Source organism: Leisingera sp. JC1 (genome assembly GCF_001679925.1).
Taxonomy (GTDB): Bacteria; Pseudomonadota; Alphaproteobacteria; order Rhodobacterales; family Rhodobacteraceae; genus Leisingera.
In genome coordinates this window covers 113,588-170,073 of the sequence record NZ_LYUZ01000002.1, presented here as the reverse complement: position 1 = coordinate 170,073, position 56,486 = coordinate 113,588, and the positions used below count along the sequence as shown (strand labels likewise).

Annotated in this window: 55 protein-coding genes, 1 tRNA gene and 1 pseudogene (2 of these 57 running past the window's edge); 30 read left to right on the top strand and 27 right to left on the bottom strand. The window is 59.5% G+C overall.

The window, feature by feature from the left end; genetic code table 11:
- Positions 1-782, top strand: a pseudogene (gene istB / locus A9D60_RS02790) (IS21-like element helper ATPase IstB) (its annotated part extends 6 nt beyond the left edge of the window); the annotation flags it as partial.
- 12 nt (positions 783-794) lie between these two features.
- Positions 795-965 (top strand): hypothetical protein, encoded by a 171-nt coding sequence (locus A9D60_RS26785; RefSeq protein WP_441295053.1) that lies wholly within the window; start codon positions 795-797, stop codon positions 963-965.
- 62 nt (positions 966-1,027) lie between these two features.
- Here the strand turns inward: A9D60_RS26785 and A9D60_RS02785 are convergent, their stop codons facing one another.
- A complete protein-coding gene (locus A9D60_RS02785) occupies positions 1,028-1,612 on the bottom strand; it encodes an N-6 DNA methylase (protein ID WP_065266205.1) in 585 nt (194 codons plus the stop codon).
- Positions 1,613-2,078: 466 nt separating this feature from the next.
- On the opposite strand from A9D60_RS02785, the gene A9D60_RS27325 reads away from it, so the two are divergent.
- From A9D60_RS27325 to A9D60_RS02770, 4 genes are all read left to right on the top strand, one after another.
- Positions 2,079-2,318 (top strand): helix-turn-helix domain-containing protein, encoded by a 240-nt coding sequence (locus tag A9D60_RS27325; protein WP_141117785.1) that lies wholly within the window; start codon positions 2,079-2,081, stop codon positions 2,316-2,318.
- Between the two features lie 202 nt (positions 2,319-2,520).
- Positions 2,521-4,224: an IS66 family transposase gene (gene tnpC / locus A9D60_RS02780; protein ID WP_175392874.1), complete on the top strand. Its 1,704-nt coding sequence runs from the start codon at positions 2,521-2,523 to the stop codon at positions 4,222-4,224.
- Between the two features lie 199 nt (positions 4,225-4,423).
- Positions 4,424-5,470, top strand: coding sequence for a YaaC family protein (locus A9D60_RS02775; RefSeq protein WP_065266203.1), 1,047 nt, complete (start codon positions 4,424-4,426; stop codon positions 5,468-5,470).
- Positions 5,467-5,994, top strand: a complete 528-nt coding sequence (locus A9D60_RS02770) for a hypothetical protein (RefSeq protein WP_065266202.1) — start codon at positions 5,467-5,469, stop codon at positions 5,992-5,994. Before A9D60_RS02775 ends, A9D60_RS02770 begins: the two co-directional genes overlap by 4 nt.
- A 259-nt stretch (positions 5,995-6,253) precedes the next feature.
- Here the strand turns inward: A9D60_RS02770 and A9D60_RS02765 are convergent, their stop codons facing one another.
- The 10 genes from A9D60_RS02765 to A9D60_RS02720 form a co-directional block, all read right to left on the bottom strand.
- Positions 6,254-7,150 (bottom strand): nucleotidyltransferase domain-containing protein, encoded by an 897-nt coding sequence (locus A9D60_RS02765; protein WP_065266201.1) that lies wholly within the window; start codon positions 7,148-7,150, stop codon positions 6,254-6,256.
- A gap of 1 nt (position 7,151) precedes the next feature.
- Positions 7,152-8,111, bottom strand: a complete 960-nt coding sequence (locus A9D60_RS02760) for a patatin-like phospholipase family protein (RefSeq protein ID WP_065266200.1) — start codon at positions 8,109-8,111, stop codon at positions 7,152-7,154.
- Positions 8,112-8,138: 27 nt separating this feature from the next.
- Positions 8,139-8,417, bottom strand: coding sequence for a phage integrase N-terminal SAM-like domain-containing protein (locus A9D60_RS02755; protein WP_083194079.1), 279 nt, complete (start codon positions 8,415-8,417; stop codon positions 8,139-8,141).
- A 488-nt stretch (positions 8,418-8,905) separates the two neighbouring features.
- The gene (locus tag A9D60_RS02750; protein WP_065266199.1) at positions 8,906-10,291 is read right to left on the bottom strand and encodes an aspartate ammonia-lyase; all 1,386 of its coding nucleotides are present in this window, start codon (positions 10,289-10,291) and stop codon (positions 8,906-8,908) included.
- 3 nt (positions 10,292-10,294) lie between these two features.
- Complete coding sequence (locus A9D60_RS02745; protein WP_217492025.1) at positions 10,295-10,840, bottom strand: asparaginase domain-containing protein; 546 nt, start codon at positions 10,838-10,840, stop codon at positions 10,295-10,297.
- Positions 10,841-10,852: 12 nt separating this feature from the next.
- Entirely contained in the window at positions 10,853-11,302 is a 450-nt protein-coding gene (locus A9D60_RS02740; protein ID WP_065266197.1) for a universal stress protein, read from the bottom strand.
- Positions 11,303-11,319: 17 nt separating this feature from the next.
- Positions 11,320-12,624 (bottom strand): TRAP transporter large permease, encoded by a 1,305-nt coding sequence (locus A9D60_RS02735; protein WP_065266196.1) that lies wholly within the window; start codon positions 12,622-12,624, stop codon positions 11,320-11,322.
- Positions 12,621-13,154: a TRAP transporter small permease gene (locus tag A9D60_RS02730; protein ID WP_065266195.1), complete on the bottom strand. Its 534-nt coding sequence runs from the start codon at positions 13,152-13,154 to the stop codon at positions 12,621-12,623. The genes A9D60_RS02735 and A9D60_RS02730 overlap by 4 nt, the downstream gene beginning before the upstream one ends.
- Before the next feature lie 54 nt (positions 13,155-13,208).
- On the bottom strand, positions 13,209-14,231 hold the full coding sequence (gene dctP / locus A9D60_RS02725; protein ID WP_065266194.1) for a TRAP transporter substrate-binding protein DctP: 1,023 nt from the start codon (positions 14,229-14,231) through the stop codon (positions 13,209-13,211).
- A 214-nt stretch (positions 14,232-14,445) separates the two neighbouring features.
- Positions 14,446-15,492 carry a proline racemase family protein gene (locus A9D60_RS02720; RefSeq protein WP_065266193.1) on the bottom strand — a complete coding sequence of 349 codons (1,047 nt, stop codon included), beginning with the start codon at positions 15,490-15,492 and terminating at the stop codon, positions 14,446-14,448.
- 91 nt (positions 15,493-15,583) lie between these two features.
- Here A9D60_RS02720 and A9D60_RS02715 point away from each other — a divergent pair, with 91 nt between their 5' ends.
- Complete coding sequence (locus A9D60_RS02715) at positions 15,584-16,594, top strand: GlxA family transcriptional regulator (RefSeq protein ID WP_065266192.1); 1,011 nt, start codon at positions 15,584-15,586, stop codon at positions 16,592-16,594.
- Between the two features lie 390 nt (positions 16,595-16,984).
- Entirely contained in the window at positions 16,985-17,293 is a 309-nt protein-coding gene (locus A9D60_RS02710) for a hypothetical protein (RefSeq protein WP_065266191.1), read from the top strand.
- Between the two features lie 759 nt (positions 17,294-18,052).
- Here the strand turns inward: A9D60_RS02710 and A9D60_RS02705 are convergent.
- Complete coding sequence (locus tag A9D60_RS02705; protein ID WP_065266190.1) at positions 18,053-19,087, bottom strand: LacI family DNA-binding transcriptional regulator; 1,035 nt, start codon at positions 19,085-19,087, stop codon at positions 18,053-18,055.
- 159 nt (positions 19,088-19,246) lie between these two features.
- On the opposite strand from A9D60_RS02705, the gene A9D60_RS02700 reads away from it, so the two are divergent.
- From A9D60_RS02700 to A9D60_RS02640, 13 genes are all read left to right on the top strand, one after another.
- On the top strand, positions 19,247-20,221 hold the full coding sequence (locus tag A9D60_RS02700) for a sugar ABC transporter substrate-binding protein (RefSeq protein ID WP_065266189.1): 975 nt from the start codon (positions 19,247-19,249) through the stop codon (positions 20,219-20,221).
- A 121-nt stretch (positions 20,222-20,342) separates the two neighbouring features.
- Positions 20,343-21,392: an ABC transporter permease gene (locus tag A9D60_RS02695; RefSeq protein WP_065266188.1), complete on the top strand. Its 1,050-nt coding sequence runs from the start codon at positions 20,343-20,345 to the stop codon at positions 21,390-21,392.
- Positions 21,393-21,402: 10 nt separating this feature from the next.
- A complete protein-coding gene (locus A9D60_RS02690; RefSeq protein ID WP_065266187.1) occupies positions 21,403-22,401 on the top strand; it encodes an ABC transporter permease in 999 nt (332 codons plus the stop codon).
- A 10-nt stretch (positions 22,402-22,411) separates the two neighbouring features.
- The gene (locus tag A9D60_RS02685; protein ID WP_065266186.1) at positions 22,412-23,233 is read left to right on the top strand and encodes an ATP-binding cassette domain-containing protein; all 822 of its coding nucleotides are present in this window, start codon (positions 22,412-22,414) and stop codon (positions 23,231-23,233) included.
- Between the two features lie 87 nt (positions 23,234-23,320).
- Complete coding sequence (locus A9D60_RS02680; RefSeq protein WP_065266185.1) at positions 23,321-24,226, top strand: sugar phosphate isomerase/epimerase family protein; 906 nt, start codon at positions 23,321-23,323, stop codon at positions 24,224-24,226.
- Positions 24,223-25,224, top strand: coding sequence for a Gfo/Idh/MocA family oxidoreductase (locus A9D60_RS02675; protein WP_065266184.1), 1,002 nt, complete (start codon positions 24,223-24,225; stop codon positions 25,222-25,224). The genes A9D60_RS02680 and A9D60_RS02675 overlap by 4 nt, the downstream gene beginning before the upstream one ends.
- A 42-nt stretch (positions 25,225-25,266) precedes the next feature.
- Positions 25,267-26,439 carry a Gfo/Idh/MocA family protein gene (locus tag A9D60_RS02670; protein WP_065266183.1) on the top strand — a complete coding sequence of 391 codons (1,173 nt, stop codon included), beginning with the start codon at positions 25,267-25,269 and terminating at the stop codon, positions 26,437-26,439.
- Positions 26,440-26,462: 23 nt separating this feature from the next.
- Entirely contained in the window at positions 26,463-27,404 is a 942-nt protein-coding gene (locus A9D60_RS02665; RefSeq protein ID WP_065266182.1) for a sugar phosphate isomerase/epimerase family protein, read from the top strand.
- 62 nt (positions 27,405-27,466) lie between these two features.
- The gene (locus A9D60_RS02660; protein ID WP_065266181.1) at positions 27,467-28,396 is read left to right on the top strand and encodes a TIM barrel protein; all 930 of its coding nucleotides are present in this window, start codon (positions 27,467-27,469) and stop codon (positions 28,394-28,396) included.
- A gap of 9 nt (positions 28,397-28,405) precedes the next feature.
- The gene (locus A9D60_RS02655) at positions 28,406-30,319 is read left to right on the top strand and encodes a bifunctional 5-dehydro-2-deoxygluconokinase/5-dehydro-2-deoxyphosphogluconate aldolase (protein WP_065266180.1); all 1,914 of its coding nucleotides are present in this window, start codon (positions 28,406-28,408) and stop codon (positions 30,317-30,319) included.
- Positions 30,316-32,172: a 3D-(3,5/4)-trihydroxycyclohexane-1,2-dione acylhydrolase (decyclizing) gene (iolD, locus tag A9D60_RS02650; protein ID WP_065266179.1), complete on the top strand. Its 1,857-nt coding sequence runs from the start codon at positions 30,316-30,318 to the stop codon at positions 32,170-32,172. The genes A9D60_RS02655 and iolD overlap by 4 nt, the downstream gene beginning before the upstream one ends.
- A gap of 123 nt (positions 32,173-32,295) precedes the next feature.
- Positions 32,296-33,105 (top strand): 5-deoxy-glucuronate isomerase, encoded by an 810-nt coding sequence (iolB, locus tag A9D60_RS02645; RefSeq protein ID WP_065266178.1) that lies wholly within the window; start codon positions 32,296-32,298, stop codon positions 33,103-33,105.
- Positions 33,078-33,932 carry a TIM barrel protein gene (locus A9D60_RS02640; protein ID WP_083194078.1) on the top strand — a complete coding sequence of 285 codons (855 nt, stop codon included), beginning with the start codon at positions 33,078-33,080 and terminating at the stop codon, positions 33,930-33,932. The genes iolB and A9D60_RS02640 overlap by 28 nt, the downstream gene beginning before the upstream one ends.
- A 390-nt stretch (positions 33,933-34,322) precedes the next feature.
- On the opposite strand, the gene A9D60_RS02635 is transcribed toward A9D60_RS02640, so the two are convergent.
- From A9D60_RS02635 to A9D60_RS02605, 8 genes are all read right to left on the bottom strand, one after another.
- The gene (locus tag A9D60_RS02635; RefSeq protein WP_065266176.1) at positions 34,323-34,943 is read right to left on the bottom strand and encodes a hypothetical protein; all 621 of its coding nucleotides are present in this window, start codon (positions 34,941-34,943) and stop codon (positions 34,323-34,325) included.
- Positions 34,944-35,396: 453 nt separating this feature from the next.
- Positions 35,397-35,588: a hypothetical protein gene (locus A9D60_RS25915; RefSeq protein ID WP_141117783.1), complete on the bottom strand. Its 192-nt coding sequence runs from the start codon at positions 35,586-35,588 to the stop codon at positions 35,397-35,399.
- A gap of 53 nt (positions 35,589-35,641) precedes the next feature.
- Complete coding sequence (locus tag A9D60_RS02630; RefSeq protein WP_065266175.1) at positions 35,642-36,610, bottom strand: hypothetical protein; 969 nt, start codon at positions 36,608-36,610, stop codon at positions 35,642-35,644.
- Positions 36,611-36,660: 50 nt separating this feature from the next.
- On the bottom strand, positions 36,661-38,499 hold the full coding sequence (locus A9D60_RS02625) for a hypothetical protein (protein ID WP_141117780.1): 1,839 nt from the start codon (positions 38,497-38,499) through the stop codon (positions 36,661-36,663).
- Positions 38,500-38,533: 34 nt separating this feature from the next.
- Positions 38,534-38,791: a PAAR domain-containing protein gene (locus A9D60_RS02620; protein ID WP_065266173.1), complete on the bottom strand. Its 258-nt coding sequence runs from the start codon at positions 38,789-38,791 to the stop codon at positions 38,534-38,536.
- Positions 38,788-39,945, bottom strand: coding sequence for a DUF4123 domain-containing protein (locus A9D60_RS02615; RefSeq protein ID WP_254656614.1), 1,158 nt, complete (start codon positions 39,943-39,945; stop codon positions 38,788-38,790). Before A9D60_RS02615 ends, A9D60_RS02620 begins: the two co-directional genes overlap by 4 nt.
- 98 nt (positions 39,946-40,043) lie before the next feature.
- The gene (locus A9D60_RS02610; RefSeq protein WP_065266171.1) at positions 40,044-41,993 is read right to left on the bottom strand and encodes a type VI secretion system Vgr family protein; all 1,950 of its coding nucleotides are present in this window, start codon (positions 41,991-41,993) and stop codon (positions 40,044-40,046) included.
- Between the two features lie 588 nt (positions 41,994-42,581).
- On the bottom strand, positions 42,582-43,049 hold the full coding sequence (locus A9D60_RS02605) for an ATP-binding protein (protein WP_175392872.1): 468 nt from the start codon (positions 43,047-43,049) through the stop codon (positions 42,582-42,584).
- Positions 43,050-43,675: 626 nt separating this feature from the next.
- Here A9D60_RS02605 and A9D60_RS25355 point away from each other — a divergent pair.
- On the top strand, positions 43,676-44,737 hold the full coding sequence (locus tag A9D60_RS25355; protein ID WP_141117779.1) for a class I SAM-dependent methyltransferase: 1,062 nt from the start codon (positions 43,676-43,678) through the stop codon (positions 44,735-44,737).
- Positions 44,738-45,150: 413 nt separating this feature from the next.
- A partial coding sequence (locus tag A9D60_RS02600; protein WP_254656612.1) for a tyrosine-type recombinase/integrase occupies positions 45,151-45,754 on the top strand: 604 nt, incomplete at its 5' end.
- A gap of 318 nt (positions 45,755-46,072) precedes the next feature.
- Here A9D60_RS02600 and A9D60_RS02595 read toward each other — a convergent pair.
- The 5 genes from A9D60_RS02595 to A9D60_RS02575 form a co-directional block, all read right to left on the bottom strand.
- Positions 46,073-46,411: a DoxX family membrane protein gene (locus A9D60_RS02595; RefSeq protein WP_254656611.1), complete on the bottom strand. Its 339-nt coding sequence runs from the start codon at positions 46,409-46,411 to the stop codon at positions 46,073-46,075.
- A 25-nt stretch (positions 46,412-46,436) separates the two neighbouring features.
- Positions 46,437-46,898: a peptide-methionine (R)-S-oxide reductase MsrB gene (gene msrB / locus A9D60_RS02590; protein ID WP_065266168.1), complete on the bottom strand. Its 462-nt coding sequence runs from the start codon at positions 46,896-46,898 to the stop codon at positions 46,437-46,439.
- A 109-nt stretch (positions 46,899-47,007) separates the two neighbouring features.
- Entirely contained in the window at positions 47,008-47,559 is a 552-nt protein-coding gene (locus A9D60_RS02585) for a fasciclin domain-containing protein (RefSeq protein WP_065266167.1), read from the bottom strand.
- Positions 47,560-47,658: 99 nt separating this feature from the next.
- Complete coding sequence (locus A9D60_RS02580; protein ID WP_065266166.1) at positions 47,659-48,345, bottom strand: anti-sigma factor; 687 nt, start codon at positions 48,343-48,345, stop codon at positions 47,659-47,661.
- Complete coding sequence (locus tag A9D60_RS02575; protein WP_065266165.1) at positions 48,342-48,884, bottom strand: sigma-70 family RNA polymerase sigma factor; 543 nt, start codon at positions 48,882-48,884, stop codon at positions 48,342-48,344. Before A9D60_RS02575 ends, A9D60_RS02580 begins: the two co-directional genes overlap by 4 nt.
- A 411-nt stretch (positions 48,885-49,295) precedes the next feature.
- Here A9D60_RS02575 and A9D60_RS02570 point away from each other — a divergent pair, with 411 nt between their 5' ends.
- The 3 genes from A9D60_RS02570 to A9D60_RS26460 all read left to right on the top strand — a co-directional run bounded on the left by A9D60_RS02570 (position 49,296) and on the right by A9D60_RS26460 (position 50,182).
- Positions 49,296-49,502: a cold-shock protein gene (locus A9D60_RS02570; protein WP_065266164.1), complete on the top strand. Its 207-nt coding sequence runs from the start codon at positions 49,296-49,298 to the stop codon at positions 49,500-49,502.
- Positions 49,503-49,642: 140 nt separating this feature from the next.
- A complete protein-coding gene (locus tag A9D60_RS25345; RefSeq protein WP_083194075.1) occupies positions 49,643-49,873 on the top strand; it encodes a DUF982 domain-containing protein in 231 nt (76 codons plus the stop codon).
- A 132-nt stretch (positions 49,874-50,005) separates the two neighbouring features.
- Positions 50,006-50,182, top strand: coding sequence for a hypothetical protein (locus A9D60_RS26460; RefSeq protein WP_175392871.1), 177 nt, complete (start codon positions 50,006-50,008; stop codon positions 50,180-50,182).
- A gap of 759 nt (positions 50,183-50,941) precedes the next feature.
- On the opposite strand, the gene A9D60_RS02565 is transcribed toward A9D60_RS26460, so the two are convergent.
- Positions 50,942-51,018: transfer RNA gene (locus tag A9D60_RS02565), tRNA-Arg, on the bottom strand.
- A gap of 292 nt (positions 51,019-51,310) precedes the next feature.
- Between A9D60_RS02565 and A9D60_RS02560 the strand changes: the two genes are divergently transcribed.
- Both A9D60_RS02560 and A9D60_RS02555 read left to right on the top strand, forming a co-directional pair.
- On the top strand, positions 51,311-51,961 hold the full coding sequence (locus tag A9D60_RS02560; RefSeq protein ID WP_065266163.1) for a GNAT family N-acetyltransferase: 651 nt from the start codon (positions 51,311-51,313) through the stop codon (positions 51,959-51,961).
- An 84-nt stretch (positions 51,962-52,045) separates the two neighbouring features.
- Entirely contained in the window at positions 52,046-53,815 is a 1,770-nt protein-coding gene (locus A9D60_RS02555; protein WP_065266162.1) for an adenylate/guanylate cyclase domain-containing protein, read from the top strand.
- Positions 53,816-53,881: 66 nt separating this feature from the next.
- Here the strand turns inward: A9D60_RS02555 and A9D60_RS02550 are convergent, their stop codons facing one another.
- Entirely contained in the window at positions 53,882-54,751 is an 870-nt protein-coding gene (locus A9D60_RS02550; protein WP_065266161.1) for a hypothetical protein, read from the bottom strand.
- Between the two features lie 395 nt (positions 54,752-55,146).
- Here A9D60_RS02550 and A9D60_RS02545 point away from each other — a divergent pair, with 395 nt between their 5' ends.
- Positions 55,147-56,115, top strand: coding sequence for a carbon-nitrogen hydrolase family protein (locus A9D60_RS02545; protein ID WP_065266160.1), 969 nt, complete (start codon positions 55,147-55,149; stop codon positions 56,113-56,115).
- Between the two features lie 50 nt (positions 56,116-56,165).
- Positions 56,166-56,486, top strand: the 5' end (the start) of a protein-coding gene (locus A9D60_RS02540; RefSeq protein WP_083194074.1) for an aminotransferase class I/II-fold pyridoxal phosphate-dependent enzyme. It continues 2,424 nt past the right edge of the window; the window shows 321 of its 2,745 coding nt (coding positions 1-321); it begins with the start codon at positions 56,166-56,168; its stop codon lies off the right edge, out of view.

Sequence of the window (56,486 nt, the reverse complement as noted above, 5' to 3'; positions counted from 1 at the left end):
CCGGTGACCGAACGGATCCGCCAGAGCCTTGTCAGTCTGCACATGGCCCGGGCCCTGGAGACGCTGGACCAGACCCTCAGCCGCCTCGAGAAGGGCGAGATCAGCGCCATCGAGGCGATCGACGAGTTATTGACCGAAGAACTGAACCTGCGGGAAGGCCGCCGGATCGGTGTTGGGCTACGCACAGCGCGCCTCACCCCAATAAAGACGCTGGAAAGCTTCGACTTCTCGTTCCAGCCATCACTGGACCGGCAGCGGATCATGGCGCTGGCCCAACTGGAGTTCATCCAGCGAGCAGAGGTACTGCACTTCCTTGGCCCGCCGGGAACAGGTAAAAGCCACCTCGCCACGGCCATCGGTGTTGCAGCTGTAAAGGCGGGGCGCAGTGTTTATCGCTGCACCTTGGCCGAGCTGATTGAGGCGCTGTCCAAGGCTGAGCGAGAGGGTCGCCTGGTTGAGAAGCTGCGGTTTTACGCCCGTGCGTCTCTGCTGATTGTCGATGAAATCGGTTACCTTCCCATCACCAGCGGCGGCGCCAACCTGTTCTTCCAGCTGGTCAACGCGCGATACGAAAAAGGGGCGATGATCCTGACGTCAAACCGCGGCTTTGCCGAATGGGGTGAAGTCTTTGGGGACCCCGTGGTCGCAACCGCACTGCTGGACCGACTGTTGCACCATGCCGTTGTGGTCCAGATCGAGGGCGCCAGCTACCGGTTGCGCAAACATGCTGACCTGATCCCCGAGCACACCCGCGCCCATGCCAACATTGCACCGCCGCTCCCNTGGACCGACTGTTGCACCATGCCGTTGTGGTCCAGATCGAGGGCGCCAGCTACCGGTTGCGMAAACATGCTGACCTGAYCCCCGAGCACMCCCGCGCCCATGCCAACATTGCACCGCCGCTCCCGCCGAAACGGCGCGGCCGGCCACCAAAAAACGGAGGTGCCGATCACCATCGCGGCTGATCGCCGAACCCGCGAGGTGGGGAAATTTGCGCCAGCACTTCCGGGGAAATTCAATCCAGCATTTACAACCCACAGGTGGGGTCGTAGACGGTCTGCTTCGGGCTCGTCGCGCGACTGACGCCCGCGACCGCAGCGACGACGCGCGAGACCTCGGCGGGGGTGTAGAACTGCCCCTTGCTCTTGCCGGACTCGGTCGCAAAGTTGCGCATCAGGTATTCGTAGGCGTCGCCCAGGATGTCATCACCATCGGCCCGGTTGCGGCTGAAGTTCAGCTCCTCCCGGCTGAAAATGTTGATGAGCGCGGTCAGCGTTTTGACCATCTTGGCACCACGGCCGAACTTCTCAGAATCGTTGAAGTAAGCACGGTCGATGACGTTCTTGAGGTCGTTGGCTTCGGCAATCCCGGCGATCGCCGTGTCGATGCCTTCACCAATGTCCTTGGTGCCGCGGAGTTTCTTGAGGTCCTCGAAAGAGCAGCCTTGAGGCACCTCGATCAGAGCGTCTGGCTTGCCCACGCGGTCGGAGACGTATTTCACGAACAGCAGAGTGAGGATGTAGTCCTTGTAGAGGGAGGCGTCCATACCACCCCGCAGCTGGTCACAGCTGTCCCACAGGGATCTGTAGATATCGCTCTTCTTGATGGCCATAGTGTGCTGCCCCTTCGCCAAGTTGCCTCGCGTTCTCATTGCGCGAGATGTTTTCAGGTCTAGCGCTTCTTAGCTGCGACGAACAGAGACACGTTGGCCGATCAGGCCAAGTAGAAATCTTGACGCCCCGCCGCAGATAGAAAGGTCTGCTGGGCGTCGGGAGCCAAAGCGAAGCAAAAAATTTGTTTTGCCAAATGGGAGACCCCCAACTTGCGAAAAAATAAACGGATGCCTTGCGAAAAACAGGGTCACTGTTTCACGATCTCCATATAAATAACCGCTCCTGTCGAAAATTAGAGTTTGCGAAAATCTCTATATTGAGCTTGCGAAAAAAATGCCCTAAGGATGAGTGTAGCGCCGTTTTGAGATAGACGTTTAGTTCTCATCTGAACTTGAGTGTTGATCTTCATGTTTCAGTGCGCCATTTCCTTCTTGAAAGTGATTCGCGAAGGTAAGGGGCGTTTAATTGGATTTGGCCATTGATAGAGAAAGGCATGCTCGTATCAGATACGAGCTTTCCCTCCGCGGTCTGACCTTAGCCGAGATCGCGAAGCGTGCAGGAGTCAGCATTTCTTCCGTCAGCGCGGTATCGCTTGGAAAAAGTAGGTCTGCGCGTGTCGAAATGATCCTGGCGCATGCACTGGGAACACTACCAGAAGCTCTCTTCCCTGAACGTTACCCAGCCGATAGTGGAGGGAATAGATAATCTAGAGACACAGGGCTCTGGAAGAGTTGAGGCCCCGGGACTGCAATCCCTAGGGCCTCGGAAAATCGCTAGGCGCGACATCTCCTCTATCCCGAACATCATTACAGATGTCAAGTCGCATGCTCGCCGCTACGGGCATGCCTACTACAGTCTTGCTTGCACGCTCGGGCCAAGACCCTGCTTAATCGTAGGGATAAGGGAAATGGATACTATACAAATTGCCTGCGCTCGGATCGCAACTTTCAGCGAGACTTTGGTGCAGGAGCTAGCGGAAGACATCGCAAAAGCGGACCGTCTGCGCGACAACCAGTATTCTGCAGTGGAATCCGAACTCTTTTCCGCGAAGGCAGAGATCAAGGTGTTGCGCGCTGCATGCAAGAGCAAAGACGCTCAAATAAAAAAACTGAATATAAAACTTGCGGAGCAATCCGAAAGGCTCGCTGAATTGTTGCACGAGCAGTTCAGTTCGAAGTCGGAAACATCAGCAGCACGAAAACGTAGAGACGCTTCTATTGATGAAGGTGCAGTTGGTTCAAAAGGCCTTCGGCTATCACCAAATACCACAAAGTTTGCCGCTGAAAAACCGAAAAAGCCGCGAAACACAAGTGGTCGCGGCCCCAAGAATTGGGACAACCTCGAGCGGATCCCAATCCCAGTGAATTTCCCCGAAACTTGTCCATGTGGTTGTGGCGGCACTATCCGAGGTTATGAGACCGACGAAAAACGCGAGGTCATTCCGGCAAAATTCTACGTCGCGGTTCGGAAATACCCTAAATATCGCTGTCGTAAAGATAATGTCACTATTGGAACCTTGTACGAGCCTACGCTGATGCCTGGATTAACGAGCGGGACTGGTATATTGGCCTATTTGGTGACGATGCGTTACGGCTGGGGCATGCCATTGTACAGGGTTGAGAATATGCTCAACCACGATGGCATCACGTTTTATCGCGGGACCATGTGCAAACAGATCGGCAAGCTTTCCCTTGCGCTGAAGCGCGTAACTGCCGAGCTGCAGCGCCACACATTGGATGATGCCTCACGGATCTTCTTTGATGAGACCCCATTGAAGATATTGCGCCCCAGAACAGGCAGAACTGGGCAATCCTATATGTACGCCGCACATCGGGATGACAGTTCCTTTGGTGGAAACGCACCACGCTCAACAGCTTTCTTTCATCGAACCACAAGATCAATGACGCATATTCACGGTATTCTTGGTGGTAAGTCACTCATCGTACAGCACGACGGGTACCCTGGGTATGGTCGGCTTGGTCAGTCTGACACAGATGTTGCGAACATCGTGTCAGTTGAGTGCTGGGTGCATGCCCGACGAAATTTCATTAAGGCAGCCAAAACCGCGAACTCACCCTTTGCGAATGAGGTCGTCGAGCTAATGGGCAAACTCTTTGACATTGAAAGCACTATCCGAGGTCAGCCACCGGACGCGCGACTGAGCTACCGGAAACATTACTCGGCGCCAATCATCCAAGAGCTTCGTTCGCGACTGAGGGAGGCTCATGACGAAGTCTTGAAAAGAGAAAGTCTAGGCAAGGCGATAAATTATACACTTAAACGATGGGATTCTTTGACACAGTTTCTCGACGACGGACGCATTGACCTCGACACAAATCCGGTTGAACGTCAGTTTAAGCCGATAATTTTGCAACGCAAAGGCTCGCTCTTCATCGGCAGCGAAGAAGGTGGCAATACGTGGGCGGCGATGTCTTCGCTGGTGGAAACCTGTAAGCTGAACCGGGTGGACACGTACCGCTACTTTAAGTGGATGATCGATGATCTCGCAACTTTGAGAACGAACTATCTCGATGAAGACATTGATTTCAGTCGCTACTTGCCGTGGAACGCGCCAGCGCACTGTATGGTCAAGCTGCCTCCAGTGCAGTAAGGGCGGCAAGCCGACTGTCGCTGCGACGTAGACCAACTTCAGCTACATGGGAGAGGCGAACATTTACGGTGGTTTTCCGTGTCTTCGGGAAAGCTGCTCAAACAGTCGAACTAGTGAGGCGTCGTAGGTTTCTAAATGGAATCGCAAGCGCTAGTACATAGGCAAAATCGGTTGAAAAGTGACACGCGGAGAACGATCAATGGTGGTGAGCGATGTTCAGTTCAAGGGGCGAGTCTGCAAGCCGCACAAGGCGGCCGCATCACCTGTGATGGATGCGAGGACTGTTCTTACTGAGAGCCCTTGGCAATTCGTCGACCTTTGGCTGAAGCGGAAGAACATGAATGATGCCCGTTTCTATTGGCGGCAAGCGCGAGAATTCCATACAGCCGCACTTGGGCTTTCTGCTCAGGCATCACCTTTACCGCTATATTACTGTTACTTGAATATTACGAAGTCACTCTTGACCTCAAAATACGTGACCTACACACAGCACCACGGTGTTCGCGAAAAGAGAATGCGCGCTCCAACGGATCGAGTAGATCTTTCAAACGAAGGCGTGCGCCTACTTAATCATGGCGTGGCCAGATCGCTCAGCCAATATTTCTCCGAGAGTGAAACAGCCACCGAACACTCACTAAAGGACATTTTCCTTAATCTTCCCTTCATTCACAGAACCTATATTTTAACTCATCAACGAGAGACTGAAGTTTACATTCCTCTGGTCAACTGCAGATTTGTTCACGATTCGGTGCTTCGGGTCGCTTATCTGAGGGCAGAGTTATCCAGAGACTATCGTATGGGTGTCATTCTGCGCCGGGCCCCGGGCTCCTTTATCGAGGACCCGGAATTTCCGGGCAAATGTGTTCGATCCAGTGCAACTGTACCTTGCAACCACGGCGGACGTCCGACAGAAGCCGACATTGCACAAATAACGGCCTTGAACCTGCAGCTGCGAGGCGACATTGAGTATATAAATGGTGCTCAGACCCTCTGGTACCTGAGGACCAGGCCTAACGCTGCCAAGATCATATCGCGTCGCGTGCCGACGCTGACTTTGATGGCAATGCACCGTCTCAGTGAGCTTTGCAGGTACAAGCCCCTCGAGCTCGATAAACACCTATCAAGCAAGAAGAACTGGTTGATTGATGAGTTTTTGCGTATGTCTCCTATCCAATTCGTGGATGAAATGGCCTCGGAGATAACCGGTTATCAATTCCAAACACCAAATGTGAGATCTCCATCATGAAGAGTGCCTATTTGGCATGCGGCCTTACGCATGTACCAAAACCTGTTTTCAATGAGTATGTAGACGTAATTCACGGTATAGCATCTGCAACTCGCGCCTCAGTTGACGGGTTGACCGTCAAGTACGCACTCGTTGACAGCGACCCTCAACTCGAAAAGCGTAAGCAAGACGACAAAGCGAGATTATGCTATCTTTGGGATCGAAAGATGGTCGAGGAAGCCGATATTGTCATCGCTGAAGCCAGTTTTCCATCTACAGGTTTGGGAATTGAATTGCAGATTGCCGAGAGTAACGACACTCCGATAATACTGCTTTTCAAAGACTACGGTTGTAATCGTGCGGCAGAAAGACACTATCAGAACCCCGAGGATTCAATCGACCACATTCTGCAGATAGGCGAAGGCTTCGTCACCCTTATGGCCCTGGGAATGCCAAGTATCTTTCGGGTAATCCGGTATGAAGACCTTGAAGATTGTGCCAGACAACTCGCCAATGCGCTTTCGGTCTTGGAAAAGGAAGGATAGCTTGCCCGCGGCGAGCGGAGCCTCCCGCAGCATGTCGACCACCCACCAAGGCCGAACTGATCGGCGAATTGCCCGGACGGATCGCTTGGCTTTCGACAACCTCTGGGCCGTGCCGAGTAGTGCAGGGTGGGCTACACTCCGATCGTTGAGCAGGTCAGGAGACAGAAAATGGAATACCTAAAGGGTTTCGTTCCGCAGTTTCCCTGTGGCGCACCACGTGGTACTGTGCATCGAAGACATTCAGGCAATCGGCCTGTAGTTACCGACGACTACTATTCCAGTACCGCCGCATAGAGGTCAGGGTCCTGTGGAAGTCCTCATTGTTCCAGCAGACGTCAGAGCCTTCCCTCACGAGGTAGTAGCGCTCGTTGGCACAGAGCAGATCGGGGACGTTGCAGCGCTCAAGCCAAGCAAGAGCGTTCTCTACTGTCTGCTGGTGCGCCCACACGAACTGATCGTTCGGGACATTGTAAAGCATACCTTCGACGAAATAAGATGGCGCAACCCCGTCTTCCAAGAACCCGTCGACGATCATTGCATTCCGCATATTCTTCAAGACCCGGACGTTGGGCTTGAACCGACTGCTGGTCGCCTGGTGCATTGATGTGCAATTGCTCATGTGCTGGTGCGGATAGTTGACGATCTTGCTCCCGCGCGAAGTCCAGAAGCATATACCTTCGTGGAAGCCGGGCTGTCCGTACGCTGGGTAGGAGTAGTATCGACGGTGCTCCGAGCAGGCGAGGACGTCAGCGTCCCGACGACTGTTCCCGCCCGGAACAGCGATCGCCTTGTTCCCAGGAGTGACGCCGTCGCCGAAGTGTTGCCGTAGCCACTGAGTCACCTCTTCTTTGAATTGCTTGAGTGAGTACTCGGCCGGTGACCGGTTCTGGTCATACCGCTGTTGCTCGTCCGCGCTGAGTCCGCTCGTGTCAGTGTAGAAGACCGATGATAGGCAGATGGCGATGTCTACATCGCTCTCGGACCAGACGTTCGTGTCATTGCCATAGGACCCTTGGAGGAAGACTTTGAAGTCACGATTGGCGTACGGAGACCGAGGGTCCTTCAGTACCCTTCTGATGGCCTCGTAGGTTGCCGCCGATTGTTGGACCGAACCTTGGTGCGACCACGTCTCCAACTGTCTTTCAGAAATCGCCATCTCAATCCTCACTCATCAATAGATCGCGGACATCATTTTCGCGCTCCGCGAAGGACTCTGCCCCGCGTTGACGCAGAATGTTCAGTTTTCGTAGATCGTGCTCGAAGAGGTCCGTGGCCATCTCCGGCTTCTCGAACCGGCCATCAATTCGGACCGTCGGGACCTGCTTGAAAAGGATTAGCCGAAGCTGCTCCATCGACGCGATGTTCACTGACATCGTCTTATCGAGGATCGGAAGGGTAGGTAGGACCCGCCGATACAATCGCTTATGCAACGGTTCCTTCGGCTTGGGGTAGTTTCCGCACCCGATACTCAAGACCCGGCAGTCCTTCGGCTCATATTTCAGCGCTGCTACCGCATCAGCGATTCCATACAGCGTGGGGTTATTCGCGCAGTACCCGCCGTCAACCAGTTCCACCACGTCGCCGAGCGCCGTCGTCAATACTTGCCGGTTGAAGTAAGGATACGCTGAGCAGGACGCCTGTACAGCATCCGAGATCGTGCAACCGAAGCCGGGCTTGAACGTGCTGACACGGCCGTGGGCCTGGGCCACGCTGCCCTTGAAAATCATCGGCGTCTCGATCTCCCACTTCGTGGTGACGACGCCGAGGCCGGTCTTGACGTCTTCGAAGGTGCTTTGCTTGAAGACCGCCTCGCCAAGTTCTCGAAGCGCAGCAGATCGGGCCGATGCGGATCGCTTCTTCATGACCTTGGGCACATTCTCGCAGTATAGCGTGTGGATAGTCTCCACGTCCTTTCCCAGGGCCAGCAGCGACGCGATAATGGAGCCCGTACTGGTCCCGAAGATCAGGTCGAAGTGTTCATGCAGCCGACTACCGAGAAGTGCCTCCACCTCGCGCAGAACCCCGAGGGTGTAGAAACCTTTGGCACCTCCGCCGTCCAAGCTGAGGATGCGACAGAGGTCGGGACGATTTTCGGGTCTACTGGTGGTTTCAGTCATAAGGGCCTCAGATGCGGATAGCTCCACCTAACGTAGGCAGGAACCCGCTGAGCGCAAGATATGGTTGTCTGCCCCATCGTTTACAATCCTGCTGGCCGGACACCGACGAAAACTCCGGGTATCCGTCATGTGCAGTCGATAGGCGCGAAGTTCCTCCTGTGAGGCGGTATCCGGCGGATGCCAGAGGAAAATGGCAAAATCCTTGATCGCCCGGATATGCGCCTTCTGCACCTTATCGCCCATCCCGCGGATGCGCATGCCCTCGATCATCCGCTCTCGAAGCGGGGTTGATCTCTCCTCTGTCATGGGAGCCTCCTGTCTGATGATTGAGAAGGGCTCAATCGTCAGGCAGAAATGCCGATCCCCAAATGCACCGCTGTCAGATCATCGCTGAACACCAGCCACCCGCGCCAATGCCGCGGAGCGGCTTCGTCCATGGGCCGATCAAGACCAAGTTTCGCGCTCCCGTATTGGCGTACGCCAATATAAGGCTGTGAAGTGCCGCCTGGAATAAACTGGTTTGGGGGCTCTTGGTAACGCTTACGGTGCGTCTGCGTCCGGAACCATCCGCACCTCTGAAATCAGCGCCCGCAGCGACGCCGTTGCCTCCCGCCGCACCTCTCCTGAACAGGTTTCCCAGGTCACTGTGGGGGCAAAACGGCCTTTCGCAGAAGCTGCGTGAGGCTGCGTCCACGCGCCCAAGAGAACATACCGCCGATACACCCGTAGTTCGAAACAGGCGCTTCTCCCCACACTTTTCCGTCTAAACAACAGTTCGGTTTTTGTGTTTTCTGTTAAGGAGGAGGGTAAGCCGCACTGCGCAGAGCGTTTACAACTTCTTCTTTGGACAACAAGCCCATCCCGATAAGCACATCTACGAAGTCCTTGTTGTCCGCTTCCGCCTGTTTGACGATTTTTGATACTTGGTCGTAGCCGAACTGAGGGACGAACACGGTTGCCAGGGCCGATGAGCCCAGCAGGTTTTCAAGTGCTTGATCTTCCAGCGCACGAATGCCGGAGATGCATTTGTCCGCAAAAATCAGGCTGCCGCGGGTTAGCAGGTCCATGCTGTCGAACAGGCGTGAGGCGATCACGGGCTCGAAATGGTTGATTTCCAGCTGGCCGCCCAGCGAGGCCAAGGACACGGCTGCATCGTTGCCCACTATCGCATAGGCCACCTGCTGCATCATCATCGGCAGCACCGGGTTCACCTTGCCCGGCATGATCGAGGAGCCCGGTTGCACGGCGGGCAACTTGATCTCGCCAATGCCGGACTTGGTGCCGGAAGAGAGGATGATCAGATCGAGGCTGATCTTGCCAATCACTTCGGCTGCAATGCGGAATTCCGAGGAGACCCGTGCGAAGCTGTCTGAGTTTTGCATTCCGTCGAACATGTTTTCCGCCGGGCGCAGCGGCAGACCTAGATCAGCGGACAAATGGCGGTAGACAGCTTCCTTATAGCCGGGCTGCGCGCCTAGGCCTGTACCAATTGCGGTGCCGCCAAGGGGCAGAACTTGCAGGTCGGCCACAGACGTATCAATCTTGTTCCGGACACGGAACATTGCTGCGGAGTAGCCGCCGAACTCCTGTCCAAGTGTCATCGGCTGGGCGGCCTGCATGCAGGTGCGGCCAATCTTCAGCACATCAACGAATTCGTCGGCCTTTTCCTGCACCGTCTCTGCGAGGCAGCTAAGCGCGGCTACCAGCGCAGGTGCCTTTTCCAGAACCGCGAGCTTTACAGCAGAGGGCACCACGTCGTTGGTGGATTGGCCAGAGTTGACGTGGTCATTCGGACTCAGATGCTCGTATTGGCCGGCGGCATGCCCCATGATCTGCAGTGAGCGGTTGGCGATCACCTCGTTGGCGTTCATGTTGATCGAGGTGCCACCGGAGCCCTCCAGCAGGTTCACTACGAACTGATCGTGGTGCTGCCCGGCCAGGATTTCATCACAGGCTGTCACGATGGCCTCTGCCTGCGCATTGGTCAGGATGCCAATCTCGCGGTTGGACTTGGCTGCAGCTTTTTTGATGGAAGCCAACGCGCGGATAAATGCAGGTTCGTTGCCAATGCTAAGAGGTGAGATGTCGAAGTTTTCCGTCGCGCGCAGGGTGTTTACGCCATAGAGCGCGTCGTCAGGCAGCTCACGCGGGCCGATGCTGTCAGTCTCTGTACGGGGCATGTTTCAGGCCTCCTTGAAGGTCAGTGTGTCGTAGTCCTTGCGCACGCCGGGCAGCGCCAGGATCCGGTTGTGAAAGGCGATGTAGGCGCCGGGCGGCAGCAGCCGCAGCGCCAGCAGCGCCTCTGTCACGTTCTGGACGGCGTCCGATCCGGTCACCGCAAAAGGCACCATGGCGCCGGTGAAGATGACCGGCACCGGGATGCTGTTCATCTGCGCGCAGAGGATCTCACCGCTGGCAGCCATGCTGTCGGTTCCGTGGGTCACCAGCACTGCACCATGGGTCTTGGCGGCCTCTGAAACCGCCTGGGCTATCTGGGTGCGGTCGCCTTCCGTGATGTCGAGCGAGTCCTTCTGCATCAGGTCGAGATAGGTGAAGCGGAGGTCATCCAGTCGCAGGCTCTCGATCAACTCCTTGATCTTGAGCTCGTAGTTGAACAGCCGGGCCTCGCCCGGATGGTAGCTTTTGGCGATGGTGCCACCGGTCATTATGACCGCAACAGAGAGCGGGCCTGCACGCATTCCGATGCGGCCCGGGGAGGGGGTGGTCATGGTCAGGTCTCGTTATTTTGGGCGTACGACAAGCACCGAGCAGGTGGCATGGCGCACGATCTTGGCTGCGTTGGGGCCCAGCAGGTAGTCGCCAAAGTCGGGTAAGTGCGACATCAGGACAATGAGGTCCGCCGCGGTTTCACCGGCGGTTTGCAGGATTTCGGAATAGACAGAGCCCGCGCGAACGACCCGCTGGACCGGGCCGAATTCTTCTGTTGCGGTGAGCTCCTCCAAGCGGGTCCGGGCCACCGACAGGGCCTTGTCCCTGAAGTCCGCGGGCAGCACCGAAGCGAAGGGCGCCGCCTGAGCTGCCTGGGCGATGACGGTGCCGAGCTCCGGCACCACAGTGGCCACTGTTAGCTCGATCTCGTTGCCCTTGGCGTGCTGGTGTAGTTCAGAGAGGACGCCGCTCCAGGACCGGGGCTCTTCGACATCAACGGGGACTAGGATGCGCAGTTTCATGAGGGCACTCCCTTCTCTTAAAGCCCGGTGATCAGTTCAGGCAGCCACAGCGCCAGCGGGGGAATGAAAGTGGTCAGCATCACCACCGGGAAATAGGCGAGGAACACAAAAACCAGGGTGGGTTTCACCACCTTGGCAAGGGTGGTCTGGCCGATGAGGGTGCCGAAGTAGAGGATCGGCGCAGTGGGCGGCGTGATCAGCCCCATGCCGAGGTTGACGCCGATAATGGCGGCGAAGTGGACGGGGTGGACGCCGGCCTCGGTCACCACGGGCAACAGGAGCGGGGCGGCGAGAAGGATGCCGGAGACATCCTCCATGAACATGCCGATCATCAAGAGGAAGGCGTTGACCAGCAGCAGGAGCACGATCGGGTTTTCCGAAACTGCCAGCATCGAGGTGAGGATCTGCTGCGGTACCTCCTCCAGCGTCAGCACGCGGGCCAGCATGTTGGCGGTGAAGATCACCAGCATCAGCACCGCCGTCACCTGAGCGGACTTCCAGACCACGTCGTAGAAGGATTTGAAAGTCAGCTCGCGGTAGATCAGGAAGGCGACCGGCAGGGCATAGACCACGGCGACGGCAGCGGCCTCGGTCGGTGTGGTTATGCCGCCATAAATGAAGCCGAGGATGATCATTGGCATCGCCAGGCCGAACCCGGCTTCGCGAGAGCGCTGGAAGACGGTTTTCATTTGCGCGTTGAAGGGCTGTGGTTCGGCCACGGCGATGTCCATCTTGCGGGTCAAGACCATGTTCCAGAAGGAAAACAGTGCAATCAGGATCATGGCGGGGATCAGCGGTGCCAGGAAGCTCGCGGCGATCGAAGTTCCAGTGACCCAGCCATAGAGGATCATGGTGGCGCTTGGCGGGATCAGCAGTGCCAGCACCGCCGAGCAGCTGACTAGCGAGGTGGCATAGCCGCGGTCGTAACCCTGCTCGACCATACGCGGGATGGCGATGGATCCGATTGCGGCCACAGCGGAGGAGGCCATGCCCGAGATGGCGCCAAAAATCGCGGTGGTGATCACCGTAACCACTCCAAGGCCTGAGCGATAGCGTCCCAGGATGCTGTCAGCCAGATCGAGCAGCCGCTTGGCAATGCCGCCCTGAGTCATGATGCCGCCCGCCAGGATATATAGCGGAATCGCCAGCAGCACGACCGAGGAGACCTTGGAATAGCCCGAGGTGATCAGGAAAGTGGTGGAGTTGTAGTCGCCGAAGATGATCAGAAAGGCGGCGGCGGCGACGAAGGTCATGGCCACCGGTACGCCGAGGATCATCAGTGTCACAAGGAGGGCGACATCCATTAGGATCAGGGAGCTCATTTGACGGTCTCCTCAGCGGGCGTGTGCCAGATGGTGGCGCGCAGGCTGTCGTAGAATTCGAGGATGAAGTAGAAGGCGGTGAGGGTGAGGCCTGCGAACATGGTGCCGTAGATCCAGATCATCGGAACCCGCAGCTCGGTCGATTTGGTGTTCATCCGCTCGGTGAAGACCAGGAGGTCCCACATCACCACCAGGATGTAGATGGTCAGCACCGCCGCCAGCAGCCGGGTAAAGGCATGGACGCCGGCGGTGATGCGGCCCTCGCCAAAGATGGTGTCGACCAGGCTGGCGGAGATATGGCTGCGCTCATGCGTGGCATAGGCTGAGCCAACAAAATACATGATGACGCCGGCGAAGCTTGCAAACTCTTCGATACCGAACAGCGAGTAGTTGAAGAGGTAGCGCGTCACCACCTGAAGGAAGACTGAGACGGTGAAGGCGATACTGGTGACGAACATCACCAGGCGCTGGATCTTCAGCTTGAGCTGCCAGATCGGGTTTTGGATTTGGGTTTGCCGTTCTTGAAGCATGAGTTCCTCCCGCGCAGGGGATCCGGAGGGCTGAAGCCCTCCGGGGTCTTTTCGTTACTTGCCGTAGTGGCTCTGGATCAGTTCATAGAGCTCGTCGCCGATCTCAGGCTTCATCTGCGGCCAGGCGTCCTTGCGAACAGCAGCGGCCATGACTTCGATTTCGTCCTTGGAGTAGGTGACCACGGTCACGCCGGCGTCGCGCAGCTGCTGCAGGTAGCCGTTGTCGGCAGCCTCAACCGCGTCAAAGCGTTCGGTAGCGAGTTCTGCGGCAACCTTGGAGATCGCGGCGCGGTCTGCTTCGTCCAGATTGGCCACGGTGAAGGCGGAGCCCAGCAGCCAGTTGATCTCGAAGTGATCATTGAGCTGCAGCCAGGTATCGACCACGCCGTTCCAATCGCGCACCGCGTTCTCCGGCACCCCGCCGACCATGCCGTCGATCACACCGGTCTGGACGCCGGTATAAAGCTCGGCCCAAGGCATGGTGGTGGTGGAATAGCCGAGGCGCTCCAGCAGCGGTTTATGGGTGCCGACACCCGAGGGCCAGACCCGGATCTTCAGGTCGCTGTGGTCGGCATCGGGATTCTTGGGATCCGCCACCGGCTTGCCCACGGCCACGCCGCCGAGGCCAAAGGCATAGGGCGCCAGCGCTTGGATCTGCTGCGGCTCGATCAGGTCATTGACGATGTTGAACAGGAAGCCGCCGGTGTTCCAGGCGTCTTTGGCGCTATCGTAGTCAACCGCGGTATAGGGGAACCAGGTCAGCGCCAGACGGGAGTCGAATTTGGTGGAGACCGACTGGATTGCCAGATCGACCGCGCCCTGGCTCAGCTGCTCGTAGACTTCCTCCCAGTCGCCGAGTTGGCTGGCCGGGAAGATCCGGACATCGACGCGGCCGTCGGTTTCCGTTGCGACGCGGGAAGCAAATTCATGCGCCCATTTGTCCATGTCGCTATCGGGCGGCGACAGATGCGACAGGCGCAGGGTGGTTTCAGCCGAGGCCGCAAGGCCGGTGAGGCTCAGCGCGGTGGCGGCAGCAGCAGCGCTCAAGACTGTGCGGCGGTTGAATTTCGAGAACATGGTTTTCCTCCCTTTTCAGGTTGCAAGACGCGCCGGAAACGGCGGCTCTGGGGAAAGAATAGGAGGAGATTTCGCGGGCATAATTGTATGAATTGGCCTTTTTCCATAATATAACAGACATGAGTTTCCGCTGGGCGTTGGGTAAAAAAAGAACCGGCACGCAGAGCGGCCGGTCCAGTGGGGAGAACGTCGTGTTGTTGTCTGATCCGGGCTTCTAGAGCCCCGGGATCACATGCTCGATTTCGGCGCCCCAAGTGTCCGCCATGGTGTAGCCCAGTGGATAAGGGTCGCTGGGATCCGCCCCCAGCTGCATGGTTGCGTAGATCCAGGCACGCCCGGACAGACGCGGCAAAATGGCGGGGCGGKTTCCAACCACAGCCGTGCCGAGGATGGAGGCTGTGAATTCCGAGTTGATGGTGGAGCGCATTTTGAATTCCTGGCCTGGCCGGGCCTGGCGCTTGGCATGCATAACCGCCAGCCGCGCGGCGGTGCCGGTGCCGCAGGGCGACCGGTCGACCCGGCCCGGCGGCATGATGGTGGCATTTTGGTAGATGCCCTGATCCGGGTCCACGCCGTCGGTGAACATCAGAAAGTCGATGCTGTTGAAGGCGGTTATTTCCGGGTGTTGGACTGGCAGTTGCTCCTGTGCGGCGGCTTTGATGCGAGCGCCGAGCGACACCATGTCCTGCGCCATATCCGGACCGATGCGGAAGCCCAGCTCCGGCGCGCGGGGGAGAACATAGTAGACGCCGCCGAAAGCGACATCCACGCTCAAAGTGCCCAAGCCTGAGACTTCCAGCGGCACATCCAGATGCTCGGCGAAAGCAGGGAAGAAGTCGAGTGTCACCCGCTCCACCCTTCCGTCGCAGCAGTCTGCTACCGCCTTGACCAGACCGGCGGCGGTATCGAGAACCACCGTGGTTTGCGGTTCCTGCATCGGCAGCATGCCGGTTTCCAGCAGCACGGTGGTGACACACATGGCGTTGGAGCCGGACATCGCATGGGTGCCATCGGCCTGCATCGGGATAAAGGCGGCATCCGCGCCGGGCGCCGCAGGCGGCAGCAGCAAATTGGTGGTCATCTGCGCGCAGCCGCGCGGCTCCTTGTTCACGAACTGACGCAACGCGTCGTTGGCCTGCAGGTATTGCATCTTCTCCAGTGTACTGGTGCCGGGGATGTCCAGCACGCCGCCGGTCAGCACGCGGCCGACTTCCCCCTCGGCGTGGGCTCCGATCACGGTCACTGTCTTGTTCCAGCGCATCGTTTCTCCTTACGTTTTGATGGAAACTTGCGGAACAGAGCAGTCCAGAAATAGTATGTACTAGACATTTCTCGGACAAAAAGGCGCGATAATGGACTTTGGGACCCCGCAACGCCCCGTTGGCCAGGAACCGGATGTGCGCTTTGCCTTCATCCTGACGCCGGCCTTCACTATCCTGCCGCTGGCCGGGTTCGCTGATGCGGTGCGGCATTCCGCGGATGAGGCAGACCGCAGCCGCCAGATCTTCTGCCACTGGGAGGTGCTGGGACATGACCTGACGCCGGTGCCTTCCAGCACAGGCATGGCGATCACTCCCTGGAAGACTTACGCGGAAGCCGGCGAGTATGACTATGTTGTCGTCGTGGGCGGCCTGATTGACCAGCTGGAAGGGGTGCATCGGGACACCTACGGCTTCCTGCGCGCGGCACATGCCAAGGGCACCAAGCTGGTAGGTCTTTGCACCGGCAGTTTTGCCTTGGCCAAGACCGGCCTACTGGACGGGCGCCGGGCGGCGATCCACGCGCATCACCGGCCGGAATTCGTGCAGATGTTCCCGGAAGTGATCCCTGTCGAGAACGAGCTTTATGTCTCCGAAGGAGATATTCTGACCTGCCCTGGTGGAACCGCGGCAATTGATCTGGCGGTGGAAATATTAATTGAGCACTGCGGGCGCTCGCGCGGGATGAAGGGGTTAACGGCGCTGGTGGTGGATGAGCACCGCTCAGCCCATGAGGTCGGGCGACTGCCCTACCAGGACCTGGAAGAATGCGGCAATTGGCGGGTCGAGCAGGCGGTCAAAATCATGCGGCAGAAGCTGCGCGAGCCAGACACCACCGAGCATCTGGCCGAGATGCTCGGTTCCACCGTTCGCCAGCTCAACCGGGTATTCCTGCAGCATGCCAAGGCAACGCCGCAGGAGGTTTGGCGTGATATGCGCCTGCAGCACGCGCGCTGGCGCCTGATGAACTCCAAGCGCACGATCACTCAGATCTCCTATGAGTGCGGATTCTCCGACAGCAGCCATTTTTCCCGCTGGTTCAAGGCGAAGTTTGGAGAGACACCTAAGCGCTACCGCGAAACGCGGCTCGCGAAACAGCGTTAGTATTCTACGTAGGCTCCACCGGACTTCCGCAATCGTTCGGACTTCTCAATCTGAGCAATCCCGGTTTCGTCGCCCTCGGCTAACCAACGTATTTTCTGATCCGTTCAGCGGGAATTCGAGGTTACAGATTTGCCGCAGGCTGCTGGAATGGCCGCATTTCTTTCTGCCATGCGGTGGGAGAAATTCGGCGATGCGGGGCGCTGGCGCGCTGCGTGCGAGCGCAGCATGAAAATCGAGGGTCGGGGTTGGGCTCGAACCGTCGGTCTCTGGCCACCACAGCGGGCGGCAGGATCGGAGCCTCTTATCGCCTTCTTTAGCTAGCAATTTGCATGCTACAATAACGTCGCACTGCACTTGCTTGTAATGTCCAGTCGAACAGGGAAATCAATAATGCTGCGAACTATGCCGATGTTTGATCCAGAGACTCGCAAACAAGTTGTCATCGAAGCTGACGATGAGACGCTTGAGAAGATTTGCAATGAAGTTAGCCAAAGTTCCTTGGCTATGTCAGCGCTTTACAAAGGCCATCAGGAAATTGTGGCTTCACGCCTTAAGGGCGATATCTCTAGTCCCACTCCTCCGGCTGAGTATCTTTTGCTCTACCAGATTATGAACAAGCACGATCAGCGGTTTGCAGGTACTCTCGGCTCTCAGATCATCAGGCACCTTGAGCAGAAACTCATCAAAACGGCGGATTAGACCGCTTCACTTCGAAGGTTGGTTTGCTGCGCACTGCTATGTTTGGTTGGCTGTTCCATCAACGGCCGCTAAGCGCCGATTGCATCGTGCTGCACACGCGAAGGCCTGGTAAGCGATCAAGGTCCGCTGTGGGCTCCGAGCCGCCATGCGGCAGTACAGCACCGAAAAACCAGCGCCAGCCTGCCCCAGGCCAGTTGTGATCGGCTCAAGCCAGCCCTTAGCGGACCCGACCAGCCAAACACTTCAAGTGGGCAGCACCCAAAGGTTGGGCGGTTTGCGGACCTTCTCCGCAAGTGCAAGATCTCGTGGAGCCATTTAAGGAAGCTGACTTTCCAGCGTCCATTGGGACCCCTTCTTTTCAGCACTGCCGAAAAACAGCAGTGAGCCCAAACTACCGGGCGAGCAGTTGCAGCATTTCGTTACCGCAGCGAAGTCGTGCGGGAAAGGCCAGTTCATTGTTGCCGTTTACTTCGTCTACTGCCCCCGCAGTGAAGTTTCACCAGACCGGACACTTGTGCATTGCGCAAGACTTTTCGTTCCATCTACCGGGCCGCGGGATAATTCCACCGTTCGGCACACTGATTTCAACAGGAGAGAAACCCGTATGTCCACCTATAACAATTGCGGCCAAAGCAGTGGAAATGTTTCTATGACTCCTGCATCGCCACCGGTCAGCCGCCGGGAAGCTGAGGCGGTATTGACGCGGTGAACGCCATCGTTGAAGTCTGAGTTCCTGCCAAGTAAGGCCGTTGTTCTGGGTCAAATGTTTTCGGGGGTGACGATGTCAAACGGCAATGTCCGCTGCAGAGTTGCGTTCGAGACTTCTTGCTGGGCGACTTCGATCATCGTTTCGACAAGCAGATCCGAAATGGCGCCGAGCGGGTGGCATAGCGCTGCCGTAATCAGCCCTTCGGAAAGGCCTTTGCGGGTCTCCGGGCCCGTGTCCCTGCAAATCACGCGAACGCCCTTGCGCCGTTCTTCGGGGGCTTGCCGCAGCGCCTGCAGAACGCCGGAAATGCCGCCGCCCACAATGAGAATTCCTGCAAGGTCGTCCGCCGTTTCCAGCAACTCTTTCACCATCCGGTAGGCTTCGCCTGATTCCTCATGGGTCGGGCGGCTGTCATCCACGGTAAGGTGCGGCGCGTGTTCGCGAATGTAAGAGCGCAGGCTGGCATCGGCAACGTCCTGGCATTGGTAACGGTGGTTGCCGATGAAGACCGCGACGCGGCCCGGCTCGTGGGTCATCTGGGCGATGAACCAGGCGGCGGTGCGGCCCAGTTTCCAGTTGTCGGCCCCGACATAGGCGGCCCGGTCCGGGGCTGACTGATCAGTTATGTAGGAAACGACCGGCTTGCCCAGCCCGCGAAGCTCGTGGATGGCGTGGGCAATCACCGGGTGGTCCCCTGCGATCACCGCGACCGCATCGCATTCCTTGCCAAGCGCCAGCAACCGTCCGGCGATGTTCTCGGGGGTCAGTAAATCGACGAAATCGACCAGAGGATCGACCACTTCGTCGCGGCGGCGGCGGCATGCGGCGGCGGCTTCCTTGCCGATCAGCTGATACAGTTCCCGGTTCGACTGCTGCAGTAGAAACCCCATCCGGTAATTCGGCGTCGCCTCGCGCAGCCGTGTCTCGATAGCGCCAAGTCCATAAAACCCGATTTCTTCGGCGGCACTTTGGACCCGCTGCATGGTTGTGCCCTTGACCAAAGCCTTGCCGCTCAGCACCCGGTTGACGGTGGAGACGGAAACCCCCGCCGCCTTGGCGAGATCTGCGATTGTCGGCCGGGTCATGCTGCGGGCTCCTGCTGTTTAGTATCACAATGAGTGATACGTTATGACACTTTTGACATGAATGCACCATTAATTCATTCACGAAGTGCCAGCTCTCCGGTATAAACTCTGCCACAAAGAGGGCTCATCAGGGAGGTGGGCCATGGGAGGAAGTTGAAAATGAAGAACATCAGCCGTATCGCGGGCACCCTATCCAGTGCTGCAATCGCGGCCTGCGCAGCTACTGCTGTGCTGGCCGCAGACATCTTTGTTGTTGGCGGCAAGCCGGACGATCCCTTCTGGTCGATCGTCAAGCGCGGCGCTGAAGATGCCGGGATTGTCGCCGAGGCGCAGGGCGGTTCGGTCACCTGGCTCGGCCCGCAGAACTATGACAATCTCGGCGTCGACGCAGCGGAGCTGATCCGCCAGGCGATTGACCAGGGCGCGGATGCGATCGTCGGCCCCAACTGGGTGCCGGAAGCGATGGACCCCGCGTTCCAGGCGGTGACCGATGCCGGCATTCCGTTGGTCATCTACAATGCTGGCGGCATCGAAGCAGCCGAGCGGCTTGGCGCGATGAACTACGTTGGCTCGAATGATTACAAGGGCGGCTTCGCCGGGGGCGAATACCTTGGCAACTCCGGCAAGACAAACGGCGTCTGCCTCAACACTCTGCCTGGTGCGGCCAATATCGAAGCGTTCTGCTCGGGCTTTGTCGACGGCATCCAGAGTGTCGGCGGCACCGGCACCGTGCTGCCGCTTCCGGCGACTTCTTTCGGCTCGGCCACAGCGGTAGCCCAGGCGCTGCGCGCGCACCTGCTGCAGAACCCCGACATCAACGCCGTCTTTGCCATCGGCAACGTCGATGCCAATTCGGCCGTCAGTGGCATCGCCCAGGCGGGCAAGACCGGCCAGGTTCATGTCTGCGGCATGAATTTCGACGAGTCGATCCTGAACAACATCAAGACCGGGACCCAGGCCTGCGCCATCGACCAACAGGGCTATCATCAGGGCTACCTGGCGGTGTCGATTCTGAATAGCTACGTGAATTACGGACTGACGGTTCCGACCCGCGAAATCCTGACCGGCCCAGGTATCGTCGACTCCAAGAATGTCGACGCGACACTGGCCGGCGTGAAGGAAGGCACCCGCTAAGGCGGCCCATTCCTGCCTGAATAACAAAGCCGCCTTACCCCGAATGCCCGGCGGCTTTGCCGAAGCGGCTTCCGCAAAACGCGGACCCGCCCCGCGCCGTCCAAGAACGGAGGACCCCCTCATGGCTACAGCCACCCAATCCAAATCAGCCGCGTCCGCCAGCGGCAGCAGCAAACCGCTGCTGACCCTGGGACGGATCGCCCGGCGCCCCGAAGCAGGCTCATTCCTGGGTATGGCCGCGGTCTTTACCTTTTTCGTGATCTTCGCCGGCAAGATCTTCGTCTCGCCCGCCGGTTTTGCCAGCTGGCTCAACGTGGCCGCCGAAATCGGCATCGTGGCCTTGCCCATCGGTATTCTGATGATTGCCGGCGAACTCGACCTGTCCATCGGCGCTATCATTCCCGCTGCCTCGCTCACCACCGCCGTCGTTTCGGGCCACTATGGCGCGCCGGAGGCTGTCGGCATTTTTGCCGGGCTTGCGGTTGGATTGCTTGTCGGACTGGTGAACGGTCTCCTGGTGATCCGCACGCAGGTGCCTTCGCTGATTGTCACTATCGGCACGATGTTCGCGGTAATGGGGCTGACGCTGGGCTTTGCAGTGCTTCTGACCGGTTCCACCAGCGCCTTTATCGTGCCCGGAGCTGTCTCCAAGGCCGTCCTCGGCCAGTTCATCGGAGGCATGTTCCAGATCACAATCTTCTGGTGGATCACGGCGGCGCTGATCATGGCTTATCTGCTGCATGTATCACCGGTGGGCAATTGGATCTTCGCTCTGGGCGGTGACCGCGTCAGCGCCCGCAACGCCGGCATTCCCACCGAGCGGCTGACCATCTCGCTGTTCATGATCAGCGGCTTCTGCGCGGCCTTCGTCGGTGTCAGCCAGGCCATGGTCTACCAGAGCGCCCAGGTCGCCGGCGGCCAGGCCTTCATCTTCAACTCCATCATGTGCGTGGTCATCGGCGGGGTGCTGCTGACCGGTGGCTTCGGCTCGGTCATAGGCATCATCTTCGGCACGATCACGTTCTCGATGGTCAACCAAGGCATCTATTTCACCGGTTTCGACCCCAATCTGGGCAGTGTCATCATCGGTGCCCTGCTGCTGATCGCGGTGCTGACTAATGACAGTTTCCGGCAGCTGGCCTTGTCCTACTCCACCAAGAAGAAAAGCTGAGGGCGAACCCATGAACACTTTTGCATTCGGCACTCTGTTGCGGCAGCCCGCTGCCGGCTCCATCCTCAGCCTGATCGCTGTCATCCTGTTCTACGTGCTTTTCGGCGGTGTGGACCTGGGCAACCTTCTGGGCGCCGCCAGCTGGGTGAACTTCGCCGCCAATCTCGGTATCGTCGCGCTCCCGGTGGGCATGCTGATGATGGCGGGCGAGCTGGACATCTCGATCGGCGCTATGATCCCGGCCGGCTCTATGACCATCGCGATCCTCTCCGGACACTATGAGCTGCCGATCATCGTCGGCATGCTGGGCGCGCTTGGCCTCGGCGTGGTGGTGGGGCTGATCAATGGCTTCCTGACCGTGCGCACCTCGGTGCCGTCGCTGATTATCACCCTGGCTACGCTGGTCGCCATGCAGGGCATCGTGCTCAGCGCCTCGGTGTTGCTGACCGGCAATGCCAGCGTTGCGCTCAACGCCCCGGACTGGAGCAAGGCCCTGTTCGGTCAGCTCATCGGCGGCAGCTTCCAGATCATCATCCTGTGGTGGCTGGCCCTGACCGCAATCTTCGCCCTGGTGGTCCATCACACCCCCTACGGCAACTGGCTGTTCGCCATGGGCGGCGACAAGGAGAGCGCGCGCAACGCGGGCATCCCCACCGACCGTATGACCATCATGCTCTTCGTGCTGTCGGCCACCTCGGCCTGCTTCGTCGGCATGTGCGGCGCCATCCTGTTCAACTCGGCGCAGGTCTCGGGCGGCATGAACTACATCTTCAACGCGGTCGTCTCGGTCGTGGTTGGAGGGGTGCTGCTGACCGGCGGCTTCGGATCGATCCTGGGGATCTTCTTCGGCACGCTGACCTTCGCCGTGGTGAACCAGGGGATTTATTTCACCGATATCGACCGCAACTGGTCGAGCCTGATCATCGGCGTGATGCTGCTGGCAGCCGTGCTGATGAACAACACCTTCCGCACCATGGCGGTGAACTATTCGCCCGCGAAAAAGAAGTGAGGACTAAGACATGACGACACCGGTTCTGGAACTCAGGAACGTCAACAAATCCTTCGGGCCGATCGACGTTCTGCACGACATCTCCCTCAAAGTGAATGCAGGTGAAGTGCTCTGCCTTCTTGGCGACAACGGCGCGGGCAAGTCCACCCTGATCAAGACGCTGGCAGGAGTTCACAAACCCACCTCGGGCGAGATCTGGATGGATGGCGAGCGGGTCGACTTCGGCAAGCCCAAGGATGCCGCCGACCGCGGGATCGCCACGGTTCACCAGTTCGGCGGAACCTTCCCGCTGATGTCGATCGGGCGCAGCTTCTTTGTCGGCGTCGAGCCGGTCAAGAAGATCGGCCCATTCAAGATCTTCGACCGCAAGACCGCGAATGAGACTGCGGTGAAGGCGGTGCAGGAATTCGGCATCACCCGCATCGACGACGGCGACCGGCTGATCGGCGGCTTATCTGGTGGCGAACGGCAGTCGCTGGCCATTGCCCGCGCCGTGCATTTCGGCGCCCGGGTGCTGATCCTGGACGAGCCCACCGCGGCGCTTGGGGTGAAACAGGCGAGCCACGTCCTGCGCATCGTCCTGGAGGCCAAGAAGCGCGGCATCGCGGTGATCTTCATCACCCACCAGGTCACCCATGCGATGGCGGTCGGCGACCACTTCGCGGTGCTGATCCGTGGTGCGCTGGCAGCGAATTTCATGCGCGACGAGAAGTCCCGCGAGGAAATCACCGACCTGATGGCCGGCGGCGAGGCCCTGGCCGATCTCGGCTCCGAGATCGAGACCTACATGGAAAGCCACGAAGGCCACCCGCCGCCGCCGCCCGCCGAATGAGGCCCGCCCAATTGCATTTTACTGCTGTTCCACCCGCCGCTCGCGGGTGGGGTGGCCCCTCTCACCCCCAAACAACGGAGAGTCCGGATGAAGATTACTCTCGACCCCTTCATGCACCGCCACCTGAGCCTCGAGGAGCTGCCCTCGAAAGTGGCCGAGCTGGGTTACGACTGGATCGAACTCAGCCCGCGCGGCGATTTCCTGGAATGGTTCAAGGCGCCGCGCGTCTTCCCGGACCGGATCAAGAGTTTCAAGAAGGCGCTGTCGGACTCCGGCGTGGGCATCGCCACGCTGCTGCCGATGTACCGCTGGGCCTCCAACGACGAGGACGAGCGCCAGGCCGCGGTCAAGCACTGGAAGCGTGCGATCGAGATTGCCGTGGAAATGGGTGTCGATACCATGAACTCGGAATTCGGCCGCGGCCCGCATCCCGACAAGGGCACCTGCTACTGCTGCCACACCGGCAGCATGATCGAGGCCTGCGAAGACGCCTGGTGGCGCTCGATGGAGGAGCTGGTGCCGGTGTTCGAACGCGAGGGCATCAACCTGCATATCGAACCGCACCCGGAGGACTGGGTGGAGACCCTGCAGCCCTCGGTCGATCTGATCCGCACGGTGAATTCGCCGCGGGTGAAATTCCTCTACTGCACGCCGCATACCTTCTACTTCGGCGATGACACGGTGGCGATGCTGCGCGAATGCGCCGATGTGCTGGCGCATGTGCATATCGCCGACACTTTCAACCACAAGGCCAGTTCCGGCCTGCGCTACATCATCAACCCGCCGGGCTCCTCGGCGCGGGTGCATCAGCACCTGAACATCGGCCAGGGCGAAGTGCCTTGGGACGACTTCTACCGCACTCTGCACGAGGTTGGCTTTGACGGCATCATGACCGCCTGCGTCTTCGCCTGGGAGGAAAAGGCCGACGAATCCGGCGTCTTCATGCGCAATGAGATGCAGCGCTACATCGACAAGTACTGGGGGCCGAAATGAGCCTGCAGGTTGGTGTCATCGGAACGGGGATGATTGGCCAGGACCACATCCGCCGTCTCACACGGGTTCTTTCCGGCGCGGAGATCACCGGGGTCAGCGACATCGACTACGACCGTGCCGCCTCGGCGGCCCCGGAAGGGGCTGAGGTGTTCGAAACCCCGCAGGCTCTGGTCCGGTCCGATAATGTGCAGGCCATCGTGATTTGTTCCTGGGGCCCGGCCCATGAGGAACAGCTGCTCGATTGCATTGCTGCCGGAAAACCCGTGTTCTGCGAAAAGCCGCTGGTCACCTCCGAGGCCGCCGCGCTGCGGGTGATGGAGGCCGAGGCCGCCTTTGGGCGCCGCCTGGTGCAGGTCGGGTTCATGCGCCGGTTCGATGCCGACTACCGGCGGCTCAAGGCGGTGATCGACGGCGGCAGTCTCGGTGCGCCGCTGATGTACAAATCCGTGCATCGCAATGCATCGGTTCCGGAAGGGCTCTATACCTCCGAGATGCCGCTCAATGACACGCTGGTGCATGACGCGGATATTTCGCGCTGGCTTCTGGCGGACGAGATCGAGAGTGTCGAAGTGCGGGTGCCGCGCCGCTCAAGCCGGGGCACGGATCTGCGCGACCCGGTCATGGTGATGCTGCACATGCAATCGGGTGCCATCGTCGATGTCGAGATCTCGGTGAATATCGCCTACGGCTACGACATCCGCGGAGAGGTTTCCTGCGAAACGGGGGTGGCGGCGCTGCCGAACCGCCCGGCGACGGTGATTTCCGACCATTTCGGCATCCGCCAGGCCATTCCCGAGGATTGGCGCGAGCGTTTCACCGAGGCCTATGACCAGGAGTTCCGCGAATGGCTTCTGGCGGCGGGCCAAGGCGGCGCAACCGGCCCCTCCACCTGGGACGGCTATGCCGCAACGCTGGTCGCCGACGCGGCGCTGCGTGCGGTCAAGAGCGGCGGGCGGGAAACGATCCAGATGATCGGGAAACCCGAGATCTATTCCTGAACAACCTGCCCCAGAATGGGCTCCTTCAGAAGGTTCACTTCAATGATCAATGGCGAAAGAACAATCCAGCGCCCGCTCCGTTGGGGCATGGTCGGCGGCGGGCGTACCGGGCAGGTTGGCTACAAGCACCGGACCGGCGCACTGCGCGACGGCACCTATCAGCTGGTGGCGGGGGCGTTCGACCTCAAGGCCGGGCGCGGCCGCGATTTCGGCACCAGCCTCGGCGTGGCCGGGGACCGCTGCTACGCCACCTATCAGGAGCTGATCGCGGGTGAGGCGGCGCGCGAGGATGGCGTGGATGTTGTGTCGGTGGCAACGCCGAACTTCACCCATTACGAGATCACCAAGGCGCTGCTCGAAGCCGGCATCCATGTGATCTGTGAAAAGCCGCTCTTCTTTACGGTGAAGGAATGCGAGGAGATCGCCGCGCTGGCGGAAGAGAAGGGACTTATTGTCGGCGTTACTTACGGGTTTACCGGCCATCCGATGGTGCATCAGATGGCGGCGATGGTCGCCAAGGGCATGCTGGGCGAAATCCGCATCGTCGATATGCAATACACCCACGGGTTCAATGCAGGCGACGACGAGGGTGCGGGCGAGGCCGTCAAATGGCGGACCAACCCGGAAACCGCCGGGCCGACCTTCGTGCTGGGCGATATTGGCACCCATCTCTATTACCTGTCGGAAGTTGTGCTGCCGGAACTGAAGATCGAAAAGCTGCTGTGCGACCGCAAGGCTTTCATCCCGACCCGCGCGCCGCTGGAAGATCATGCTACGGTGCTGATGCATTACAACAACGGCGCCCGCGGACGGCTCTGGGTCTCCTCGGTCAATGCCGGCAACATGGGGTCGCAGCGCTACCGCTTCGTGGGCGCCAAGGCGAGCGTGGAATGGTCCGACAGCCGCCCCGATCAGCTGATCTATGAGGTTCAGGGAGAGCCGGGCCAGGTGCTGCACCACGGCATGCCTTATCTTGAGGGCGAAAGCCTCGCCGCCGACCGTATGGGCGCGCTGCATACCGAGGGGCTCGGCGACAGCTGGTCCAACATCTACCTCTGGATTGCGCAGGCCATCGACGCCCGGATGCACGGCAATGCGGCCTTCCTGAAAACCCACCACTACCCGGGCATCAAGGCCGGCACCGAAGGGGTGCGCTGGCTGGAAAACTGCGTCCGCTCGGCGGATGCAGGCGCGGCCTGGGTCGAGTTCGAATAATCCCGCTCAGAAGGAATAATGGGATGAAGCTTTCTATCTGCACCGACGTGATGGGGGATCTCTCCTTCACCGATATGCTCGACAAATGCGTAGCCCTCGGCGTTGAGGGGATTGAAATGACCGGCGGCGGCTGGTCCGCCGGACCGCATTTCCGCGCTGATGAACTGCTCGCGGACAACGGGCTGCTGAAACAGAAACTGGCGGAGATCGAGGCCCGCGGCCTGCAGATCGCTGCGCTGAACTGCTCGGCCAATCCGCTGGACCCCGGCGAGATGGGCAAACGCCACCTGAAGGAGATGCAGGACACCATCCGGCTCGCCGGTGAGATCGGAGTCACCAAGATTGTCACCATGTCCGGCCTGCCCGAGGCGGCGCCTGGCGACATGGTGCCGAACTGGCTGGTCTACACGAAATCCTGGCCGGACGAGATGCCCGAGCGCGACCGCTACCAGTGGGAGGACCGCGCCTTTCCGCTTTGGCACGATCTGGTGAAACTGGCGGATGAAGCAGGAGTCGGGAAATACGCGTTGGAGAATTTCTCGGCCATGCTGGTCTGGAACCCCGAAACCCTGTTCCGCCTGCGCAATGAGGTCGGCCCCAAGGTGGGCTTGAACCTCGATCCCAGCCATCTGTTCTGGAAGGGGGCCTGCCCAATTGCCGCGGCCCGCGCCCTGGGCGATGCGATCCACCACGTGCATGGCAAGGACACCCGCATCGAACGCGGCCTCGCCGATGTGAACGGCCTTCTTGAGCTCAAGGAGGTGACCGATGTCGCCAACCGGACCTGGAACTATGTCGCCGTTGGTGCGGGCCATGATCTGCAATGGTGGAAGGAGTTCTTCTCGGTTGTCGGCATGACGGGCTACGACGATTGGGTCTCGCTGGAGATGGAGGACTTCACCATGTCCACCGAGGCCGGCATCCAATCGTCCATCGACGCGCTGCAGGCAACGATCATCCGCTGACTCCCCAACTGGGGCGCGGGTGCTGTGCCCGTGCCCCTCAATTTCGGATCTTGCGACACCAAATGACCAAGCCGATCACCATAACCTGTGCTCCCTGCTGCTGGGGGGTGGACGATGTCACCAACCCGCATTTGCCGCCTTGGGAGCAGGTGCTGGACGAGGCCGCAGCCGCAGGGTTCGGCGGGCTGGAGCTGGGGCCTTACGGCTATATGCCTCTGGATGCTGGCGTTTTGGCTCCGGCGCTGGAGTCGCGCGGCCTGTCCATCGTGGCCGGCACGATATTTGACGATCTTGTGTCACCGGCAAACCGCAAGACCCTGCTGCGGCGGACGGATGAAATCTGCGGTCTGATCACATCGCTGCCGCGGCCAGTGTCCCATCCCGGCCAGCGCTTTGCTGCACCCTATCTGACCGTGATGGACTGGGGCCACGATGCGCGCGACTATGCCGCCGGGCACCCGGCGCGCGCGCCGCGGCTGGATGATGCCGCCTGGGCAGGGATGATGGAAAACATCCGCGCTATCGCAGCGCTGGCCCGTGACAAATACGGTGTGCGGGCGGTGATCCACCCTCACGCAGGCGGGTATATTGAATTCGAGGACGAGCTGGCGCGGCTCGTGCAGGACATTGGGCCGGAAACCGCGGGCCTTTGCCTCGATACAGGCCACATGACCTTTTCCGGCATGGACCCGGCAGCAACCCTGCGCCGCTATTGGGAGCGGGTGGACTACATCCATTTCAAGGACATCGACCCGGCTGTCTATACCCAGGTCATGGCGGAGCACATCCGCTTTTTCGATGCCTGCGCCCGGGGCGTCATGTGCCCCATCGGCCGTGGCAGTAACGGCTACCCTGCCATCCGCAGCCTGCTCAGCGAGCTCGGCTACGGCGGCTTCATCACCATCGAACAGGAACGCGACCCGCGCAACGCGGACACTATCGCGGCGGATCTGGCGGCAAGCCGGGCGTTCCTGCGCGAGATTGGATTCTGAGGAAATGCCATGAACAAGAAACTGGACGTAATCACAATCGGACGCGCCGGGGTCGACCTGTACGGAAGCCAGATCGGCGGGCGGCTGGAGGATATGGGGTCGTTTGAGAAATACATCGGCGGCTCCCCCACCAATATCGCCTGCGGCACGGCGCGGCTGGGGCTGAAGTCCGGCCTCATCACCCGGGTCGGCGACGAGCATATGGGCCGCTTCATCCGCGAGCAGCTGACGCGCGAGGGCGTGGACACCGGCGGGGTGGCAACCGACCCTGAGCGGCTGACCGCGCTGGTGCTCCTTGGGATCCGTGATGAGGAGCAGTTTCCGCTGATCTTCTACCGTGAAAACTGCGCCGACATGGCGCTGAGCGTTGAGGACATTGATTCGGCGTTCGTGACCTCGGCCCGCGCGCTGGTGGCAACCGGCACCCACCTGAGCCACCCGCGCACCGAAGCCGCGGTGCTGAAGGCTCTGGACATCGCCCGCACCGATGGCATGAAAACCGCGCTTGATATCGACTACCGCCCGAACCTCTGGGGGGTTGCGGGCCATGGCGAGGGCGAAAGCCGTTTCGTCGCCAGCGCAGCGGTCACCGCCAAGCTGCAGGAGAGCCTGCATCTGTTCGACCTGATCGTCGGCACCGAGGAGGAGTTCCATATCGCTGGCGGCTCTACCGACACGCTGGAGGCGCTGCAAGCGGTGCGCCGCGTTTCCGGGGCCACGCTGGTGTGCAAGCGCGGCCCGATGGGCGCCACGGCCTTCGCGGGCGAAATTCCGGACAGTCTGGACGCGGGCGAAACCGGCCCCGGCTTCCCGATCGAGGTGTTCAACGTTTTGGGCGCGGGTGACGGCTTTATGTCCGGGCTGCTGAAAGGCTGGATGGATGGCGAAGACTGGCCGGTGGCGCTGAAATTCGCCAACGCCTGCGGCGCCTTTGCGGTCAGCCGCCACGGCTGCACCCCGGCCTACCCGAGCTGGGCCGAGCTGCAGTTCTTCTTTCAGCGCGGGATCGTGCGCAAGGATCTGCGCAATGACGCCGAACTCGAACAGGTGCATTGGGCAACTAACCGGCACGGCGACTGGTCCAGCGTGAAGACCTTCGCCTTCGACCACCGCCTGCAGTTGGAAGAGATGGCGGGCTACACGCCGGAGAAAGGCAGCGCCTTCAAGCAGCTTTGCCTTGATGCGGCGCTGGCGGTGCAGGACGGGCAGCCGGGCTATGGCATCCTTTGCGACAACCGCATCGGACGGGCGGCCCTGCACCGCGCCTCGGGTTCCGGCCTGTGGATCGGGCGTCCCTGCGAATGGCCGGGGTCGCGGCCCTTGGAGCTGGAACCCGAACTGGGGGACGACTGCGGCGGCCTGGGGGAATGGGCGCGGGAGAATGTCGTGAAGCTGCTGGTTTTCTGCCACCCGGACGATACGCTGGAAATGCGCGCGCGGCAGAAGGTGACCGTCAAGCGCCTGTTCACGGCTGCGCGGCGCAACCGTCTGGAATTCCTTCTGGAAATTATCCCATCCAAGGTAGGGCCGGTGGATGCGGGCACCACGGCAGCGCTGATCCAGGAGTTCTATGACGCGGGCATCTTTCCCGACTGGTGGAAACTGGAACCATTCCGCACGGAAGAGGCTTGGGAGCAGGCTGCGGCGGCGATCACTCGCAACGATCCGCACACCCGCGGCATTGTCGTGCTGGGACTGGATGCGCCGGAGGCCGAGCTGGCCGAAAGTTTTGCGCTGGCTGCGCGGCAGCCGCTGGTTAAGGGCTTTGCCGTGGGCCGGACAATCTTTGGCGATGCAGTCCGGGCCTGGATGCAGGGCGAAATGAGCGATGAGGCCGCAGTGGCGCAGATGACCGGGCGTTTTACCCGGCTCTGCGGAATTTGGGACAAGGCGCGCCAGGCCGCGCGGGAGGAATCGACATGAACAGGACAATCCGGCTGACCGCTGCGCAGGCCATGGTCAAATGGCTTTCGGTTCAGCTCACCGCCGAAGGGGATCGATATATCGACGGCATGTGGGCGATTTTCGGCCACGGCAATGTCGCGGGTATTGGCGAGGCTTTGCATACTTACCGCGATGTTTTCCCGACCTGGCGCGGGCAAAATGAACAGACCATGGCCCATGCCGCCATCGCCTATGCCAAGGGCAAGAAGCGCACCCGCGCCATGGCTGTGACCTCTTCCATCGGACCAGGGTCAACAAATGTGGTGACAGCGGCCGCATTGGCGCATGTAAACCGTCTGCCGCTGCTCATCGTGGCCGGCGACGTGTTTGCCACGCGCCGCCCCGATCCGGTGCTGCAACAGGTCGAAGATTTCGACGACGGCACGGTGTCCGCGAATGACTGTTTCCGGCCGGTGAGCCGCTACTTTGACCGCATCACGCGGCCTGAGCATTTGCTCTATGCCCTGCCGCGGGCGCTGCGGGTGATGACCGATCCAGCGAATTGCGGTCCCGCCACGCTCGCCTTCTGTCAGGATGTGCAGGCCGAGGCCTATGAATATCCGGTGGCATTCTTCGAGCCGAGGGTCTGGCACATCCGTCGCCCGCGCCCCGACACGGACGAACTCTCCCGCGTGGCCGCGCTGATCAAAGCCGCCAGGAACCCGGTGATCATCTCCGGCGGCGGCACCATCTACGCCCAGGCGGAAGAGGTGGTGGGCGCGTTTGCCCTCAAACATAACATTCCGGTGGCCGAGACGCAGGCCGGTAAATCCGGCCTCGCGCAGAGCCATCCGATGAATTTCGGCGCCTCCGGAGTCGATGGCTCGGCGGCGGCCAATGCCGCCTTGCAAAACGCCGACCTGGTGATCGGAGTCGGCACGCGGTTCCAGGATTTCACCACGGGCTCGCGGACGCTCTTCGGAGCAAACGCCAAACTCGTCTCGATCAATATCCACGGTTATGACGCTGCCAAGCACGGGGCGGAGAGCCTCGTCGGCGATGCCAAGGTGACGCTGGCGGCACTGAGCGAGGCGCTCGGCGGCTACCAAGCCGAGGCCCCGAATGCTGACGCCCGCGAGGATTGGCTGCGCGCGGTAGATGCCTATTGCGCCCGCCCGGAGGATCAGGCCGCCATGCCGACCGATGGTCAGGTGATCGGCGCGGTGCAACGCGCGGCGACCCGCACGGCGATTGCCATGTGCGCGGCGGGGACCATGCCCGGCGCTTTGAAGCTGCTTTGGCAACCAAGCCAGGGCGGTTATCACATGGAATATGGCTATTCCTGCATGGGATATGAGGTTGCAGGCGGTATGGGCCTCAAGCTCGCCTGTCCAGAGCGCGAGGTGATCTGTTTCGTCGGCGACGGCTCCTATATGCTCGCCAATTCGGAGCTTGCCTCCGCCGTGATGCGGCGCATTCCCTTCACCGTGGTGCTGACCGATAACCGCGGCTATGGCTGTATCAACCGGCTGCAAACCATGGGCTGCGGCGGCGAGCCATTCAACAATATGTATGCCGATTGCAACATCGAAGCGCAGCCCGAGATCGACTATGCCGCCCATGCCGCCGCGATGGGGGCCTATGCGGTCAAGGCCAAAGGCACCGATCAGCTCGAAGCCGAGATCGCAGCCGCGCGTTCGCGCGACATCCCAACCGTGATCGTGATCGAGACCGTGGCCAAGGACTTCCCCGGCACCGGGCTTGAGACCTCCGCGGGCGAACACGGGTTCTTCTGGGACGTCGCCGTGCCTCAGGTGTCTGAACGCCAGAAACAGCGCGAGCGGTTTGCCGAATATCTCGACCAAATCTCGCACCAAAGTCTTGCGAACTGAAGCGGCTTCCGGGAACCGGACGCAGAGGTTCTCGGAAATGCCCTAAATGACTGGATAAACATCGCTTTTTGCAATCAGCCCCGCACCGCAGGCTGATCGTGAAAAACCATTAAGGAGCACGATATGGCTGACCTTCTCAAACGACCCTTTGGCACCCATGGCAAGGTGCATCGGATCACGCCTGAGAGTGCGGGCTGGCGCTATGTCGGGTTTGACCTGATCAAGCTACGCGCTGGCGAGAACTGGGCCGAGGCGACCGGCGGGAACGAGGTCATTCTGGTGATGGTCGAGGGCAAGGCCAGGATCACAGCCGCGGGCCAGGACTGGGGTGTATTGGGCGAGCGGATGAACGTGTTTGAAAAGACCCCGCCGCATTGTCTCTATGTGCCCAATGACAGCGATTGGGCGCTCGAGACCACAACCGACGCCACCATCGCTGTCTGCAAGGCGCCCGGAAAATCCGGCCATGAGGCGCGCAAGATCGGCCCCGAAGGGATCGAGTTGACCCAGCGCGGCGAAGGCGTGAACACGCGCTATATCAACAATATCGCCATGGAAAACGAAGATTATTGTGACAGTTTGCTGGTTACCGAAGTCTTCACCCCGCCGGGCCATTGGTCGAGTTATCCCAGCCACCGCCACGACGAGGACGACTACCCCCGGATCACCTATCTGGAAGAGACCTATTATCACCGGCTGAACCCGGCCAACGGCTTCGGCATTCAGAGGGTCTATACCGATGACGGGCAGCTTGACGAGACCATGGCCGTGCAGGATGGCGACGTCGTGCTGGTGCCCCGCGGCCATCACCCCTGCGGCGCGCCTTACGGGTTCGGGATGTACTACCTTAATGTGATGGCCGGCCCCCTGCGCAAATGGCGCTTTGTTCCGGCTCCTGAAGTGGAATGGATCATGGAGCGCGACGCGCAATGATCCGGCGCGCGCTCAACCAGAAAACCGCCTGCCATCTGCCTTTTGAGGCGTTCCTGGACCTTGCGCAGTCGCTGCAGTGCATTGGCGTCGAGCCGCGCAACGACCTGGGCCGCCCGCTGTTCGACGGCCACGCGCCGCAGGAGGCGGGGCGCATGGCGCGGCAGCGGGGGCTGCGGCTGCTGAGCCTCAGCGAGGTCTATCCGTTCAACGACTGGAACGGTGCCCGGGCGCAGCAGGTGCGGGATCTTATCGGCATTGCACATGCATCAGGGGCAGAAGCGGTGAGCCTGATCCCGCGCGTGGACGGGATCAATTGCGGCCAGCAAGCGCGGCAGCGTATCCTGCGCACGGTGATGCGGGAAATCCTGCCGATGCTCGACGGCACAGAGGTTACCGCGCTGATCGAGCCCATCGGTTTTGCGGGCTCCTCGTTAAGGCGCAAAGCCGAGCTGGCCGACGCCATTGAAGCTGTGGGCGGGCCGGGGAAGTTCAAATTGATCCATGACACGTTCCAGCATGCCATCGCGCGTGAGACGGAAATCTTTGCGCCATACACGGGCATGGTCCACATTTCCGGCATATCGGATCCCGCGGTCCCTCTGGACGAAACGCAGGATGCCCGCCGCGTGCTGATCGATGCCGGTGACCGCTGCGGAAATATTGAACAGATCACAGCCCTGATTGCCGCGGGCTATGCTGGCGCGTTTTCCTTTGAACACACGGATACATCCTTTCAGTTGAGCAAATTCCTGAAGGACAGGATTTTGGAATCGTTTCAGTACATCGAAGCGCGGATAGAACCGCGCCGCGTTCAGCCCACTTACTGAATGGCGGATGTAACATTCCGCGATTATCGGGCCCCTTGAACCTGCCGGTATCTCTTTGCAGGCTGCACGGCAAAATGTTTGCTGGTTTGCGAATTGGCGGCGTCTGCTCCGGAGAGGCGGGCAGGTCCACCTTGCACAGCAGCAAATGGCCGCCTCCGCCCGGCCCTCTGATGCCTTCGCAAATGCAGCAAGAATCGCGCGGTTGCGGCGAAAGGCAGGTTTGTCCCGCGCTGTGTAAGTTCACCGGTTCCAGAACCTCGCGGCCGCAGCGAACGGCAGAAACGGCGGGCTGCACCGCAGCACAAAACCTCGGACGGCTGCGTCAGACGGCCGAGTTTGCAGCGGCAGCTTCCTGCGCAAAGGTGCCGTTAGCAGTGCGCTATCATGGGTTTATATGATTGCGGAGAGGGCAGGTAGGATACGGCGGTTGCCTGCTCCCGCAACCAACACAATTTCCTCATATATATCAAARGCTTCTGGCGCGCCGTCCGGGGCCTTCTTCGTGTCCGGGCCTTCCGCATCCGCAGCAAGCCGCAACAGCCCGGCCAGATCCCCCTCCAGCGTCAGATCCAGGCCAGCGCCCTCCGCCGCTGGCGTCAGCACGATCCGCTCCACCAGAGACCGCAGCGCCTCCTTCGCCTCTTCCATGCTTGCGGCGGGACCAAGGCCCTTGATCAGCCGCCTGACCCGCTCCCGGTAGGCTTCGGCCATTGACGGGTGAAACACCACCGTGTCCGGGGCAGGGGTGTGCGCCAGCTCCCGTTCCAGCTGCTGGCGCTGCGTGTCGAGCTCGATCATCCGGTCTTTGACCTGCTCCGCGGGCACGCCCGCAATGATCGCATCCACCAGCTTCTGGTGGTCGCGCCTGGCACGGGCGAGCGCCTGTTCCTTTTCCTTGCGGTTCCCGGCGGCTGCCGCCTTCAGGCCGGCGATCCTGCAGCCGAGATCAAGGCCTACGACGCGCTCGTCGCCCGCTACGGCGACAGCGACGCCCTGCCGCTGCAGGAGCAAGTCGTGAAGGCCAGGCCGGCGATCCTGCAGCCGAGATCGAGGCCTACGACGCGCTCATTGCCCGCTACGGCGACAGCGACGCCCTGCCACTATGCACCGGTCCATGCCGCGCTGAAGGCTGCCGTTTATGGCGGGACACGCCTGCTCGACGTGAACCCGGAAATCCGCCACGCAGCAGGCCTCATCCTGCCACGCTTGCTCCCTGCTTCAAAGCTTAGGAAAGGCGAGTGACACTAATTCGACTTACCCCAGATTTGTGCAGAGCTTTTAGCTTACTTTGGTGGAAAGGTGGGCGGAAATTTTGAACAGCTGGGGTACCCAGAGCAATGACGACTGAGGTGCAGCTTTCTTGGACGCCACGCGCGACGTTTGAATGATGCGCGGCATTGCCTGGCGTCGGAGAAGCGCTCAAGCGGGAAATCGCGACGTTGGAATTGGGTAGACCAGCTGGCTCTATGGGGGGTGAAGCGGTTTCGCGAGTCCAATATCCGAGTTCTTCCGGATATGAAGGTCGTTTACGCGCAGCTGCCAACCTGCACCAGTTGTTCGAATTTTGGCATAGTAGCCGTGGTCCATATTGTCGGCCATCAGCGGGGCCGTGAGGGCTAGAAGCAGAGCGGTGGCCCAGTTCAGAATGCGCGTCATGAAAAACTCCTGGTCAGGCGGCCGGCTGCAGTAAGGGCAGCGGGCCGGAAGGCTCAGAGGCCAATGTTGATTTCGGCGATTTTCCATTCGCCCGCCGCTGTTTTGTAGAAAACGACGGGGACAGAGGTGATTTCGCCGGTGTGGGGATGTTCCCAAACAAAAGGATCCGGGCGGATCCATACCAGGCGGCCGTTGCCATAGATTTGCACGGCTGCTTTCTGCAAATCAGTGTCTAGTTCCAGCGGTTGCAGCACTTCGCCATCTGGCTGTACAGCTTTGTAACTATTCAGGCCGCCGTCAACGTTTTCAATAAATTCCCGCGCCGATGAGTATTCTGTATAAATATGCGCGGCGCGAGCCCAGGACGGTTCCATCATTCGAAAGAACACCTCGGTATCGCCCCGCTGAAACAGGCTGTGGACATCCTGATAAGCCGCCCAAAGCTCCCGCCGCATTTCCGGGGTGTCCTCCAGCGGCACTGCCTCAGCCTCCCAATGCTGCGGCCAGAGTTGATCATCCTCGACAAAAAACTCCAGGTCGATCCGGTAGGCAGCAAAGGTTTGCCCGTTTTCCAGTATAACTTTCTCGGTTTGGGTCTGGGAAAACCTGTGTTGCCCATCACTCCAAATCAACGGGTGCCGCAGCACCCTGTCCTCACCAAAGCGGGTCTGGGGCTGGGTTATGAAGCCCGACCGTTCTTCATCATAGATGATGTGCAGAGCGTTGATTTCCTGGCTCTCGCGTGTTTTGAAATCCAGGCGTTCAACTGAGACTTCAAAACTGACATCATCCTTCAGGCTCTGTTCATACTCCCCGGTATCCGGGTTTTTACCGGTGATTGGTGAAAATATCAGCGACAGGGTGTTGCGACCGGGCTGAACAGCCCGACTGATACTGCCGCTTGAATCGCCATGGCCGAAATTGACGTTTTCACGAATGTGCATGTCGTTGACGCGCAGGCTCCAGATGGCCCCGCCTGAGACGATATTGGCATAGTAGCCGTGGTCCATGTCTTGGGCCATAGTTATGTTCCTGCTCGTTATCAGCATCATAGTCGCTAAGAAAAGTGATTTCAGTAGTCTTCCCATTTGCCTTTGACTTCCTCAAAGATTGTTCTTGTGTGCTCAGCTGAAAACTCCGCAAGGGTGTTCTGGGCTGATATCTTCTTTTTCATATTTCCCTCTTCCGCAACCGATTGGACAATTTCATCATCGACTTGTTGGAACAAATCGGATGCGTTTCCATCCATGCGAAATGGATCTTTCTGATCAAGTAAGTCTTGTGTGCGATTTTTGCGCTGACGTTTAACGTCCAGACTCCCACCAATCTTCGCCTTCACGGTCACACCTTCGAAACTGTATTTGCGTTGGCGCTTGCCCTCATGCATGCGCATAGCCCAGGTCCAGGAGGTGTTGATTGTGCCGCTGGCACCGGCTTGGGCTTCAACGATCCAGACTTCAACTTGAACTTCGATGGCTATTTTGGCCTCACCGCGGATTTTCAACTCGCCGCCAAACTCCTGGGAAATCCCGTCCCAGGCGGCATCCATTTCACCATTGGCGGGAAGGGTGATCCTGGCGCCGCTGTTGATGCCATGGATCAGCTTGCCGGTGGCGGCAACTTTTAGGTAAGCTTCCAATTGACCTTTTACATACTCACCTTCCGCCATGCGTGCGCGGGCTTGTTGTACCGCTCGGCCAGTAGCCGGTGTAGCGACGGCAGAGATAAGCGCATCAATGATATCAAGGCGGCCTGAAATTCCGATTTCGAATTCCGATTTCAGTTTTCCAATATTCAGCTCCAGGTCTGGTGACCCCTTCTTTGCGTTGATCTCAAATCCCATGGGAGAAAAGCTGAGCGACTTACTGAGAGTTATGCCGGAAGAATAGGCGGTGAGATCCAGTTTTTTGCGATCCTTTGTGTTGCCCATTGCAACATAGTGATCCATCTGGCCGATAATGCTGGCCATAGTGCCTATCAGGCCTGGCGCGTTCTTTCCGTCATCAACGGCCTCTCCTGTACTGCTGTTGCCGCCTGCCTCACCCTCTGCCTTGATGGTAAGGTTGCCGTATTTTCCTTCCAGCGTGCCCTTGGCGGTTGCCGCCCCCTTAACCCCGCCGGTGGTAAAGCTGATGCGGGTGGCCAGTTCCAGCTTGCCGTCCAGTTTGGCATAGGGCACCGGGATCACCCGCAGTTCCGTGCCGATGGAGCCATCATCCAGGCATTGAACCGGCTTGAAGGTGGCCGCGGTTGTGCCGCCAGAGGCCTTCTGCAGTGCCATCACCGCATCAAAGGCAAACAGGGCATAAAGCACATTTTCCGGCACGTAGTTCTTGAGCATCAGCGCCGTGCTGAACCCCTGCGCCTCCCCGGCCGGGACGGTGGCTTTGTGCGCTTCAATCTGCGCAGTCCGGTCTGCCAATCCGCTGGTGAGGATCCGGGGGCGGTCGGGGTGGCCCACCTCGCAGCCCCGGCCTTTCCATTCCACGTCCAGCTTGGAAACCAGATTGTTGCCCTGCATCTCCTTGGCAACCGTCAGCATTCTGGTTTGCCCCATTACCGGTGGCCAATAAAGCTTGCGGGAGCTGTCGGAGCTATCGGTCACGGTTCCGGCCAGCATGCAGCAAGGTTCCTGCATCTTGCAGTCGACACAGGCCTTGCCGAACTCCGTATCTATTTCTCCGTCCCCATCAGCATCTGCTTCCGGAGGGATAGGGCTTTTGGTGAGCGGCGTGTTGCCGCCTTTGAGATAGTTTTGGGTTAGTGTATTGATCCTATACTGGTCGTAACCGTCTTTACTCAGCATGATGCTGCGAAGAGTTTCTTGGGCAGCACCGCGATTGGAAAACACTTCCGGGTAGTGCTTGAGCAAGAACGCGTAGTCAGCGGAGGTTGGTGTGAAATTGGTCACTGGAAATACTCTGTCATTCGGTCGGAAAGGAAAACTACGGAACTCTCTGCGACGGCGAGCCGGTCACGATGGTTCCGCCATGGCTGGTTTTGGACCCGGTGTGCGCTGTTGGCTTGCCGTCGGTGATGCAGCCGCTGCTGCCGGTGACAATGACCGCGCCGCAGGCAGTGGTATCGCCAACCGTGGCCACAAGTTGGCCGTCGCAGGTCGAGCGGGACGATACGCCGGTGATCGCATTGCGCCCGCATTTCGGGCAATCATGCACATCCCCGAGCCTGGCGGTTGGTTTCATCGCTCACCTCCGGCCACATCACGCAGCAGCTGCTCCTGATCCATTCTGCTCATCCACTCCTGCAGGCTGTTCTTGCGCTGCCAGGGCAGTTTGTCTGGATCTATGAGTGCAGTATGCGCTTCGGAATGGCGCTCCCAGAAAGCGCTTCCGAACTTCAGGATCGCACGCGCGATTGCCGTGATTTGCTTTTTGCTGCTCATGCCAAATCTGGCTGCCGCCGCGGGAGCTTGTACCGCGGCCCGCAGACAATCGTCCTGAGAACGGGCTTCCTGCTGGCTGCTGTGCAAAAACAGCGCAAGCTTGGCAACCGCCCGGTCCCGATGAAGCCTGCCGAACTTTTCAAAGCTCTCTTCGTCGATCCGAAGCGGCTCGTTAGGACAGTCCGTCAGCGCAGTGTCCCAGGTCACCTGAACAAGGCGGTTCCGGCAGTTATCCGGTGCGGAAAAAATGCTGGGCGGTTCGGCGATTCTGGAAGGATCAGGCACGATGCATTGCGGGCTGAGCGGTACAATTAAGCTGTTTAAAGGGCGCAAGAGCTGGCCGAGGACCGCAGATGGCAGCGCAACTGTTGAGTCCAGCAGCACCCGCGGGTCATAGAAGCGGAAGTACTGCGGCACCGCCGTGCCGATGGGGGTCGGCAGCATGGTGAACCGCCGCAGGTGTCGTCTCAGCTCCTCTGTGCCAAGACGGGTTTTCAGCAGAATTCCGGAATGCTCCTGTGGCGGCCGTTTCCGCAGTTCACTATACAGCGGATCAAGCCTGTCCAGCCTGACGATCCATGGCGCTGCCGCCAGCTTGTCCGGGTCCTGAGTTGTATAAAGACAGGCGGTTTCCAGCCGGGATCCCGCGATGAGCTGCGGCAGGCCAGGCCAGTTCACCCCGTCCAGAACGGCCCATAGTTCTCTGTTTGGTTCCAGCGCATCCCAGTTCACCTCTTCAAAACATACGGGCACGCTGGAAGCCAAAGGTATTGGTTCCGCTACCAGAACCGGCCTTAAGGCATCTGCGCGGGCAGCTGCGGCCGTTAAGGCCGTAGAAGGAGGCGCTTTGGACAGGAGCTGTGCTGACCTAACTTTGGACAGCTGAGCCTGCCCGGCAGTCACAGAGGCCCGCAGAGCTGTTTCGAGTTCATGGCGGTCAGCCGCGCGCAGCATCAGCTGCACCAGAACCTTCCCGTGTTCTCCGCCCCAGAACGGCTGCGCTCCTTCGAGGGCGCTCAGCTCGCAGTCAGCAATCCATATGGGATGCATGGTCATTCGCCTTTCAGCGGGCAGTGGGATACAAACGGCGTTCCTTCGCCGGCGGCAGCCTTCAGGACCGCTGGGATAGGCGCAAGGGCCGCGGCACCAGGCGAGGCGGAACCGACGTTCAGGACAGGCGCTGCGTTTACCGTGCCGCCTTCCAGAACCAATGCAGCACCACCGGCAACCAGCGTGATCTTGGCGGCATCCAGCACGATCTCGCCGCCTGCTTTGATCGTGAGGTCTCCGCCAGCGCTGACGGCATAGCTGCCGCCAACGTCGTTGCCCCGGTCGGCATCTGTCTTTTCAAGGATCGGTCCCGTCACCTTCAGGTTCAGCGCCCCTTCGATGGTTTCGGTCCGGTCTGCGGCAACATCCAGGTTGGAGGCATTGCCGACAGATACGTTGTCGTCAAATTCGACACGCCGCATGGAGGAGTTCTCTACATGCATGTTCAGATCCTTCTGCGCGTGCATGTAGATGAATTCTTCACCGGACTGATCTTCAAAGGTCAGTTCGTTGAAGCCTTGCCCCTGATGTGATTTGGTTTTGAAGACGGAACGGGACCGTTTTGCAGGCAATTCCACAGGCGCTCTGTTGCGCCCATTGTACACACACCCCGTCACCAGCGGCTTGTCGGGGTCGCCCTCCAGGAACTCGACCACCACCTCCATGCCGATACGCGGGATCACCATGCCGCCCCAGCCCTGGCTGGCCCAGTTCTGGCTGACCCGGCAGCGCATCGAATAGGCCTTCTCCAGGTCCCAGTGGAAATGCACCAGGATGCGGCCGTGCTCGTCGCAGTCGATCTCGCCCTCGCCGACCACCACCGCGGTCTGCGGGCCCTGCACCACCGGCAGGGGCGTCACTCGCGGCGGCACCATCGGGGCGTCCAGCGGCATCAGCCGGTAGTCGGCGGTGAAGGGGCGGTCTGCAGAGCTGCTTTCGCGGTTGGAGCCGTAGCTTTGGCTGACAAAGGAGTAACGCGCCCAGAGGCAGAGGTGCTTGGCGCCGTCCCCCGGCACCGCATCGCCGCCCTGCAGCGGCACCACGCCGCCCGGCCGCAAGCCGGTGATGTCGCCGCTGGCGAACTGGCGGGCGTCATGGCCGCGCTCCTCCTCGCAGCGCAGCTGCGCTACTGTCTTGCCGCGGCCCAGATCCAGGTAACCGCCGGGATAATCATAGGCTTCCAGCTGCCCCTCGGCATAGGCCGCGTCGCCGATGCGGTCACTTTCCATCGCTGCCGTGGGCGTCTTGAAGTTGTAATCCGTCAGCCGCGTGGCGCCGGTGGTCAGCCGCCGCTCCGGTCCCCAGGCCCAGAAATGCTCGCCCTGGGCGCCCTGGTTCTGGGCCGCGCCGTAGTAGGGGCGGGGCGGGATTTCCGCATGGTTCAGCACGTCATCGCTCAGCACCAGCGTGTGGCTGGCCTTCTGGTGGCGGATGTGAAAGGAGATCCCGAACCGCTCCATCAGGCGGCGGGCGAAATCCAGGTCGCTTTCGCGGTACTGCACCGTGTATTCCAGCTCCGGGTAGTCGCTGCTGAGGGCAATCTCCAGATGCGGGTTGCCCAGATGGCCGTAGTCCATCAGCAGTTCCTGCAGGATTTCCACCACAGTTTTGTTGTGAAAGATCCGCTGGTTGCGCCGTTTTCCCGCGAGCCAGAACCAGGGCCGCAGCCGCAGGTCGTAGCGCCAGCCGTTTTCGCCCGGGCCTTTCCAGCGGGCCTCGGTGATGATGCCGTCGAACAGCGCGGGGCCTTCGGCGCCACTGATGCTGACGGTGGCATGGGTGCCCAGCAGCGCATCGAAATCGAGATCATCGCGGGTGGCCAGCGCCTCGACGGAATAGTCGAACAGCCCGTTCAGCGCCTCACTTCCGTCAAAGCGCATCAGCGCCAGCGCCTCCGGCCCCAAAACGGTCGTCAGCCGCCCCAGCCGGGCGTCCTGGGTAAATACATTCATCAAAAAAACCCTTAAAAGTTGTGCCGGACACTAAGGGTTTCCGCCAAAGGGTCAAGCGGCCGGCAGGCAACAGCAAGGGGGAATTCCTGAGTAACTGCAGCAGGAGCGGAGAGGATGCCAATTTTCGGAGACACTGGGCAGGCCGGGGGCAGCAGATGGCAATGTCAGACCCGGTCTGTGCGGGCACGCCCTGGCAGGCACAATTTCACGCGGGCATCCACGTGACCGGAACGGTAGACTCGGGGACCGTCCGGTCAAGCCCCGCTGTGGGGCGAAAGGGACCTCGGAATTTCGCGCCTGGAAAGGAAACATCCGTGGGCGCAGGTGCAGCCTTACCTTGGCGCTTCGGAGAAATTGAAAACGTTGCGCTGTCTCGGAGGGTCGTGTTTTCTGAAACGTGTCTTGCTGCAAGCTTTGTCTCGTTACCAAGCCGCGATGAAACAGTGTCCAAATCCTGCTCCCGCAACCAGCGTTTCCGACCAAGCCTCCGCAAAAAGCGGAGGCTTCTTCGATTCGGCGCTCCCCAAAAACATCAGACCCTCAACATGCGCCCACCAGTGCCCGAAACTCTAAACCGATTTGGACCACTCAAGTGGGGCTACTCAGATCCTGCGCCTCATCGAGATGCACGAACAGTGTCCGGCGTTCCTTGAGGAGATGACGTACCTGATCCCAGATAAACGCAGCGGGCTTGTCACGCTCGAGCGGATAGCCCAACGCATGCAGCATCGACGAACCAACGTACTTAAGCGTTGCAGGTGACGGAACTTGCAGGCTGATGATCTCGGCTATTGCATTCCGTTCTTGAGGGGCTGCCGGGCCTGCAAATTTGCCAATCAACCTGTTCACAGCGGTAGTTTTTCCGCTCCCAGATGCACCTACGAGGGCAATGCCTTTGGCCTCTGTATAAGTTCCGAGAGACAAGACTGCACGGCGACGGCGGAGCAGCCGGTCAAACTGCTCCTGAAGATTACGGTAAGGCTGATGCGTGATGAAGCGTGCTCTTAACCTGGCTAGCCGGATATCGACATCCTGAATTTCAAGGTGACCAGTCATCTTCCCACCTCCAATCCGCTTGACTGCCATTCGGGTATTGTTCGGACCGTTCTTCGGCTAGACGATGTTCGCCACTCTCCGGGCCGTCTTCCGCAAGAGGTATCAAGCGGCCAAACAAATCCTCTTCCAGCGGCGAGGACAGCTTTAGGCCGTCCGCGTAGTGTCGCACGCGCGAGGAGCTGCCAGGCGATCAATGACCAGAATTGGGCTCGATCCCACCACCCGCTACGGATCCCACAGACGGGTGGTTCGAGCTCATTTCCGCCACTGCCCTGAGAACTGAGTGCTGTGGGTGCACTCGGCAGGTTTACTAGCCCAAAGTGGACCCGCCCAAACATCAGTGTGTATTTTCCACTACTGCGAGAAGCCCAGAAGCAAAAGCCCGCAGCTACATGAGCGAATTGGCTGAGGGTAGGACTTTTCCTGAATGCACCCTTTAAGAAAAAGAAATGCACTAGCCCTACAGCGTACGCCTGTGATCCACACCAACCCTGTCGAGTAGCAACCCTCGCACCCTCGCGCGTTCGCCACGCGGCAGTTCAACAGATGCGGGGGCTTCGCCATTTTGCCAGCGAGTCATCAGCAAGTGTGAGGACTGGGAACGATCAGAAAAGGAACGACTATGGGTGCCAAATGGCAAAACTATGCGTCGTTCTACAAATCATGTCGGGCGACACATAGTTTTTCCTTTTTGGGGAACTTGGTTGATTGATTTTAAAGAGAAATATTTACAGCCGACGCAGCAAAGTTACCTTTTGCGACTCATAAGTTTTCCTTCGGCGGAAGCAGACATTCGTGCCGCGCGCGGCGAAATCGGGCTTCGAGCCCAACCTGTAAATTCGAATTTCTCGCTGCGTGCGCACGCAGCACCAGAAATGCTGCATGCGCGTGAATTTCGGTGCCGCCGCGCAGCGGAAGGACCGGTCATTCATGTTGACCGCGGCGAGGATCAGACGCCGAATTCACCAGGAGCCGTACAAAGCCGACACTCAGATTTGTGGCTGCATCAAAGACAAGGGACCCTGATACGCCTATTATCGTACCGACTTTATTTGAGGTGCAGCGTGCGAAGTGAGATTTTGAAAGGCTATGAGGAAGCCGCCGACGGCGACCTCATTGAGCGGGTTGAAGCGATATCGTCAGTCGATCTACTTGCGCCCGCCATCAAGTACATTCCAAAGAAACCGTGCCGAATATTGGATGTTGGAGCAGGGACTGGAAGGGATGCTGCATGGTTCGCTTCGCTCTCTCACAGAGTTGTAGCCGCTGAGCCTGTCGATGCTCTGAGGCAGGCAGGCATGGCGAAGCATACTTCGCCCAATATTACATGGATAAAGGACTCCTTTCCAGAACTCCCACACACGATTTCACTTGGGCAAGCGTTCGACATCGTTCTCTTGTGTGCCGTATGGCAGCACCTAGAAAATGCTGGCCGTCGAATTGCGCTTTCGGCCTTACGATCTGTGACCGTCGATGGCGGCAAAGTCATTATTTCGATCAGACACGGTGCAGGTGCGCCAACGCGACCAGTGTTTCTTCCGAACATAGAGAACACCGTAAGATGGGCGGAGGCCGTAGGCTTCGTTGTCATTGATGAAACAAAGACCCGATCGATTCAATCAGGCAATCATCAAGCGGGCGTCACATGGACTTGGTTGGTGCTGCAAGCGCAAAGCATCCCTGAATAAGGGCACTCTGCTGCCCAATGCGTCTGCGGCGTTCGCCAATGAAACAGCAAGCTGACAACGGCCATTCAAACCACCAGTAAACTGAGGCGTCAGCGCTGTGCTGATGTCTGGGTTTGGCGGGAGAATTGGAGGGCGCACAATGCCAAGAGTCCAACTTCCCGCAGTCACCCCGAAACGAAGAGCCTGGAACAAGGGCCGGATCATCGGCCAGAAACGGCCGCTTTTGCCGAAACAGGTCTGGGCGATCCGCGCGCGGCTCGAGCTGGCGGGCAACCTGCGCGATCTTGCGCTGTTCAACGTGGCCATTGATAGCAAGCTTCGCGGATGCGATTTGGTGAAACTGGCCGTCGCCGACCTGGTGAGGGATGATCGCGTTCGCGAACGCGTGTCCGTGATCCAGAGCAAAACCAAGNCCCGAAACGAAGAGCCTGGAACAAGGGCCGGATCATCGGCCAGAAACGGCCGCTTTTGCCGAAACAGGTCTGGGCGATCCGCGCGCGGCTCGAGCTGGCGGGCAACCTGCGCGATCTTGCGCTGTTCAACGTGGCCATTGATAGCAAGCTTCGCGGATGCGATTTGGTGAAACTGGCCGTCGCCGACCTGGTGAGGGATGATCGCGTTCGCGAACGCGTGTCCGTGATCCAGAGCAAAACCAAGCGGCCTGTTCAGTTTGAACCCTCTGAAAACACGCGGGATACCATTGCCGCATGGATCAAGTCACCGGAGATTCTCGGCTGCCGTTTCATGTTTCCCAGCAGGTTTCATGACCGCCCGCATATCTCAACACGCCAATATGGCCGGCTTGTGAGGGATTGGGTGGCCGCGATTGGGCTGGAGCCCAGCGGATACGGCACCCATTCGCTGCGCCGGACCAAAGCAGCGGAAATCTACCGCAAAACTGGAAATTTCAGGGCGGTTCAACTCCTGCTCGGGCACACAAAGGTTGACAGCACTGTCAGATATCTTGGTGTCGAACTTGAAGATGCGTTGAGCATCGCCGAGCAAATCGACATTTGAACCATGTTGGCGGGCGGCACTTGCCGTTCGCCAATTCTGAGCAGACCTACGGTCGCACCGCGGCAGTGGTTTGGTTCGAGCCCACACTGGAAGTGCTGAAACTTTGCTTCGCAGGCAATCATCGCGCCAGTGCGCTGCACCGCCGATTTTCTCCCGCTGCATGGCAGAAGAAAATTCGACCATTAGCAGAAAGAGCGGGTGTCTCCTGCTCCACCCGCCAAGGGGCCGCTACGCCACCGCCGCGCCCAGAGATGAGACCCACCTGAAGTTCGGCTATCTTTCCCCCTCGCCAACTTTTTCCACGCATTCGGCCCGGCGTCAGGTTCCATTGTCCTGGCCTGCAAGCACCAGCAATCCGCCGGCAATGGCCCAGTTCTTCACGAAAATGGACATCTGCCACCCATCCGCCGGCTGCAGGTGGAACACGCTTGTGACCATGCAATACACCGCAAGTGAGATGGCCACCCACCTGATCGCGAAACCAGCCAGCAGAGCCAGCCCGGCAAGCGCATTGTAAAGCATCGCCGGCCAGACCAGCCACTGCGGCCAACCAAGTTTTGCCAGCAGTCCCATTGCCGTCTCAGGGCTGATCCATTTCTGCCCCGCGCCTGCCAGAAACAGCAGTGCCAGCAAGACCCGCCCTGCAATCAGCAGCAAGGAACCGTCCTGTTTACAGACGAACCTACGCTGGTTTGAAAACAAGGCTGATCCCGTTCAGGCAGTGGCGCTTGCCGGTCGGCTGCGGCCCGTCGTCAAAGATATGGCCCAAATGACTGCCGCAGCGGTGGCAATGCACCTCGGTCCGGGTGAAAAACAGTTTGCGGTCCGGCTTGGTGCCGATGGCGTCCGGCAGGCTTTCCCAGAAGCTTGGCCAGCCGGTACCGCTGTCGTATTTCGCTGCGGAGGCATATAGCGGCAGGTCGCAGCCCTTGCAGTGGTACAGACCTTCGCGGGTTTCCTTGTCGAGCGGGCTGGATCCGGCCCGTTCGGTCGCCTCCTTGCGCAGAACCTGAAACTCGGCATCGCTCAGCATCGCCCGCCATTCCGCCTCCGTGCGGGTGACTTCAAAGCCGCCGTCTTCGGCATAGCCCCGAGCTGCCAGCAAGATGGCCGCGGAGCCCAGAAAGAATGTCCTGCGTTGCATTGTCTTTCCTCCGGTATCACGGCGCTCGCGCCCGGCCTGTTCCCGTTGCAAGGGAATGCTGCCCCGGCTGTCAAGAGCCGGGGCAGCACCGACCGATTATGCGCCGCCGTTACGATTTCGGCAGCATCACGGTGTCGATCACATGGATCACGCCGTTGGACTGTTTCACGTCAGCGATAGTGACAGTGGCCACATTGCCGTTCTCATCCACCAGCATCATCTTGCCGTCGGTATAGGTCGCCTGCAGGGTGCAGCCGCCCAGGGTCGGCACCGGGTGCTCGCCGCCATCGTCCTCGATCATGCCCTGCAATGCCTCTGCCATTACTTCCTTGCCGACGGCGTGGCAGGTCAGAATTTCTGTCAGCGCGTCCTTGTTTTCCGGCTTCAGAAGCGTGTCCACGGTGCCGTCCGGCAGCGCCTCGAACGCGCGGTTGGTGGGGGCAAAGATGGTGAACGGCCCATCGCTTTGCAGGGTTTCAACGAGGCCCGCGGCCTGGACCGCGGCGACCAGCGTGGTGTGGTCAGCGGAATTGGCTGCATTTTCGACGATATTCTTGTCCGCAAACATTGCCGCGCCGCCCACCTCAGGGTTGCCGGCAAAAGCCATGGTCGAGGCCGCAGCGAAGCCTAGGGCGGTCAGCGTGGTTTTCGTAAAGGTCATAGTGTCAAACTCCTGTCAGTTGGCCCGGCTGTTTTGCCCGGCGCTGACAGAAGTCACGTAAAGGCGGCAGAGGAAGTTTCACCGCCAGCGGAAATTTTTTCAGATTTCCTGCACCGCGCCCGCAGCCAGCACCGCGCCGGTCGGCAGTCCGGTCGGAGAGCCGCCTGCCGGTTCGTCGCTGATGGCAAAGGTGCTGCCGGCAATCTGCGCCGCCAGCTCCGCTGAAACCTGCAGGCTGGCAGCGGGTTCAGCCGGAAGCACGCCCAGCGACACTGGCCCCGGTGCGCCTTCGGCTATCAGCCACAGCTCCAGCGCCCGGCCCGGCGCAGCGGCGCCCGTGTGGCGCTGGATCTGCAGCGTTGCGGTTTCCGGCACAAATTGCGCAACAACCACCAGTGAGCGGTCCTCAGCTGCCATTTCGGCCACAAATGACGGCTCCACCGCCGGCGGGGTGGTCACGCGCGGCAGGATGACAACTGCAGCAACTGCCACTGCGGCAACCAAACCCGCACCCGCGAACCAGCCCCAGAGGCCGCGGCGGCTGCCTGAGCCGGCTGGGAACAGCCGTTCCTCGATACGGGACTTCAGCAGCGGCGGCGGCGCCACCGGCTTCACCTCCTCTGCCAAAAGCGCCAAATGCTCCTCCCACTCCCGCAACAGTTGGCGCAAATGCGGCTCCCGCTTCAGCCGCTGTTCAAAGGCTCTCCGGGCCTCTGCATCCAGAAGATGCAGCGCGTATTCGCCGGCCCGGGCGGCATCTTCGCTATGATCTTCCGGTGCTGTCATCGGCTCAGGCACTCTTTCAATTTCTGCAGGCTGCGCCGCAGCCAGGTCCGCATTGTGTTCAGCGGCACCCCATGATGCGCCGCTAGCTCCTTGTAGCTGTAGCCGTCTAGATAGGCGCCCTTTACAGCCTCCGCCCTGCCATCGTCCAATTCATCCAGGCAAACGCCAAGCTGGCGCCGTTCGGAAGCGGCCACGGCCGCAGCTTCTGGTGTTGGCCCGCTGTCTGTCAGATTGTCCAGGCCGCCAGTATCCGCCGGACCATCCTTACGTGCCCGCAGCCTGTCAATTGCCAGATTCCGCGTGACGGTGATCAGCCAGGTCATCGGGCTGTAGCCATTGGCGGCATAGCTGGCGGATTTCTGCCAGATTCTGACATAGGCGTCCTGCAAGGCATCCTCTGCTTCGCTTCTGTTCTTCAAGACACGAAGGCAGATCCCGAAAAGTTTCGCAGAAGTTGCATCGTAGAGATCGGAAAACGCTGCGCGGTCGCCAAGGCTGGTCCGGGCGAGCAGTTGCTCGATGTCGCTTCGCGTGGTCATGAAAGTGCGTCCTCGGCCAAAGCAATTCATACCGAAATCGAGTGCCCCCTCGGACCTCGCGGCAAGCTAATTCGCGGAAACGGTTGATCGGGTCCAAGCGAACCTACCGCGGATCTCATCAGTTCACCACCACCTTAGCGGGCTTGGAACCAGGAAAACCAGAGGGCCCAAAACAGCTCGTATGAACACTGTCCAGGAAACGGCGCGCTGGGGAGCGCGCGAAGCAACTGCACAAGATATTCACCTGATTTCAGCGCTGGCCTCTTGCAATCACCGATCGGATGACCCATCTGAAGTGGGCAAAGCTTCTTCCTACGACCTTCTGTTTCCTAACGGCCCCAGTTGTTCCTATGTTGACACTGGGCCGGGCTATCGCGTGTTGTGGATAGCATTTTTCAAGGAGACGACACGATGGCCAATGGCACCGTGAAATGGTTCAACTCTCAAAAAGGTTTTGGTTTTATTGCTCCCGAGCAAGGATCGCGGGACGTTTTCGTCCACATTTCCGCTCTGGAACGCGCTGGCATCCAACAGCTTGACGATGGCCAAGCCGTGACTTTCGACATCGAGAGCGGCCGCGATGGGCGCGAGTCCGCCAGCAATCTCGCACTTGCGTAAGCCTCCGCAGGCTTGAAACCTTTAGCGGGAGCATTCTTGCAATGCTCCCGTTTCCGTATCTGCCGTAACAGTTTTCAGATGCGGTATTCCCAAACAACACCGAAAGAACAAACTTGATAGAAATCTCCTGGGGTACACCCATGACTATTTTTCTGCCCTCCGAGGGGCGGACACGGAAAATTTCGACAATCGAACAAGCCCATTTCTGGCTTCAGAAAGCTTGGCCTGTTTCTGATCACAATAGAGACGTTGCGCTTGAGAAAATTGATGCAGCGATGGATTGCCTCACCCCTGTGTGCGTAGCCCGCGCCGCATTCGTCTCCGCCGTGGGGACCGCGGGATATCAAGTGGGCTTCCCCGCCGCTGCGTAAGCCTCTGCATCCAAATGGCGCGGTCACAGCGCCGCCCCTTCCATTCGCACCATGACACACATGGCAAAGTTCCGGACTGAACTTTCACGAAAAAATAGACCTGCCCACAATCAGCCTCGTTGGAGTTAGACGATGACCAAGTTTAATATTGAGGAATTGAAGCTAACCGGCCTGTCCCGCAAAAAAACAGCGATGGAAAAAACCTCACGGGCCGCGCGTGAAATCCTGGAAGATGAAAACGAACTTCGGCGCAGCAAGATTGAGCGCTTGAAGCGCTCCCGGCTGCAGTATGAACGCGGCGGTCAGTGAGTTTGAGCCATCTTGGCAACAAATTCATAGAAACTGCAGTTCATTTGGACTGCCCCGCAAAGGCAACCACTCTCAGGCAGGAGCGCAACACCAGCCAGGCCAATACCACCTGCTGGAGGGCTGCTTTCGGGAATGTGGCCAAAATGCTTCGCACTCGCGGCAGTTCTGGCACCGCACCTGATACGAATGTCGCGTTCGGGCTGCTGATGTCATTCACACTTGGTGCGGCGAACTTGCGACCTGTCCCGCCGCAGTGTAAGTTTGCAGCTGGCGTGGTGAATGGCAGTTGAAGATCACGCTGGCCGCTTTCCTCCTGCCCTTCCTGCCAAATTTAGAATGTGATCGCGGGCGAAACCGCGATCGCTTGCACAGAGGTCAGCCGCGCCTCCGCTCCGCTCTAGCGCGCCTGGCATTTTCCGTCTGATTGGTCCGCCTGCCATCCGGCCGGCAATCTGAACACGGGTTCTGATGCCGCTGCGCGTCAGCCTCCACGGAGAAATCCGGTTCCTCCCGCGCCAGGCGCGGGCCCCTCCCAATTTCACCGCTCCGGCCCCGTGTGTCAGATCACCGCCCGGCCGCAGTCCGGGCTGCGCCCACCCTGCTTTGCCCTCCGGAAGACACGAGGTCTTCCGAAGTGAAAATCAGGGAAGGCTTCGCCACTGGCGGAACAGGAGGCGCGAGCGGGAATGTTGGAGACACGAAAAAGGAAAGGTTCTGTCGCAAATGGCAAAACTATGTGTCGCCCGACAAATCAGAAAGTGGCGGACCGAGGAGGATTCGAACCCCCGACCCCTTGATTCGTAGTCAAGTACTCTATCCAGCTGAGCTATCGGTCCACTGCGGCGGGATGTAATCTTACCGCCGCCGCGCCGCAACCCCAAAACGGACGGCGCTCTCAAGAAATTTGACGTTTCTCGCGCTTCTTCCATGCTGAATGAAGCTCCAGGTAGGCCTGAAAGGTACAGCACCGCCGCAGGGTTGCGCGGAGGCCTTGGAAGAGTGTTCACCGCAAACAACCCTGCAGTGAACGTCCCCAGCCGGGAAAGAATGTGGTATTGTCCGGCAGGGACTCGTCCTCCGGGTGCAAAGGCCCGTTTCGGGATCCGCAAGCAAAGAAGAGGAAAGCGAATGCCGCAGCGGCAGTCTGCAGCTTTTTGGCTCCGGCCGCTTGAGAAAGGCGATTTTGCCTCGATGGCCGTCTGGTTTCAAAACGTTGCCGATCTGGCCCGCTTTGACCGCTCCGCCCGGGCCCCTTTGAATTCCGAGGGCATGGATGCCTCATGGGGGCAAACTGCAGAGGCTGCCAAGGACCCTGGCAGGCACTGGTTTGCCATCACAGCGGAAACAGGCGAGCTTTGCGGAATTACCGGACTGGAAAACATCTCCTCTGTTAACCGCGATGCTGTCATCGCACTGTTCATAGAGGAAAGCCGTCGCCGGCAAGGTATTGGTATCCGTTCCATGGCACTGGTTTTGGACTTTGCATTCCGGCAGATCGGGCTAAATCGCGTTACATCCTACTATCGGTCCGACAACCCGCGCAGCCGGCAGATGACATCACGGGCCGGGTTCGCAACTGAAGGCACCATGCGGGACGCCTGGTTCGCAGACGGCCGGTACTATGACATGATCTGCGTTGGGTTGTTGCGCAGCGAATGGAACGCCTGCCGTGCGGCCCTCGCAAGGGAGCTTGACGATTCCTGCACAGCCCGGTTCCTGGGATCAGGAAGCTCCGGCTGGTCCTGGCCGCCAGGCCCGCAGGACCCGCCAGACAGCTAAACAGTTTCGGTCTGCCTGGCGTTACACGGCACCGGATCCGGCAAGCAGCCGGCTTCAGCCATTCTCACGAGGGGAGGACAGCTTGTGAGCGGCCAAGACAAGGAGAATCATGTCCGGCGTCAGCTTGGCGCGGTGCTGTTTGCTGATGTGGTCGGTTATGCCCGGCTGATGGGTAATGACGAGATTGACACCTACAGCGCGCTGAAGTCCCTGCTGGAGCAGCTGGAATCCGCTTGCCAACTGCATGACGGTCAGGTTGTTGCGGTCCGGGGGGATGGCGTTCTTGCCTTGTTCGAAACCGCTACTGATGCGGTCAAATTCGGGGTCGAGTTGCACCGGATCGCGGACCAGAACAACCGCAGCCGGGCGGAGGATCAGCAACTGCGGTTCCGGGCAGGTGTCCACATGGGTGAAATCCTGGTCGACGACCGCGGTATTCACGGCGACAACGTCAATATAGCCGCCAGGTTGCAGGAAATTGCCGAGCCGGGCCGTGTCTATGTAAGTGCCTCAGTCTATGAGCAGATCCGTAACCGTTTGCGCTTCGGTTTCGAATTTCTGGGTCCGCGGCGGCTCAAGAATATCGCGGAACCTGTCCCGGCTTATTGTGTCCGCAGCGAGATCGAGGGAGCGGCGATGGCGGCCACCCTGCGCCCTGCCAATCAGCCCGTGCCGCCGCAACAGCCGGACATTCCCTCGGTTGCAGTGCTGCCGTTTTCGAGCCTTGGCGGAGACCCCACGGACAGCTGGTTTGCCGACGGGCTGACAGAGGACATCATCCTGAACCTGTCCAAGTTCAAAAACCTCTTTGTCATAGCCCGCAATTCCGCTTTTTTCTTCAAGGCGGGATTGATGCCGCCCCAAGATGCGGCTCGCGAGCTTGGCGTGCGCTATGTTGCGCGGGGCAGCGTCCGGCGGGCAGCCTCCCGGATCCGCATCGCGATTGAGCTGATCGACGCGGATTCAGGCCGAACCATCTGGGGAGAGCGCTACGACCGGGATATCGATGACATCTTTGCCATACAGGATGAAGTCACCGACGCCGTTGTTGCAGCCACGGCTGTGTTGATCGAAGCACAGGAACGCAAACGGATGTCACAGACAGCTCCGTCCGACCTTGCCGCCTATGGATATGTTTTGCGCGGCCAGCAGTATATCTTCCGCTATACACGGCAGGACAATCACGAAGCGCAAACCCTGTACGAAAGGGCTCTGGCGCGGGATCAGGACTATGCCCGGGCGTCGGCGGCCATTTCCCGCACGATGAATATCGATTGGCGGTACTCTTGGGCCAAGGATGCGGACCACGCGCTGGATACAGCTCTGAGTTTTGCGCAAAAGGCAGTGGAATTGGATCCGACCGATGCCCGCGGTTTTGGCGAATTGGGCTTTGTGCACCTGTACCGCAAAGAGCATGACGCTGCGATTGGCGCCTATCAGCGCGCTCTTGCGCTCAACCCGAATGACGCCGATCTGCTGTCCGACTATGCGGATGCGCTGGCGCACTCCGGCGACAACGAAGCTGCTATCAGCAACCTCCAGCAGGCGATGCGGCTCAACCCCTACTTCCCGGATCAATACCTGTGGCACCTGGGGGGCGCCTATTACAATCTTAAGGAATACGACGCGGTTATCGACACGCTGACCAAGATGAACAACCCGACGGAGGGCCAGCGCATGCTAGCCGCAAGCTATGCCCAGCTGGGCAATATGGAACTGGCGAAGGACATGGCCGCGCGGCACCGCGAGGCCCACCCGAACTTTTCACTGGATCGCTGGGCCAAAGTACAGCCTGACCGCCTGGAAGAAGATACCCAGCATTTTGTCGAAGGGTTGAAAAAAGCGGGGTTCTGAATCAGAGATGCGGCGCAGGCTTTTGTGAGCCGCACCGCAGGGCCTCGACCGGTTCCAATAAGCCGGTCAGTCGCCGGAGCCGCGCGCCTTTGCCCCGCTCACCTTGGCGCCGCTGACCTTTGCACCGCTGACCTTAGCGCCGCTGACTTTGGCACCGCTCACCTTGGCGCCGCTGACCTTCGCGCCGCTAATGTCAGGTCCACCGCCGAAGTAGACATCCAAAAGTATCTGCTCCAACATACCCGTCATTACATCAAAGCGGATTGAGTAGTCGGCTTTGTCATAGTCCCAGACCATAATGTCGTTTGCGAACTGATATTCAGCTGAGGCAACCCCCGTCACGGAAGGGTTCAGAGGGGCGCGTGAGACCTGGACCTCTGTTTTGTCAGGCAGTTTGCCCGTAGCACTCTCGCCGTCCCCGTGAACAAGAAAAACGGCAGGCTCCGGCAGTTCGAAATACGTGCCTTCGTAAGAGAAGCCATAAATGCGCGCGAGCTTGGCATCCGGGCCGAACTGGCCTTTCAAGAAATTGTTCTTGCCCCGGCCGCGACGCGGTTTGAACTCCTTGAAAACTTGCTTGTCAGGTTCCTTTCTCTGAACCCAAGTTGTTCCGCCTAGTTCGTCCCCCTCTGAAACTGAAACTCTCTTACCTTTCTCAATTGTTTGGCGCCCCTCCAGCTTAAAGTTACTTCCTTGGGCCGCGGCAGCCTGGTAAATTCCGTTTTCTTTTGAGCCGTTGAGGCGCACCAAAACCTTGTCGTTCAGCGCAAGATCGACCCCGTCCACTTCGCTGACGTTTTTAGTCAGGTCCAGGCTTGCATCAGTAGCCGCGCGCACGCTTTCTTCATCGTCCGCGTCTGCGGCATTGATTTGCAGATCACTCAGGGGGCGTCCAAACAACAGCACTTCGGAAAAACTCAGCAGAGACTCGGCCACAACACATACTCCCGTGGCTATGGAAACAACATCAGAAGACCTTTCGGTAACGGGCCGGCTGCAAACCTCGCCTTACCAGCTCCCGCAACACTCTCCCTCAGGATGAAAGTACCACAAAAAGAATAGAAATTATAGGTGGTAGGCGTCTAAGGCCTGGAACCTCTAGTCCGGCACTGCTGGCTGGCGAACTGCGACAAAGGACTGGATTTGAACGCCGGCACGGCGGATTAATTTCCAAGCGGCCAAAACATTGCTTGGCAGTGGTTCGTGCGCACACTGGTATAGTGGAACCTGTCTCCAACTATCATAGCCGAGGGAAAGGGGAAACGCTCTAGCCAAGGGCTCAGACCGCAAATAGACTGGTTGCAACAAATACAGTTGGAGTTCCGCCCAATATGACACCTTTCGCTATTGCTGGTGTTCAGATGCATGTCTCTGCGCTTCACTCGAATGTCGAAGCCATGCGTCACCGAATTGAGATCTTGATGGCCCGGTTTCCCTGGACGCAGATGGTTCTGTTTTCCGAACTTGCCCCCTACGGGCCGCTGGATCAGTTCGCGCAACCCTTTCCCAACGATGCATTGCAGCAGTTTCAGGAAGATGCGCGCCGCTTTGGCATCTGGCTGATCCCGGGGTCCATGTTCGAAAAAACCGAAGACGGCCGGATCCTGAACACATCTGTCGTGATCAATCCGGAAGGTGAGATTGTCGCCAAGTACTCCAAGATGTTTCCGTTCCGCCCGTATGAGGCAGGAATTTCTGCGGGCACTGAGTTCTGCGTGTTCGATGTCCCCGAGGTGGGCCGGTTCGGCCTCTCGATTTGCTATGACATCTGGTTCCCGGAGACCACTCGGCAGCTGACCAGCCAGGGAGTGGAAGTTCTGCTGCACCCGGTGCTGACCGGCACCACCGACCGGGAGGCGGAGATTGCCATCGCGCGGGCTACGGCAGCCCAGTTCCAGTGCTATGTTTTTGATGTCAACGGGCTGAGCGCCGGCGGTGTCGGTCGTTCGCTTGTGGTGGATCCTTCAGCCACCGTGCTGCATCAGTCGGCGGGGCAGGAGGATATGTTCCCGATCGAAATCGATCTGGATCAGGTCCGGCGCCAGCGCGAAACCGGGCTCAAGGGGCTGGGCCAGGTTTTGAAGAGCTTCCGCGACCGGGAAGCAGAGTTCACTGTTTACGACCGCACCAGCGGGGCTGATGCCTATCTGAAAACGCTGGGGCCGCTTGAGACGCCTGGTCAGGGATCGCAGCGCGGGCTGCAGTCCTCCGACCCGCGCAGCTCGATTGAGAATTTTGAGCAGACGTTACATTCGCCGCATCATTTTTCCGTTTTTCCTGGAAAAACGGGTTCTGATTAACCGGACTGGAAGGCGGCGCAGGTCCTGACGCGACAGAAAGGAGGCAGGTTTTGAACTTGCAGCCGCAAAGGAAGGCTTTGCCGTCGATCCGGGATTATTACAGTGCAACCCAACTGCGGGCGGACAGATGGAGTTCGCTACGGGAGTCGGCCGAGGGGCTGGCCCGGCAGCGTCAGGAGGGCCGTCAGAGCGAGAAACTGATGGCCGCGGCGGAGCATCTGTTCGATGTGCTGGCGCCGATTGAACGATATTGGGCGTTTCCGGGCATTCATGCGTTCGAGCATTTGCGCAGGCTGCTGCAGCACGGCAATGTGGAAGACTTGGCGGTTTCGGTGCGCCGTATCGCGCGGGCGCTGACCTCCGGCGCTTAC

What these genes read in the sequence shown, in the direction of transcription:
- A9D60_RS02750 (WP_065266199.1), bottom strand. Translation starts at nt 10,291, where the DNA reads ATGCCCCGTACAGAGACTGACAGCATCGGCCCGCGTGAGCTGCCTGAC.
- iolB (WP_065266178.1), top strand. Translation starts at nt 32,296, where the DNA reads ATGGCTGACCTTCTCAAACGACCCTTTGGCACCCATGGCAAGGTGCAT.
- dctP (WP_065266194.1), bottom strand. Translation starts at nt 14,231, where the DNA reads ATGTTCTCGAAATTCAACCGCCGCACAGTCTTGAGCGCTGCTGCTGCC.
- A9D60_RS02680 (WP_065266185.1), top strand. Translation starts at nt 23,321, where the DNA reads ATGAAGATTACTCTCGACCCCTTCATGCACCGCCACCTGAGCCTCGAG.
- iolD (WP_065266179.1), top strand. Translation starts at nt 30,316, where the DNA reads ATGAACAGGACAATCCGGCTGACCGCTGCGCAGGCCATGGTCAAATGG.
- A9D60_RS02630 (WP_065266175.1), bottom strand. Translation starts at nt 36,610, where the DNA reads ATGGCCCAAGACATGGACCACGGCTACTATGCCAATATCGTCTCAGGC.
- A9D60_RS02560 (WP_065266163.1), top strand. Translation starts at nt 51,311, where the DNA reads ATGCCGCAGCGGCAGTCTGCAGCTTTTTGGCTCCGGCCGCTTGAGAAA.
- A9D60_RS02660 (WP_065266181.1), top strand. Translation starts at nt 27,467, where the DNA reads ATGACCAAGCCGATCACCATAACCTGTGCTCCCTGCTGCTGGGGGGTG.
- A9D60_RS02665 (WP_065266182.1), top strand. Translation starts at nt 26,463, where the DNA reads ATGAAGCTTTCTATCTGCACCGACGTGATGGGGGATCTCTCCTTCACC.
- A9D60_RS02620 (WP_065266173.1), bottom strand. Translation starts at nt 38,791, where the DNA reads ATGAAACCAACCGCCAGGCTCGGGGATGTGCATGATTGCCCGAAATGC.
- A9D60_RS02640 (WP_083194078.1), top strand. Translation starts at nt 33,078, where the DNA reads ATGGATCATGGAGCGCGACGCGCAATGATCCGGCGCGCGCTCAACCAG.
- A9D60_RS02735 (WP_065266196.1), bottom strand. Translation starts at nt 12,624, where the DNA reads ATGAGCTCCCTGATCCTAATGGATGTCGCCCTCCTTGTGACACTGATG.
- A9D60_RS02760 (WP_065266200.1), bottom strand. Translation starts at nt 8,111, where the DNA reads ATGACTGAAACCACCAGTAGACCCGAAAATCGTCCCGACCTCTGTCGC.
- A9D60_RS02690 (WP_065266187.1), top strand. Translation starts at nt 21,403, where the DNA reads ATGAACACTTTTGCATTCGGCACTCTGTTGCGGCAGCCCGCTGCCGGC.
- A9D60_RS02570 (WP_065266164.1), top strand. Translation starts at nt 49,296, where the DNA reads ATGGCCAATGGCACCGTGAAATGGTTCAACTCTCAAAAAGGTTTTGGT.
- A9D60_RS25915 (WP_141117783.1), bottom strand. Translation starts at nt 35,588, where the DNA reads ATGACGCGCATTCTGAACTGGGCCACCGCTCTGCTTCTAGCCCTCACG.
- A9D60_RS02685 (WP_065266186.1), top strand. Translation starts at nt 22,412, where the DNA reads ATGACGACACCGGTTCTGGAACTCAGGAACGTCAACAAATCCTTCGGG.
- A9D60_RS02675 (WP_065266184.1), top strand. Translation starts at nt 24,223, where the DNA reads ATGAGCCTGCAGGTTGGTGTCATCGGAACGGGGATGATTGGCCAGGAC.
- A9D60_RS02765 (WP_065266201.1), bottom strand. Translation starts at nt 7,150, where the DNA reads ATGGCGATTTCTGAAAGACAGTTGGAGACGTGGTCGCACCAAGGTTCG.
- A9D60_RS02740 (WP_065266197.1), bottom strand. Translation starts at nt 11,302, where the DNA reads ATGAAACTGCGCATCCTAGTCCCCGTTGATGTCGAAGAGCCCCGGTCC.
- A9D60_RS02770 (WP_065266202.1), top strand. Translation starts at nt 5,467, where the DNA reads ATGAAGAGTGCCTATTTGGCATGCGGCCTTACGCATGTACCAAAACCT.
- msrB (WP_065266168.1), bottom strand. Translation starts at nt 46,898, where the DNA reads ATGCAACGCAGGACATTCTTTCTGGGCTCCGCGGCCATCTTGCTGGCA.
- A9D60_RS02615 (WP_254656614.1), bottom strand. Translation starts at nt 39,945, where the DNA reads ATGCTGCGCGCGGCTGACCGCCATGAACTCGAAACAGCTCTGCGGGCC.
- A9D60_RS26460 (WP_175392871.1), top strand. Translation starts at nt 50,006, where the DNA reads ATGACCAAGTTTAATATTGAGGAATTGAAGCTAACCGGCCTGTCCCGC.
- A9D60_RS02655 (WP_065266180.1), top strand. Translation starts at nt 28,406, where the DNA reads ATGAACAAGAAACTGGACGTAATCACAATCGGACGCGCCGGGGTCGAC.
- A9D60_RS02705 (WP_065266190.1), bottom strand. Translation starts at nt 19,087, where the DNA reads ATGACCCGGCCGACAATCGCAGATCTCGCCAAGGCGGCGGGGGTTTCC.
- A9D60_RS02775 (WP_065266203.1), top strand. Translation starts at nt 4,424, where the DNA reads ATGGTGGTGAGCGATGTTCAGTTCAAGGGGCGAGTCTGCAAGCCGCAC.
- A9D60_RS02545 (WP_065266160.1), top strand. Translation starts at nt 55,147, where the DNA reads ATGACACCTTTCGCTATTGCTGGTGTTCAGATGCATGTCTCTGCGCTT.
- A9D60_RS02700 (WP_065266189.1), top strand. Translation starts at nt 19,247, where the DNA reads ATGAAGAACATCAGCCGTATCGCGGGCACCCTATCCAGTGCTGCAATC.
- A9D60_RS02755 (WP_083194079.1), bottom strand. Translation starts at nt 8,417, where the DNA reads ATGACAGAGGAGAGATCAACCCCGCTTCGAGAGCGGATGATCGAGGGC.
- A9D60_RS02730 (WP_065266195.1), bottom strand. Translation starts at nt 13,154, where the DNA reads ATGCTTCAAGAACGGCAAACCCAAATCCAAAACCCGATCTGGCAGCTC.
- A9D60_RS02710 (WP_065266191.1), top strand. Translation starts at nt 16,985, where the DNA reads ATGCTGCGAACTATGCCGATGTTTGATCCAGAGACTCGCAAACAAGTT.
- A9D60_RS02670 (WP_065266183.1), top strand. Translation starts at nt 25,267, where the DNA reads ATGATCAATGGCGAAAGAACAATCCAGCGCCCGCTCCGTTGGGGCATG.
- A9D60_RS02715 (WP_065266192.1), top strand. Translation starts at nt 15,584, where the DNA reads ATGGACTTTGGGACCCCGCAACGCCCCGTTGGCCAGGAACCGGATGTG.
- A9D60_RS02745 (WP_217492025.1), bottom strand. Translation starts at nt 10,840, where the DNA reads ATGACCACCCCCTCCCCGGGCCGCATCGGAATGCGTGCAGGCCCGCTC.
- A9D60_RS02580 (WP_065266166.1), bottom strand. Translation starts at nt 48,345, where the DNA reads ATGACAGCACCGGAAGATCATAGCGAAGATGCCGCCCGGGCCGGCGAA.
- A9D60_RS02585 (WP_065266167.1), bottom strand. Translation starts at nt 47,559, where the DNA reads ATGACCTTTACGAAAACCACGCTGACCGCCCTAGGCTTCGCTGCGGCC.
- A9D60_RS02610 (WP_065266171.1), bottom strand. Translation starts at nt 41,993, where the DNA reads ATGAATGTATTTACCCAGGACGCCCGGCTGGGGCGGCTGACGACCGTT.
- A9D60_RS02695 (WP_065266188.1), top strand. Translation starts at nt 20,343, where the DNA reads ATGGCTACAGCCACCCAATCCAAATCAGCCGCGTCCGCCAGCGGCAGC.
- A9D60_RS02575 (WP_065266165.1), bottom strand. Translation starts at nt 48,884, where the DNA reads ATGACCACGCGAAGCGACATCGAGCAACTGCTCGCCCGGACCAGCCTT.
- A9D60_RS02605 (WP_175392872.1), bottom strand. Translation starts at nt 43,049, where the DNA reads ATGACTGGTCACCTTGAAATTCAGGATGTCGATATCCGGCTAGCCAGG.
- A9D60_RS25345 (WP_083194075.1), top strand. Translation starts at nt 49,643, where the DNA reads ATGACTATTTTTCTGCCCTCCGAGGGGCGGACACGGAAAATTTCGACA.
- A9D60_RS02785 (WP_065266205.1), bottom strand. Translation starts at nt 1,612, where the DNA reads ATGGCCATCAAGAAGAGCGATATCTACAGATCCCTGTGGGACAGCTGT.
- tnpC (WP_175392874.1), top strand. Translation starts at nt 2,521, where the DNA reads ATGGATACTATACAAATTGCCTGCGCTCGGATCGCAACTTTCAGCGAG.